Origin of the sequence: Haemophilus sp. UMB1048 (assembly GCF_030218125.1) — a bacterium.
Lineage (GTDB): Bacteria > Pseudomonadota > Gammaproteobacteria > Enterobacterales > Pasteurellaceae > Haemophilus_D.
Genome location: NZ_JASOPB010000008.1, coordinates 57,672 through 115,342, shown reverse-complemented (window position 1 = coordinate 115,342; position 57,671 = coordinate 57,672). Strand labels below are relative to the sequence as shown.

The window sequence follows — 57,671 nt, the reverse complement described above, 5'->3', positions numbered from 1 at the left end:
AGCTGCCTGGATAACAGGGCCGTCTAATAATGGATCAGAAAATGGGAAACCTAGTTCTAAGGCATCTGCGCCATTTTCAACCAACGTACAAATAATTTCAAAAGAGCGATCAAATGTTGGATCGCATAATGTAACGAAAGGTACAAAAGCCCCTTCTTTTTTCGCTGCAAGTTCTGCAAATTTAGTTTCAAAACGGCTCATTATTGCATTCCTTTTTCTTTTAAAACTTTATCAACGGTGAAAATATCTTTATCACCACGACCAGAGAGATTCACTACTAAGATCTGTTCTTTATTCGGTTCTTGATGAATCATTTTTAGCGCATGTGCTAATGCATGAGAACTTTCCAATGCTGGAATAATCCCTTCATGTTTCGCTAATTCTTGGAAAGCGTTTAACGCTTCATCATCTGTAATACTTGGGTATTCAGCACGACCAATGCTTTGTAAGTAAGCATGTTGAGGCCCTACAGAAGGGAAGTCTAATCCTGCAGAAATAGAGTAGGATTCTTCCACTTGACCATCTTCAGTTTGCATTAAAGGTGATTTCATACCGAAATAAATCCCCACTTTTGCATGGCCTAATGGTGCACCATGTTCACCACTTTCGATGCCATGACCTGCAGGTTCCACACCAATTAAGCGTACACCTTTTTCATCAATAAAATCAGTAAACATACCAATCGCATTCGAGCCACCACCGACTGCCGCAATGACAGCATCCGGTAAACGGCCTTCTTTTTCTAAGATTTGACGTTTAGTTTCTTCACCAATCATTTTTTGGAATTCACGTACAATGGTTGGGAATGGATGAGGGCCTGCCGCTGTACCCAATAAATAATGGGTGTTTTCATAGTTGGCTGACCAATCACGCATTGCTTCACAGCATGCATCTTTCAATGAGCAAGAACCTTTTTGTACAGGAATCACCTCTGCACCCATTAAACGCATGCGGAATACGTTAGGGGATTGACGTTCCACATCTTTCGCCCCCATATAAACACGGCAAGGCATATCTAACATTGCACAAGCAAGGGCTGTTGCTACGCCATGTTGGCCTGCACCAGTTTCTGCGATAATACGTGTTTTACCCATGCGTTTTGCTAATAAAATTTGACCTAATACTTGGTTGGTTTTATGGGCACCGCCGTGAAGTAAATCTTCACGTTTTAAATAAATTTTTGCTTTTGTCCCTTTGGTTAAATTACGGCAAAGGGTAAGTGCGGTTGGTCTGCCCGCATAATTTTTAAGTAAATCTTGAAATTCACGTTGGAATTCAGGATCGTCTTTTGCTTCAACAAAGGCTTTTTCTAGCTGTTGTAGTACCGGTACGAGAATTTCCGGTACATACATTCCGCCAAATTCACCGAAATAAGGATTTAAAAGGGTTTCTGACATAATATTTCCTTGTTATTTTTGAATTCTTGCGACATTAAGTGGTGCAAAGGTTTGAGCAGTTGGCATCACTTCAATGCGATTAATATTAACATGTTCAGGTTGTTGATTGAGCCATAACACAATATTAGCAATATCTTGTGGACTGACATATTCTACATTTTCATAGAGTTTTTTTGCTCGGGCATCATCACCTTTAAAGCGGATATTAGAAAATTCAGTTCCACCACAAAGACCAGGCTCTACATTGGTCACGCGAATTTGTGTACCAGCAAGATCGGCTCGAAGATTTAAACTAAATTGTTTTATAAAAGCTTTAGTGCCACCGTATACATTGCCACCTGGATAAGGATAAGTACCTGCAATTGAGCCTAAATTAATAATGTGACCTGAATTGCGTTCAACCATTTGCGGTAACACAAGACGAGTGATGGTGACGAGTCCTTTAATATTGGTATCAATCATTTGCATCCAATCGTCTAAACTCGCTTTATCTGCACTTTCTAAACCTAATCCTAAACCTGCATTATTCACCAATAAATCAATGGATTGCCAATTAGCGGGAAGGGAATGGAAAGCCTCTTCTGTTGCTTGGCGATCTGAAATATCAAAGGCAAGAAAGTGGAAGTTTTCACCTAATTCTTGTTGTAATTGTTCTAAACGAGCTACACGGCGCCCGGTGCCAATTACACGATAGCCATTTTCAATGAGTGTGCGACAAATTGCCGCACCAAATCCGGCAGTTGCGCCGGTTACTAACGCTGTTCTTTGCATAATCCTTCCCCTTAGCAATCAGATTAATTTGATAAAATCGTTTTAAAAACTGACCGCACTTTTTCGCTGTCTTTTACGCCTGCGGTAGTTTCTACACCAGAATTGAGATCAACACCTAGGCAACCTTGCTTAATGGCTTGTTCAATATTGTCAGGTGAAATGCCACCAGCCAAAATAATTTTGTGTTTCAAGTTTTCAGGAATGAGTGACCAATTAAAGGTTTTTCCTGTGCCACCTTGTTGATTAGCGGATTGGCTATCGAAAATATAGCGAGCAATATTTAAATCATCAGTAAAATCAACCGCACTTTGTGCTTCAGTATTCACCGAAATGGCTTTCCAAATTTGTATTTCTTCAGGCAGTTGGTGACGAAGTGCGGTAATATATTCAGCGGTTTCTGAACCGTGTAGCTGAACAGCATAAAGCTGTAATTGTTTAGCGATTTTTACAATAAAATCAATTTCTTGATTCTGGAACACGCCCACAAAACGAAGTGGTGATGCTGTCACTAATTCTTGAGCTTGACGTAGGCTCACACAGCGTTTTGAATGTTCGACGAAAATTAAGCCGCCGTATAATGCCCCGTTTGCGTAAACCTCTTTGACATCTTGCGTGCGAGTTAAACCGCATACTTTATTTTCGCCAAAAATCACTTCACGCACAGCATTATTTAAATCTGCGCTGCCCATTAGGCTGCTGCCGATTAAAAAGCCATGTGCCACTTTTTGCAAATCACGAATTTGGCTGTGATTATAAATACCCGATTCGCTGATAATACGTGCATCAGCGGGGATACGATCGGCATATTTTTGTGTGAGTTCTACCACGCGGTTTAAATCAACGGTGAGATCGTGAAGATTACGATTGTTAACACCGATGATTTTTGCACCTAAAGCAAGGGCACGCTCAAATTCTTCTTCATTGCTGGTTTCCGTCAACACGCCCATGCCGAGAGAATGCGCAAGATCAGCTAATACACGATAGGTTTCATCATTCACCACTGAAAGCATCAATAAAATAGCATCAGCTTGATAGTAGCGCGCAAGATAAACCTGATATTCGCTGATCATAAAATCTTTGCACAATACAGGTTGTGAGACAACGTCACGTACTTGCGGCAAATATTCAAATTTACCTTGGAAGTATTTCTCATCCGTTAGCACAGAAACGGCTGACGCATAATGTTTATATACATTGGCGATTTCATCTAAATTAAATTCATTACGAATTAATCCTTTAGAAGGGGACGCTTTCTTACATTCCAAAATATAAGCAGGCTTTTGATGTGTGCCTTTAGCCAACGCATCATAAAAAGAGCGGTCAGATTTTTGAATGTTTTCTTTAAATTGTGAAAGCGGAAATTCAGCTTCCTTTGCCTTAACCCATTGTGCTTTGTCTAAGACGATTTTTTGCAGCACCGTCGCAGAGTCAATGGGTTTAGTGAAATCTTGCGTGATCATAATCTTTCTTCTTATTGTGGCTTATCAAATCAGCCTTTATCTTAATATTTTGTTAAATGTTGTAATGTATTAAACGCTTTGCCTGATGCAAGATGAGCCAACACATTTTGAACATTTTGTTTTAAGTCATCATGACCAAATAATTTCAGTAATAATGCCACATTTGCGGCTACCGCATTAGCATGTTCCGCTTTCCCTTTACCTTGTAAAAGTGCGGTCAGATATTGGGCATTTTCTTGTGGTTCGCCACCACGTAAACTTTCTAAAGATTGTGTTTTTAAACCAAAATCTTCTGGCGTTAAGGTGAAGTAGTCAATTTTGCCGTTTTTAATTTCTGCCACTTGCGTTTCACCATGTACGGCGACTTCATCTAGACCCGCACCATGAACCACAAAAGTATGTTGATGACCTAATGCAACAGCAGTTTCTGCATAGGTTTTCACTAATTCAGGGGCATATACGCCAAGCAAATGATAAGTTGGGCGAGCTGGATTAATTAATGGACCCAAAATATTAAAAAGCGTACGCGTTTTTAATGCTGCGCGAACTGGGGCAACATGTTTAAACCCACTGTGATATTGTTGAGCAAATAAGAAACATACCCCAATATCATCAAGCGCTTGACGAGCTTGCTCTGGCGTGACATTCACATTTACACCGAGAGCGGTTAATACATCACTGGCACCCGATTTACTCGATACGCTGCGGTTACCATGTTTTGCTACTTTGGCACCCATCGAGGCCGCAACAATAGCACTCGCAGTAGAAATATTAATCGTGTTTTGACCATCACCGCCAGTCCCCACAATATCCGCAAAAGGGTAGTCAGGACGAGGGAATGATTTGGCATTTTGTAAAGATGCAGATACCGCACCACTTAATTCATCGATAGTGGCGCCACGTACTTTTAACGCAATCAGCATGGCAGCGATTTGTTCGTTATTCAGTTCGCCTTGCATAATGGCATTAAAAATGACCGCACTTTCTTCTTTATTAAGTGTTTTTCCGCTGTAAAGTTGTTCTAATAATTGAGCCGTTTGCATAATCTCGTCCCTTATACGTAAATATCGTAATCTAAATCGCGCGCTTCATCGCCAGTCATACCACGGAAACCCCAACAATGCGCCGGTTGTTCTTTAATCGTAATTTCAACGTTGTGAGATTTAATACCAATTTTGTATTCCAGTTCGCTGAAGAGCATTTTGATTAAACGTTTTTTCGTACCTTCCATACGACCTTGCATGAGGTTAATTTCAATAACGGTGTAATCATTGTTACGATCGATAGGATAAAGAAAATCTTCTTTATCTAAACATAAAAAACGAATCGCATGCTTTCCGCGAGGAATATCTAAACCAAGGTTTAAACAGTTATAAATTACTTCAGCAATATCTTGACGACGAGGTGCAAGCACTTCTTTTAATCCATATACGGTAATCATTTTTCTTCCTTAATCTCTGTTTAATAACCATTCCACAGATTGTTGTAATAATTTCGAACCTTGCACAGTAAGGATACTTTCTGGATGGAATTGGAAAGCACAAATTGGCAAGGTCTTATGGCGAATTGCCATTACAATACCATTGTAATCGGCATTCACAATAAATTCGTCAGGCAGGTTTTTACCCATTAAAGAGTGATAACGCGCCACAGGCATTGGGTTGGCAATATCTTTAAACATGGCTTGGTTATCATGTTGAATGCGCGATACTTTACCATGTAATACTTCGCCTGCATGTACAACCTCTCCACCAAAGGCTTGAATAAGCGCTTGATGGCCTAAGCAAATACCAATAATTGGTACATCATTTTTTAAACGTTCAATAAGTGGGAGTAAGATGCCTGCTTCTGCCGGAGTACCTGGTCCTGGAGAGAGTGCAAGAATCGTATCCGGTGTATTTAATGCTTCTTGTACCACTTGTTCTAAATTAGTGTCATTACGATAAATTTTTACGTTATGCCCAAGCACACGGAATTGATCCACTAAGTTATAAGTGAATGAATCAAAATTATCTAAAAAGAGAATATTAGCCATAATTTATCGTCCTTATTTTGCTTGGGTATTGATTTGTTTGATTGCTTTAAGCACTGCAGCTGCTTTATGGCGAGTTTCATCCGCTTCCATTTGTGGATCAGAATCCAATACTTCGCCACAACCCGCTTGAATATGGGCAATGCCATTTTGTACAAAAGCAGAACGAATCACGATACAGGTATCAAAATGACCATCAGAGGTGAGATAACCGACCGCACCACCGTAGCTGTGACGTTTTTGCTGTTCAAATTGATAGATTAACTGCATCGCTTTAATTTTAGGCGCCCCAGTTAACGTCCCCATATTCATACAAGCTTGATAAGCGTGTAAGGCATCAAGTTCAGGACGAAGTTTACCCACTACGCGAGAAACCAAATGCATGATGTGCGAATAGCGATCCACTTGCATTAATTCTGCCACTTTACGTGTACCGCTTTGGCAAACGCGAGCAATATCATTACGGGCTAAATCCACTAACATTAAATGTTCAGCTTGCTCTTTATGATCAAGACGTAATTCTAATTCCAAACGCGCATCCAATTCAGGGTCAATATTGCCATGGGCATCAAAACCACGCGGGCGAGAACCTGCAATTGGGTAAATTTCTAATTGACGATTATCTGGTGCATATTTCAACGCACTTTCTGGTGATGCACCGAATAAAATGAAATCCTCATCGTTCATGTAGAACATATAAGGGCTTGGATTGTTATGTTTTAATTGTGCATAGCTCGCAAGGGTATTCGGGCAAGCTAATGAAAAACGGCGAGATGGCACAATTTGGAACACATCACCAATATTAATATGATGTTTTAATGCTTTTACAATGCCGATAAATTCAGGATCTTCAAAGTTAGTGCTGACCTCATCACTTGCTGCTTTAATGGAAAATACGCCATCAATATTTTTTAATTTTTGTGCAATAGAAAGTGCCGTTTTCGCGACTTCCACTTGTTCTTCTTGGCTAAAACAAAAGCTTTTTAATGTGGCTTGTTGGCTTTGGTGATCGATGGTGATTAAATTTTCTGCGAGATAAAAACTGTAATCCGGGCAGTTAATGCCATCATCTTTTAATTCAACACCTTGCATTGGAATAAAATTCGCCACCAAATCATAAGCAAATAAACCACCTAAAAAGACGGGTGTGCTGCTATGTTGATAATGGTTAGAAATTACACGAAGTCCATCAAAAATGGTTGCAGCTTGTAATTTGCTGTCTTCATCTAATTGATTGTCGAGCGGTGCAAATTGTACAGAAAATTCATTCTCAAAATTGACCGCACTTACGGTACCGAGTTGGCTTAATACAGGATGAATTTCGTTTAACACTTGTTTGCCGTTCGCATTCAGTGCTCTAAAGGTTACCTGATTGCCTAAACAAGTAATTTTAACGGCAGCATTAATTAGAATAAGGCTCTGTAAGCTATTTTTACTGCCAATTTCGGCAGAGTCGAGGAGAAGAGAATTTGAGTTCTGTTGACATAGTGTATTAAAAATTGCGGTGGTGTCGGCATGATAGGGAACCGGTTGAGAGGTTACCGCAATAAAAGGGGTATTTTTCATAATCAATCCTGTATTCTGAACTTTTGCACTATTAAACTAGTACATAATGTATAAGTCAAGAAAATAATCAAAAATTTGGCGTGATTTTACAATATTTTTTTAATTTTTAACCAAAGATATTAAAAATAGAGGAAGTTGATTAGAAAAAAGCCATTTCGAGGCATATCTCAAAATGGCTTATCTGGGGATTTTAGTAATTAGAGAGATGCAACGATCTCATCAATTTTATTTCTTGCTGAACGTTGTGCTTTTTCAATTGCCTCTGCACCTAATCCAATACCTTTTGCATAAGCAAACTGAACATCGGTAATACCAACAAAACCTAAAATGGCTTTTAAGTAATTTGTCACATTGTTATTTTCATCATACATGCCACCAAAGCTTGCTAATACAATCGCTTTTTTACCTTGAAGTAAACCTTCAGGACCATTTGCGGTGTATTGGAAAGTCACACGAGGACGCGCAATAAAATCAAAATAAGATTTAAGTTGTGTTGAGATGCCTAAGTTATACATAGGTGCACCAATTACAATAATATCAGCGGCTTTTAATTCAGCCACTAACTCATCAGATAAGGCTAAAAGTGCATTTTCTTCTGCAGTTTTAGGTTCGCCACGTACCGCAGTTGCCGCCGTTGCATCAAAATGGGGAAGTTGTTGCGCCGCTAAATCACGTACCACAATGTTGTGGTCTTTTAATTTTTCAATGGTGTAATCGGCTAATTTATTACTTTGAGAGTTATCTGCAAGGATGCTTGATTTTAATACTAATACGTTCATAGAGTTTCCTTTAATTGGTGTTTATCAAAAGTGCAGTCATTTTATCGGAAATTTTGAATAGATAAAGTAGCTATCAGGAAAATCATTATTTACTCATTGGAAAGAATTCAGCGAGATATTAACAAGTGTGGTGGAAAGTGCTAAAATTCTCCGCCGCACTTGGTTTGCTCGATAGTGGGAGTGAATGAAAGTGCGGTTTGTTTTTAATCATTATTTGCATGTTGCCTTTCGTATGGGCGACCACTGTATAAGGAAAAATTATGCCTATTATTACTTTACCGGACGGTTCTAAACGCGAATTTGATCGTCCAGTTTCTGTGTTAGAAGTGGCTCAAGATATCGGAGCCGGTCTTGCCAAAGCAACCATAGCTGGCCGTGTAAACGGTGAACGTCGTGATGCCTGTGACATCATCAATGAAGATGCCAACCTTGAAATTATTACAGCAAAAGATGAAGACGGTTTAGAAATTATTCGTCACTCTTGCGCACACTTGCTCGGTCACGCAATCAAACAATTATTCCCAGATGTCAAAATGGCAATCGGTCCAACGATTGAAAATGGCTTCTATTATGACGTGGATTTAGACCGTTCTTTAACGCAAGAAGACATTGATGCGATTGAAAAACGTATGCTTGAATTGGCGAAAACCAATTATGACGTCATCAAAACTCCGGTAAGCTGGCAAGAAGCAAGAGATACTTTTGAAAAACGCGGTGAGCCGTACAAAATGGCTATCTTAGATGAAAATATCGAACGTACCGCAACGCCTGCGCTTTATCATCACGAAGAATACATTGATATGTGTCGTGGACCACATGTGCCAAATATGCGTTTCTGCCACAACTTTAAATTAATGAAAGTTGCAGGTGCTTACTGGCGTGGTGATAGCAAAAATAAAATGTTACAACGTATCTATGGTACGGCGTGGGCTGATAAAAAACAATTAGCGGAATACTTAACTCGCTTAGAAGAAGCTGCAAAACGTGACCACCGTAAAATCGGTAAAGCGTTAGATTTATATCATATGCAAGAAGAAGCACCGGGTATGGTGTTCTGGCATAACGATGGTTGGACAATTTTCCGTGAATTGGAAACTTTCGTACGTACAAAATTAAAAGAATACGATTATCAAGAAGTGAAAGGTCCGTTCATGATGGACCGCGTGTTATGGGAAAAAACAGGTCACTGGCAAAACTACGGCGATTTGATGTTTACTACACAATCAGAAAACCGTGAATATGCGATTAAACCAATGAACTGCCCAGGACACGTTCAAATCTTTAACCAAGGTTTAAAATCTTACCGTGATTTACCAATCCGCATGGCGGAATTTGGTTCTTGTCACCGTAATGAACCATCTGGTTCTTTACACGGTTTAATGCGTGTACGTGGTTTCACTCAAGATGATGCACACATTTTCTGTACTGAAGACCAAATTGAAAGTGAAGTAACCAGCTGTATCAAAATGGTTTACGACATTTACAGCACTTTCGGTTTCCAAAATATTCAGGTGAAATTATCTACTCGTCCTGAAAAACGTATCGGTGCGGATGATATGTGGGATCGTGCCGAAGCAGGTCTTGCAGCAGCATTAGCACATAACGGTCTTGAATATGAAATTCAAGAAGGTGAAGGTGCATTCTATGGTCCGAAAATTGAGTTTGCATTACGTGACTGCTTAGATCGTGAATGGCAATGCGGTACCATCCAATTAGACTTCGCGTTACCGGGTCGTTTAAATGCGTCTTATGTGGCAGAAGATAATGATCGTCGTACACCAGTAATGATTCACCGTGCGATTTTAGGTTCGATTGAACGTTTCATCGGTATCATTACTGAAGAGTATGCTGGTTTCTTCCCTGCATGGCTAGCGCCAGTTCAAGCGATTGTAATGAATATTACTGACAGCCAAGCAGACTATGTTCAAAAAGTAGTAAAACAACTTTCTGATGCGGGCTTACGTGTTAAAGCAGATTTACGTAATGAAAAAGTTGGCTTCAAGATCCGCGAACATACCTTACGTCGCGTGCCTTATATGCTTGTTTGCGGTGATAAAGAAATCGCAGAAGGCAAAGTGGCTGTACGTACCCGTAAAGGTGCAGATTTAGGTACTTTCACCATTGAAGAATTTGCTGAAATCTTAAAATCTCAAGTTAGACAACGTGAGTTGAAATTGTTGGGTGAAGAGTAATTAATTCTTTAAAATCTTAATTAAAAATGACCGCACTTTGATGTGCGGTTTTTTTATATTCACAGTATAAAAATAAACTCAAGTATCTCTTTCTTCTATATAATAGCCTTATCACAAGGAGGCGAACATGACAGCTCAAACTCAACAATTAACACCAGAATTAACGTTAGAACATATCAATGAAATTCCTGTTTTAATTTTAAATCACCCAGTAGGATCGGCTCGAATTGCATTACAAGGGGCGCAGTTATTAAATTGGCAGCCTAAAGGGGCAGAGCAGGATATTTTTTGGTTAAGTGAGATTGAACCTTTCACACAAGGTGTGGCAATTCGCGGCGGTGTGCCGATTTGTTACCCTTGGTTTGGAGGCCTTAAACAACCTTCACACGGTACAGCGCGTTTACGTTTGTGGCAATTAAGTGATTATGATCTCCAAGCTAATAAAGTGCGGTTAGAATTTTCGCTCTTTTCTGAATATGGTGTGATTGAAGCCAAAATGAAAATGGAATTTACCGATAAATGCACAATGACTTTAACGCATTTAGGGCAAGAACCAGCTCAAGCGGCATTACACAGTTATTTTAATATTGGTGATATTTCACAAATTGAAGTCCAAAATTTACCAAGTCGTTGCTATGACTCATTACAAGGTAAACATACAGACGTTCCTTCAACACGCAGAATAGAACAAGGTGTGGATTGTATTTATACATTAGAGGAAGATAAAACATTCTTAGTGGATAATGCATTTAATCGACATATTCAAATTACACACCATCATGCAGATTCAATTGTGCTATGGAATCCTTGGGAGAAAACACCAAGTGCGATGCAACCAGAAGGGTATAGAACAATGGTATGTATTGAAACCGCAAGATTAGAAAAACTACTTCAATTTGGAGAGAGTATTTCAGCTGAAATAAGTGCTTTACCCGCTGATATTTAAAGGAATAGAAATCCTTGTTGCATAAACGTGGCAAATACTATAAAATTTTGCCCGTTTTTTGTTTGTTTTTATAGCAAATGATTGAAGAAATCTTCTGTTTTAAATGCAGTGGGTTTTATCTTAAATAAATAGAAGGAATAACATTATCAAAACCGTAAAAAAAGCTCCGGCAGCTAACCGCCCGAATCGCATTAACGATGAAATTCGAGTAAAAGAAGTTCGTTTGATTGACCAAGATGGTGAACAAGCGGGGATTGTATCAATTCAACAGGCCTTAGATATGGCAGAACAAGCAGCGCTTGATTTAGTTGAGATCAGTCCGAATGCCGAACCACCGGTTTGTCGTATTATGAACTACGGCAAGTTCCTCTATGAAAAGAGTAAAACTGCAAAAGAGCAGAAGAAAAAACAAAAAGTTGTACAAGTGAAGGAAATTAAATTCCGTCCAGGTACTGACGAAGGTGACTACCAAGTTAAATTACGTAGCTTAATCCGTTTCTTAGAAGATGGCGATAAAGCGAAAATTACTGTACGTTTCCGTGGTCGTGAAATGGCTCATCAAGATATCGGTTTAGACGTATTAGAACGCGTTAAAAATGATTTGGCTGAAATTTCAGTGGTGGAATCTGCACCGGGTAAATTAGAAGGTCGCCAAGCAGTAATGGTGTTAGCACCTAAGAAAAAATAATTTTTTATTTAGATTTGATCTAGATAATCGAATTTTCACTTCGGTGAGAATACAACTGCACATTGGGCAAACTACGCAGCCTAATTGCTTTTGGAGAAGGGCAATTCAATTTGCCATATTGGAATAATTAGTGCCTACAAGTAATCTTCGGATTCGCCTAATTATGTGTTTAACTTAAAATGCGGAGTTATTTTAACAATGCCTAAAATTAAAACAGTACGTGGTGCTGCTAAGCGTTTCAAAAAAACAGCTTCTGGCGGTTTCAAACGTAAACAATCTCACTTACGTCATATTTTGACTAAAAAGACAACTAAACGTAAACGTCATTTACGTCATAAATCAATGGTTGCGAAAGCAGACCAAGTTTTAGTAGTAGCTTGCTTACCATACGCATAAGCCGTTATTTAAGCAAAACGTACGATTAGTTAAATTAGTTAAAAATATTACATAGGAGATTAAATAATGGCTCGTGTAAAACGTGGTGTTATTGCAAGAGCACGCCATAAGAAAGTTCTTAAGGCTGCTAAAGGTTATTATGGTGCACGTTCACGCGTGTATCGCGTTGCTTTCCAAGCGGTGATCAAAGCTGGTCAATACGCATATCGTGACCGTCGTCAACGTAAACGTCAATTCCGTCAATTATGGATTGCACGTATCAACGCTGCGGCTCGTCAAAATGGTTTATCTTACAGCAAATTCATCAACGGCTTGAAAAAAGCGTCTGTTGAAATCGACCGTAAGATCCTTGCTGATATCGCTGTATTCGACAAAGTGGCGTTCGCTGCATTAGTTGAAAAAGCAAAATCTGCACTTTAATTTTTTAAAGTTTAGATTCAAAAATTAGGACGCTGAAAAGCGTCCTTTTTTATTACCTCCCAAAAAGAAAAAACCGCTACTCAAAACTTGAATAGCGGGGAGGTCTTAATTTATAAGAAACTTCAAAAAGATAACTGCAATATGCAGTGCACTAGCAATGTATCAGACTGTGTGTTTTTGAAATAGTTCGATATTTTTGAAAAAAAATATTTAAAAATATCAAAATTAAACGAAAATGAACGAATTTAGCCCTTTATAAAGGCAATAATTTGCTCTTCAATCCCTTTTTCATCTAATTTAATTTCAGCAAGCGCTTCTTGTTGTGTGCCTTGCGGAATAAAGATATCAGGTAAACCTAGTTGTAAAAGTGCGGTTGTTTTTCCATGAGAATTTAGCACTTCTGAAACAGCAGAACCTGCACCACCTTGAATTGCATTTTCTTCTAATGTCACAATGATATCATGGGTATTTGCCACTTCTAGAATACGAGCTTCATCAATTGGTTTCACAAAGCGCATATCGACAACAGTCGCATTGAGTTTTTCTGCCACAGATAAAGCAGCAGGTAAGAGTGTGCCAAAATTCAGAATCGCGATTTGTTCACCTTGACGAACCATTTTTGAACGACCAATTTCTAATTCGACAAGCGGGGTTAATTCTACGCCGATTGCATTTCCACGTGGATAACGTACCGCAGCCGGTTTACCACATTTATACCCCGTATAAAGCATTTGGCGACATTCATTTTCATCACTTGGTGTCATAATGATCATATTCGGAATGCAGCGCATAAAACTTAAATCAAAAGCACCTTGGTGAGTTTGACCATCAGCACCTACGATACCTGCACGATCGATGGCAAAGAGAACAGGTAAGTTTTGAATGGCGACATCGTGAATAAGCTGATCATAAGCACGTTGTAAGAAAGTAGAATAAATGGCTACAACAGGTTTATAACCACCAATTGCAAGGCCCGCAGCAAAAGTGACAGCATGTTGTTCAGCGATGGCAACATCAAAATATTGTTGTGGGAATCGTTCTGAAAATTCTACCATGCCAGAACCTTCACGCATTGCAGGGGTAATACCGACTAATTTATCGTCTTGTTCTGCCATTTCACATAACCAATCGCCAAAGATTTTTGAATAGGTTGGTTTGGCATTTGATTTAGGAAGTTGGCCGCTTGTTGGATCAAATTTTGGTACGCCATGGAAACCGATCGGGTCTTTTTCTGCTGGCTCGTAACCTTTTCCTTTTTTAGTTTTGATGTGTAAGAATTGCGGCCCTTTGAGATCGCGCATATTGCTTAAGGTGGCAATTAATTCGTCAATATTATGCCCGTCAATTGGTCCAATATAGTTAAAACCGAGCTCTTCAAAAAGCGTACTTTCGGGGGAGAACATCACGCCTTTCATGTGCTCTTCGGTTTTCTTCATAAAGTTTTTAACAGTTGGCACTTTATCTAAAATTTTCTTACTGCCATCACGAACGGTTGAATATAATGAACCAGAGAAAATGCGAGCAAGGTGATTATTCAATGCCCCCACGTTTTCAGAAATAGACATTTCATTGTCATTTAAAATGACCAACATATCAGTATGCAAAGAACCCGCATGGTTTAAGGCCTCAAATGCCATCCCCGCAGTGATTGCACCGTCACCAATCACACAAACGGTTTTGCGACCTGCATTTTCACGTTCTGCCGCAACAGCAATACCTAGTCCTGCACTGATAGAAGTAGAAGAGTGACCAACACTTAATACATCAAACTCACTTTCTTCACGCCAAGGGAAGGGATGAATTCCGCCTTTTTGGCGAATGGTGGACATTTGATCTCGACGACCTGTCAAAATTTTGTGTGGATAAGCTTGATGGCCCACATCCCAAATTAATTGATCAAAAGGGGTTTTGAAAATGTAGTGTAATGCCACAGTCAATTCAACGGTACCAAGACCAGATGCCAAATGACCACTGGATTGACTAACGGATTCCAACAGATAACTCCGTAACTCCTGACAAAGTTGCGGAAGCTGATCTTTATTTAAAAGACGCAAATCTTCCGGCGAATTAATTAAGGATAAAAGAGGATAGTTGTTCATATATTCGTTAGTCCTAAAATGTGAAAAAAGTGACCGCACTTTGAGAAATCAAAATAAATGCTGTCACCATTAACTTTTACGATTGACAATAAATTCAGCTAATGCACGCAATGCAGTGGTATCAAAAGGTAAATTGTCTAATTCATGTAAGGCGGTTTGATAGAGTTCTTGGGCTTTTTGTTTCGCACCCTCTAATCCTAACAGCTTTGGATAAGTGCTTTTATCTAAACCTAAATCAGAACCCACCGGTTTACCGATTTCCGCACTGTCGCCTTCAATATCTAAAATGTCATCTTGTACTTGGAAAGCTAAACCAATAGCTTGTGAATAACGTTCTAGTTGTTGCTCTAATTCTTTGTTTTCAAAGTGAGGCGAGCAGATAAAACCCATTTTTAATGCGGCTGTTAGTAACGCCCCAGTTTTATTGCGATGAATAAGCTCTAATTCGTCTAAATTAACTTGTTTGTGCTCAGAAATTAAATCTAAACTTTGCCCTAAACACATACCTTGTACGCCAGATGCTTGAGCCAATACTTTCACTAATCGCAATTTTTGTTCAGCAGAGAGAGAAGGGGCTTCAGTAAGAATTTCAAAGGCAAAAGCTTGTAATGCATCGCCAGCTAAAATGGCCGTGGCTTCATCAAAAGCAATATGACATGTTGGTTGACCACGACGAAGTTCATCGTTGTCCATGGCAGGCAAATCGTCATGGATTAAAGAATAAGCGTGAATAGATTCAATAGCTGCCGCCGCGTAATCTAAAGCGGGCATTTCTGCGCCTAGCATTTTACCCGTTGTATAGACAAGGAAAGGACGAACGCGTTTGCCGCCTAGCAATAAGCCATATTTCATGGCATCACGCAAAGGGGCATTATAAGAGTCAATTTCTTCAAATTGATTGGCTAAAAACTGATTAATACGATCTTGAACTTGTTTGAGTTCAGTGCCGAATTGATAACTCATGGATTACTCGTCCCCTTGATAATCACTTAATGGGGCGGTTTCGCTTTTTTGTAACAAAATTTGAATACGTTGTTCTGCTTGTTGCAAGCGCTCTTGACCAAGTTGAGCCAATTTAATGCCGTTCTCAAATTCTTTCAGCGCATCTTCCAATGGTAATTCACCGCTTTCAAGTTTTGCCACAATTGTTTCTAATTGTGCAAGTGTTGTTTCAAAATCAGGTTCAGCATTTGCTGGTTTACGCGCCATTAAATTATCCTTTTCAGATGAATAAATTGCTCCGTATTGTACTTGATTTTTATAGGGATGTTAAAAACTTATTTCAAAGTGCGGTCAGTTTTTCGTGAGAATTTGAACTTTGTGGGATCTGGAATTTAGCGTACAATACGGCCATTTTTTATTATTCACAGATTATTATGAAATTTATCGTTAAACTTTTTCCTGAAATTATGATTAAAAGCGAAACCGTGCGTAAGCGTTTCGCGAAAATTTTGACCTCAAATATTCGCAATATTTTACAGAAATATGATGAAGAAACGGCGGTTGTTCGTCATTGGGATTACATCGAAGTGCGCTCAAAAAATGAAGCCAATCGTGAAGAGTTGATTGCGCTTTTACAACGCATTCCAGGGATTCATCATTTTTTAGAAGTGGAAGAAAAACCGTTTACTGATTTGCATCATATCTTTGAGTTGACCTTAGCGGATGTTGCTGATCAACTTGAAAACAAAACCTTTTGTGTACGTGTAAAACGCAAAGGGAAACATGATTTTAGTTCCATTGAAGCTGAACGTTATATCGGTGGTGGTTTAAATCAGCATATTGAAAGTGCAAAAGTACGCTTAAAAAATCCTGATGTAACCGTTCGTATTGATATTGAAGATGACAAAATGATGCTGGTGAGAGCTCGTCATGTTGGTCTTGGAGGTTATCCAATTGGGACGCAAGAAGACGTGCTTTCATTGATTTCAGGTGGCTTTGACTCTGGCGTATCCAGTTATATGCTTATTCGCCGTGGTTCACGTGTGCATTATTGTTTCTTCAATTTAGGTGGTGCAGCCCATGAAATTGGCGTGAAACAAATGGCTTACCATATTTGGAATCGTTATAGTTCATCACATAAAGTCCGCTTTATTGCCATTCCTTTTGAAGGCGTAGTGGGTGAGATTTTAGAGAAAGTCGATAATGGCCAAATGGGCGTCGTGTTAAAACGGATGATGGTGCGCGCTGCAAGTAAAGTGGCACAACGTTTTGATATTCAAGCTATCGTTACTGGTGAGGCACTCGGACAAGTTTCGAGCCAAACTTTAACCAATTTGCGCTTAATTGATGAAGCATCCGATGCGTTAGTATTACGTCCACTCATCACCCATGATAAAGAACAAATTATCGCGATGGCGAAAGAGATTGGTACGGATGATATTGCTAAATCAATGCCGGAATTCTGTGGGGTGATTTCTAAAAATCCAACAATCAAAGCGGTACGTGAAAAAATTCTTGAAGAAGAAAATCACTTTGATTTCGGCGTGTTGGAAAGTGCGGTTGAAAATGCACAATATTTAGATATTCGCCAAATTGCAGAAGAAACTGAGAAAGAAGTGGTAGAAGTGGATACCATTTCAGTGCTTGGTGAAAACGATATTATTTTAGATATTCGTAGCCCAGAAGAGACAGATGAAAATCCATTTGAATCAGACGAGCATCAAGTAATGCAGTTGCCGTTTTACAAATTATCTTCACAATTCGGCTCATTAGATCAAAGTAAAAACTATGTGCTTTACTGTGAGCGAGGCGTGATGAGTAAACTTCAAGCGCTTTATTTAAAAGAAAATGGTTTTACGAATGTAAGAGTATTCGGGAAAAAATAAGCAAAAAATGACCGCACTTTAACGTGCGGTTTTTTTATTCGTAATCTAATTCACCCACTAATTCATCAATAGCTTTGGCAAGTAACGTTCTGTCATGACGATAGCTGATATCATCTGCATTTAAGCGTTTAGCCAAGATTTTAACGGGAGAAATCGCAGACAAATCGCCCGCACTTTGTTCACGATAAGGGGTTATAGCTCCATCAATAACGGATTCGCCGACGATTTCATTAATTTTCTGAATACGATCTGCCAGTGAAAGCTGAGAGGCAGCGCCAATTTCTACCCCTAAATTATCAATAAAAATCACTTTCGCTTTGCTATTACGCAGGGCAGTCGCTAATTCAGGTAACAATAGTGGAGGCATAATACTCGTCATGAAACTTCCTGGGCCAAGTAAAATGACTTCCGCTTGCTCCAATGCTTGAATGGCTTCTTGTGCGGCTTTAACCATAGGCACTAAGAAAAGTGATTGGGGTAATTCTGTTAAATTATCAATGCTCACTTCACCGACAATACTGGAGCCTGAGCCTAAACTCGCGGCAAGATGAACAGGTTCTTCTGACATAGGAATAATGTGAGATTTTACTTTGAGTAATTCACGAATTAAGTTAATGGCTTCAATAGGGCGAATATGCATATCTTCTAAGGCTTTGAGCATCAAATTGCCTAAATTATGCCCAGAAAGTTCACCTTCGCCAGTAAAGCGGTATTCAAATAATGCAGATGCCGTGCTTGGCTCAATGATGATTTGGTTTAAGCAATTACGTAGATCGCCCCATGCGATACCACCTTGTTCTTGGCGAATTCGGCCAGTTGAACCGCCGTTATCTGTGGTGGTGACAATACCGGTTAAACGCTCTTTCATAAAACTAAGCGCTGATAATACACGCCCTAATCCATGACCACCACCAATGGCAACAATATGTTTGATTTCGTCTAAATGTTCATGACGGCTGTGACGAGATAAATCAGACATTTTTCTTCCTTTTTTACCTATAAATAATTATAAAAAATAATGTTATATATTTTTTTATATAAGTTAATGCTGTTATTTTTATCAATATAGTCGGGTTATTCTATCAAATTATTGCTATTAACCGCTTGCTTTTATTACAATACCAACACAATTTATTTTTAACGCATAACTCCGAGCTTGTTTAGCCTAAGTTTCATAGGAAATACGGCGGCAAGCCAATAACGCGGTACGTTATTCAGGGATACGCTGGAAACGGTTTATCCTCTCCATATTTAGAAAGGTGTAAAATGCAATTCATTCCTATCAAGAACGTAGGAGAGTCTCGCTTAGTCGATCCTTTCCAACGCCAATATTACTATCTACGACTGTCGATTACCGATCAGTGTAACTTTCGTTGTACCTATTGTTTACCTGATGGTTATCAACCCGAAGCTAATAAACCAAGTTTCTTAACCTTAAAAGAAATTACCCATCTTGCTCAAGCGTTTGCTGAAATGGGCACAGAGAAAATCCGTTTAACGGGTGGCGAACCGACTTTACGCAAAGATTTTATTTCTATTGCTGAAAGCATCGCTAACATTGATGGAATCCGTCAATTAGCTGTCACGACAAATGGCTATCGCATGGCAAAAGATGTGGCTGATTGGAAGAAAGCAGGGATTACGTCTATTAACGTCAGTGTTGATAGCTTAGATCCAAAAATGTTCCATCAAATTACAGGTATCAATAAATTTGATGATGTGATGCGTGGTATCGATCGTGCGTTTGAAGTGGGTTACAACAAAGTTAAAGTCAATTCAGTTTTGATGAAAAATTTGAATGACAAAGAGTTTGAGCAATTCCTTGTTTGGGTGAAAGATCGCCCAATTCAAATGCGTTTTATCGAACTCATGCAAACGGGCGAAATGGATAGTTTCTTTGATAAATTCCATCTTTCAGGACAAGTATTAGCGGATAAATTGCTGCAAAATGGTTGGCAATTACAACACAAATCCCATACTGATGGTCCAGCTAAAGTATTCACGCATCCTGATTATGCAGGCGAAATTGGCTTAATTATGCCTTATGAGAAGAATTTCTGCGCAAGCTGTAATCGTCTCAGAGTGTCAGCGAAGGGCAAACTTCATCTCTGTTTATTCGGCGAAGAAGGCATTGAATTACGTGATTTATTGCAATCCCATGAACAGCAAGATATTTTGCAAGCACGTATTTTTTCTGCACTGCAAGGCAAACGTGAACATCATTATTTGCATATCGGTGATAGTGGCGTAAGAAATCATTTAGCCTCTATCGGTGGCTAAAAGAAAATAGGTGAATTTTATTGTTCACTTATTTTGCTTTCGTCACCCATATAAAACATTCAATATTTTAACCGCACTTTATTTCATTATGACTACATTTACACATATCAATTCTCAAGGCGAAGCCAATATGGTGGATGTTTCTGCAAAGGCAGAGACCGTTCGTGAAGCTCGTGCTGAGGCCATCGTTACTATGTCAAAAGAAACCCTTTCTATGATCGTGGAAGGCAAACATCACAAAGGCGACGTATTTGCTACTGCTCGTATTGCAGGTATTCAAGCGGCAAAACGTACTTGGGAACTTATCCCGCTTTGCCATCCCTTATTACTTTCTAAAGTGGAAGTGAATTTAGAACCATTACTTGAAACCAATCAAGTTCGTATTCGATCTCTTTGCAAATTAACCGGAAAAACCGGCGTAGAAATGGAAGCATTAACGGCAGCAAGCGTAGCAGCCTTAACCATTTACGATATGTGTAAAGCCGTACAAAAAGACATGGTGATTGAGCACGTTCGCCTGTTAGAAAAGAGCGGTGGAAAATCCGGTCATTTTATTGCGGAGGAAAAATAAGATGTTAAATGTTTTATTTTTTGCTCAAACTCGTGAATTAATTGGTGAAGATTCTATTCAGCTTGAAGGTGATTTTGCGACAGCGGAAGCAGTGCGTGAACATCTTGCTCAAAAAGGCGATAGATGGGCGTTAGCGTTAGAAAAAGGGAAGCTTTTAGTCGCCATTAATCAAACCTTGATGCCATTAGAAAGTGCGGTCAAAAATGGCGATGAAATTGCATTTTTCCCACCGGTAACAGGGGGCTAAATGACGGATATTCAAATTTCAGTACAAGAACAACCTTTTGATCAAAATGCTGTTTACGAATGGCTTTCTGAGCAACATTCGGTTGGCGCAACGGTTATTTTCGTGGGTAAAGTTCGCGATCTTAATTTAGGTGATGAGGTATCTAGCTTATATTTGGAACATTATCCCGCAATGACAGAAAAAGCCTTACGTGAAATTGTAGAACAGGCAAAAGCGCGTTGGGATATCCAGCGAGTGTCGGTAATTCATCGTGTGGGACTTTTACATACTGGTGATGAAATTGTTTTAGTTGGAATTAGTTCTGCTCACCGAGGTGATGCTTACCACGCCAATGAATTTATTATGGACTTCTTAAAATCCAAAGCGCCGTTCTGGAAAAAAGAACAAACCAATCAAGGTGAACGTTGGATTGAAGCAAGAGAAAGCGATAAAGAAGCGTTAGAGAAGTGGTAATTCAATATAAAAAAATGGTCATTTTTATGGCCTTTTTTACTTTTATCAGCAGAATAAGTATATAATTATACATATGTTTTAAGTTATTAATTTATCTTTAATTTATCTTTAATTTATCTTTAATTTATCTTTAATTTATCTTTACATTACATTTAACTTCTCCATAAAAAACTATTCTTTGTAAGCTTTTGTAAAATCTTGTAAATTATCTGTTAATTGCTGAGTTTCCTATTATACTTATTCGGAATCAAGATTTTGTTTGTCTTGATTAGTTATTTTTAGATTATAGGAAACTTTAATATGAATCATGTTTTTAAAATTATTTGGAATAAAGTAAATCAATGCTGGGTTGCTGTTTCAGAACTAAGCAAATCTGTGGGTAAATCATCTCAAACCGATAAACGTAAAGCATTAAATGTAATCATTGGCGCTGCAGTTTTAGCAGGTGCAACGACAAGCGCGATGGCTGAAACCAATGTGGTATCAAATGATCAAGGAAATATTGTTGGAGGTATCGGTGCGAGCGCCCTTGGTGGAACCGGTACAACAGGGAATTCTGTTGTTTTAGGTAATAAAGCTAAATCTGAAACAACTGAGAGCGTAGTAATTGGTGGTAATACTACAAATACAGGACGTTGGTCAGTAACTTTGGGTGATAAAGCTAATGGTAATTCTCAATACGGCGTGACGATTGGTGATCGTGCATCAACAGGTAAAGGTACAAACGCAATTGCTATCGGTTTAATGGCAAAAACTTCTAATGAGAAAGTTGGTGGAAATAGTCAGACTGCAGTAGGGGTGGCATCTTATGCTGATGGTGAAGGGGCTTCAGCCTTTGGTGCAACAGCAAATGCAACAGGCGCTCTAGCAACCGCTGTTGGTCGAAACTCGAAAGCTCTTGAAAAAAGTGCATCAGCTTTTGGTGATAGCTCATCTGCTACTGCATGGGGTGCGACAGCATTAGGTGTAGGAGCATCAGCTAAAGCAGATAATTCTATTGCTGTTGGTTCTCAAGCTGTAACAGAAGGGCGAGAATCCACCGCGTTAGGTCGCCGCTCTTATGCTGGAGCTCAAAGTGCAACAGCTTTAGGTACAGGTGCAAACGCTAGTGCAATCGTTTCGACCGCTGTTGGTAACGGTGCGAAAGCGAGTGAAGTAGGAGCTTCAGCATTAGGTAACGGCGCAGAGGCTAGTGGTAGAGGTTCAATGGCTTTCGGTTATGCATCTAAAGCTTCAGCAGTGGATGCATTGGCAACTGGTTCTAATGCTAATGCTTCATCAATGAATGCTGTTGCGGTTGGTAAAAATAGTAATTCCTCTGCTGTTAATGCTATTGCTCTTGGTACATCTAGTAACGTCTCTGGGGTTAGTGCTGTTGTGATTGGTACTCAAGCAAAAGGTACTCATGAAAACTCTGTGACATTAGGTTCTTATTCAAGCAGCGCGGCTAATGATTTTAATCAGACAGCAAAAGCTTTATCTTCTTTTGATGATAAGGCGAAAGGTACAACAGTTAATTACAATGGTACTTTTTCAACTCAAAAAGGTGCAGTATCTGTCGGTGATGGAAAACTTGTTCGCCAAATCCAAAACGTAGGTGCAGGTCGAATTACTGCTGAATCAAACGATGCTGTAAATGGTAGCCAGTTATATCAAGCCTATTACAATGCGGGCTTTAACATTCAAAACAATGGTAAAGAAACATCACGTATTAATACCCATGGCAAAGTAAATTTTGCAAATGGTACGAATACCGAGGTGGTTGTTAAAGATGGTGAAAATGCTGCTGATATTAAAGTGAATTTAAAAGATGATATTAAAGTTACTAGTGTTAAAGCTAATAATATTACCGTAGGACCTGTTACTATTAATGATAAAGATGGTATTAATGCAGGAAATACAAAAATCACGAATGTATCAAATGGTACAATTTCAGCTGATAGTAAAGATGCTGTGAATGGTAGCCAATTATATGCAGCGAAGAACGAGCTTAATACCAATATTACTAAAGCCGCTGCAGCAGCTAAAACAGAAGTAAAAGCTGGAACAAATGTAGAGGTTACTTCTGAAACTGGTGCGAATAATCAAACTATTTACACGGTTAATGCAAAAGACACTTCAGCATCAGTTGAAGCTGCTTCTGATGCTGTTACAGTAACAGTTGGTGAAAAAACAGAAGTTAAAAATGGTATTTCTGTTACAACAGTAACCAATTACAAAGTAGATCTTTCACAAAAAACCAAAGATGAAATCAAAAATGCAGGTGGTCGTGGATTTAACGTGACTGCAAGTGCATCTGAAGGTACTGTTGTAAATGAAGTGGCAGAAGAAACGGTTCAATCTACTGCAACAAAAATGGATAAGTTAACACTTGATGCGGGTAAAAATATTAAATTAACTCACAAAAAAGGAAAAGTGTTAAGCGTTGCTGTGTCTGATACACCGACATTCAAAAATGTAACTACAACAGGTGACGTTAACGTTGGTGGTACTATCCATGCACATGGTGGATTAGATATGCACAATAATCGTATTGTAAATGTGGCTGATCCGAAAGACCCAACTGATGCAGTAAATAAACGTTATGTTGATAATGCAGTGAAAAACATTAATAACAACATCAATCGTTTAGACAACAAAATTGATCACGTTGATCGTAAATTACGAGCAGGCATTGCAGGTGCGACAGCGATTTCTTTCTTACAACGTCCAAATGAAGCGGGTAAAAGCTTAGTTTCTGTTGGTGTTGGTGGTTATCGCAATGAAAATGCAATCGCAGTTGGTTATGGCCGAAATTCTGATAACAACAAAATTTCGATTAAAGTTGGTGCAAGTATCAATTCCCGCAGTGATGTAAACTGGGGTGGTAGCATCGGTTACCAATGGTAATTGTTTGATAAAAAGGCAGAGTAAAATCTGCCTTTTTATTATATTGAGATGAAAAAAAGTGCGGTCAAATTTAACCGCACTTTTTATTTTTATTGATTAAAGCACTTTAACGATACTTTCACATAAATAACGAATATTGTCTTCAGTGATACCAGCCACATTGATACGACCAGAACGAACCGCATAAATCGCAAATTCTTCTTTTAAGCGATCAACTTGTTCAGGTGATAAGCCGCTGAAAGAGAACATACCGTTTTGTTCCATAATAAAGCTGAAATCTTGTTCTGCACCATATTCTTTTAATAACTGAACGAATAAATGACGCATTTTTTTGATACGTTCACGCATTTCAGTCAATTCATTTTCCCATTCTTGACGAAGTTGTGGATCATTTAACACCGTTGCTACGGTTGCACCACCATGAGACGCAGGGTTAGAGTAGAGAGTGCGAATAATTGATTTCACCTGTGTTAATGCAGTTGAAGCAATTTCTGCATTTTCAGCCACAAGGGTAAAGGCACCTACGCGCTCATTGTATAAACCAAAGTTTTTAGAGAATGAACTTGCCACTAATAATTCTTTATGATTTGCTGCAAATGCACGTAAACCGTAAGCATCCTGGTCTAAGCCATTGGCTAAACCTTGATAAGCAAAGTCAAAGAGTGGTAACCAGCCGTTTTTTGCTGAAAGCGCGGCTAATTCTTGCCATTGTTCTGGGGTTGGGTCAATACCAGTTGGGTTGTGGCAGCAACCGTGTAAAAGCACGACATCGCCTTCGCTTGCTTGACTTAAATCTTCAAGTAAATGTTCCCAGTCAAGGGCTTTGCGTTCAGCATCATAATAACGATATTCACGAATCGTCATGCCCACCGCATTGAAAATTGCATTGTGGTTTGGCCATGTAGGTGTACTAATCCATACATTTTGTGCTTTGGTTTGGCGTTTAATGAATTCCGCAGCAATGCGTAATGCACCTGTGCCCCCTAAGCTTTGTGCAGTTCTTGCACGGTTTGCTTTAATGACTTCTGAATCTTTACCGAAAAGGAGCTCTTTTGTGCGTTCGTTATAATCGGCAATACCATCGATAGTCAGATAGTTTTTAGTCTTTTCGTTATCAAATAAGCGTTTTTCGGCTTCTTTTACCGCGCGCATAATCGGCGTTGTACCTTGTGCATCTTTATAAACGCCAATACCTAAATTGATTTTATTTTCACGAGTTTCTGATTTGAATGCTTCGCCTAAGCCTAAGATAGGATCGGCCGGAGCCGCTTTGATATGTTCAAACATAGCTTTTCCTTATGTATGTGTTGTGAGATGAGTAATTTTATACTTCAGCCGATAGATTTTATCAAGAAGAACCTGATAAAAATCAACCGCACTTTGATGTTTTTAGATATTCATCAAAAAAGTGCGGTTGTTTTTTTGATTATTTTAATTTCTCAATTGCCCAATTTAAACCAGATTGATAGTCTTCAGGGAGTTCGTGACGAAGTTTTTCAAGCTGTTGGATAATGATCGTTTTGTCTGGATGCGTGATATTGATATGACCTAATTTTCTACCTGGACGAACTTCCTTGCCATACCAATGTAACTGAGAGAAAGGCGTGTTCAACCATTGTGGATTATGTTCTGTACCAATTAAATTAACCATGACACTTGGGGCAATAGGTTGTAATGACGGTGTAGGTAAATCTAATAAAGCACGTAGATGCAATTCAAATTGACTAATGGCACAGCCTAGTTGGGTCCAATGTCCGCTATTATGCACACGAGGGGCAAGTTCATTAATTAATAATTTATCACCCACCACAAAGCATTCCATCGCCATTACACCCACATATTCAAGCTTGTCCATGATTTTTCCGAGCATAGACTCCGCCTGAGTTTGTTGGCTTTGTTGTTGAGAGAATGAAACATCTGTCACACTGTAACGTAAAATGCCATTTTGCTGCAGGTTATGCGTCACAGGATAGAAACGTTTTTCACCATTTTTAAATCTTGCGCCTACGATAGACACTTCATAATCAAAAGGAATAAATTTTTCTGCGATAACTTCACCGAATAAATCGTCCGTAATATCACGTTGATTATTTTCAGAGATAATCCATTGACCTCTGCCGTCATAACCACCGGTACGACGTTTCACTACGACTTTTTTGCCCACGTTTTTAAATACTTCAGACCATTGCATTTTATCTTTTAATAAACACCATGGCGAGGTAGAGAGATTGAGTTCATCTAGTAAAGATTTTTGGGTAAAGCGATCAGCCAATAAGCCAAAAACATTCTGATTAACGAAATTCTTGTGATGACCTAATAATTCAGTTAAAGGTGTTTTTTCCCAACGTTCAATTTCTGCGGTAATGATGGCATCTTTAGGTAAATCAAATACGGGTGCATTGAACTCAAGCGGTTGAACGTGAATATCTAAAGGTGCGCCTGCATAACGTAACATTCTGCCGAGTTGACCATTACCAAGCACATAAACGGTAGGATATAGGGTAGAGTTTTGCATAAAATTTCTCATCAAATCTAGCTAAAAAAACAGCCGCACTTTAAAAAGTGCGGTCAAATTGAAAGGCGTTTTATGTACGTGGATCAGGATTATCCAATACCATATTGGTTTGATTTTCGCGGAATACTTGTAGGCGAGCGAATAACGCCTCATCCCAACCTGCAAGAATTTGTGCGGCGAGTAATCCTGCATTAGCAGCACCAGCAGGGCCAATCGCTAACGTACCGACAGGAATGCCTTTCGGCATTTGCACGATAGAATAGAGACTATCAACACCGCTTAACATAGAACTTTTAACAGGGACACCCAATACCGGTACAAGCGTTTTAGCTGCAATCATACCGGGTAAATGAGCAGCGCCACCCGCACCCGCAATAATTACTTTGTAACCATTTTTTTGTGCATTTTCGGCAAATTCAAACAGTTTGTCGGGGGTTCGATGTGCGGAAACGACTTCAACATGATATGCCACATTGAGTTCATCTAAAATTTGAGTGGCTTCTTGCATGGTTGCCCAATCGCTTTTTGAGCCCATAACAATAGCAATTTGTGCAGTATTTGACATATTTTAAAAAATTTATCTGATAAAAAACGACGCGTAGAATAGCATATTTGCCCACTTTTAAGCAAACGTTTGCTATGTGGTAAAAGCTGAAAATTCCATTGCAAGTTTTGTCATAAAATCTTATCCTAATACGAGTTTTTTTCTTAGAAATAGAGCAGATTATGTTAGCTAAAGCGAAATATAGAAAAGATTACAAACAACCTGATTTTACAGTTACGGATATTTTCCTTGATTTTCAATTAGATCCTAAGCATACCGTTGTCACTGCAAAAACAACCTTCCAACGTTTAAATGATGAAGCAACCCATCTACGATTAGATGGTCATGGCTTCCAATTTGCCTCCATTAAATTCAATGGCGAAGATTTCAAACATTATCATCAAGACCACGAAAGTTTAACGTTAGATTTAACCAATCAAAGTGCGGTCAATTTTGAGCTTGAAATTGTGACGAATCTAGAGCCTGCACAAAACACCTCTTTACAAGGGCTTTATCAATCTGGCGAGGGCATTTGTACACAATGTGAAGCAGAAGGTTTCCGTCAAATCACTTATATGCTTGATCGCCCAGATGTATTGGCTCGCTATACAACCAAAATTACCGCAGATAAGACTAAATATCCTTACTTACTTTCTAATGGCAACCGTATTGCAAGTGGTGAATTAGAGGATGGGCGTCATTGGGTTGAATGGAATGACCCATTCCCGAAACCAAGCTATTTATTTGCTTTAGTGGCAGGTGATTTTGATTTATTGCAAGATACCTTTACGACAAAAAGTGGTCGTGAAGTAGCCTTAGAGCTTTATGTTGACCGTGGCAATCTTGATCGCGCTTCGTGGGCAATGGAAAGCCTGAAAAAATCTATGAAATGGGATGAAGACCGTTTCAATTTAGAATACGACTTAGATATTTACATGATTGTTGCTGTGGATTTCTTCAATATGGGCGCCATGGAAAATAAAGGGTTGAATATCTTTAACTCTAAATTTGTGTTGGCAAATCCACAAACAGCAACTGATGATGATTACCTCGCCATTGAAAGCGTGATTGCACACGAATATTTCCATAACTGGACAGGAAACCGTGTAACTTGCCGTGATTGGTTCCAATTAAGTTTGAAAGAAGGTTTAACGGTTTTCCGTGATCAAGAGTTTTCATCTGACACAGGTTCTCGAGCAGTCAATCGTATTAATAACGTGAAATTCTTACGTACGGTGCAATTTGCTGAAGATGCAAGCCCAATGTCACACCCAATTCGCCCTGAAAAAGTCATTGAAATGAATAACTTCTATACCGTGACCGTATATGAAAAAGGGGCAGAAGTAATTCGTATGTTGCACACTTTATTAGGTGAACAAGGTTTCCAAAAAGGGATGCAACTTTATATTGCTGAAAACGATGGTAAAGCGGCAACCTGTGAAGATTTTGTTTCTGCAATGGAACGTGCAAATGACGTTGATTTAGCACAATTCCGTCGTTGGTATAGTCAATCAGGTACACCAGAATTATTGATTAGCGATGCCTATGATGAACAAACTCATACTTATCGTTTAACGGTTTCGCAATCTACGCCACCAACAGCGGACCAAATGGAAAAAGTAAACTTACATATTCCATTGAAAATTGCGCTTTATGATGCCAAAGGCACGAAACAAATGTTACAGCATAACGGTGAGTTGCTAAGCGATGTGTTAAATGTGACAGAAAAAGATCAAGTCTTTGAATTCCATGGCATTTATGGTCGCCCAATTCCTGCGTTATTATGTGATTTCTCTGCACCGGTTAAACTGGATTATGATTACACCACAGAGCAGTTATTAGGTTTGCTTAAATTCGCTGATAACCAATTTGCTCGTTGGGATGCCGCACAAATGCTGTTTACTCAAGAATTACGTCGTAATGTGGCGCATTTCCAACAAGGTGAAGCCTTTGAAATTTCACCTGATGTTTTGACCGCACTTGCGCATGTATTGGAAAATTATGAACAAGATATTGAATTAGCGACATTAATTCTAACCTTGCCAAAAGACATTGAGTTTGCAGAAAGTTTTAAAACGATTGATCCAGATGGCATTGCAGCCGCAAGAGAATTTATGTTGGTACAAATCGCAGAATACTTGAAAGAAGATTTATTGCGTATTTACACCCATATTCGTCTTGAAGATTATCGAGTGACGCAAGAAGATATTGCTTTACGAGCAATGCGTAATCTTTGTTTAAGTTATTTGGCTTACACCAATTTAGGCAATAATGTGGTGCAAAAACATTACAATAATGCCAATAATATGACAGATACGTTGGCCGCATTAACTATGGCAACCAAAGCGGCGTTACCTTGCCGTGATACTTTGTTAGCGGATTTTGAACAAAAATGGCAACATGATGGCTTGGTCATGGATAAATGGTTTGCTTTACAAGCAACTCGCCCAGATGAAAACGTATTGGAAATTGTACAAGTATTAATGGATCACCCAAGCTTTAACTTCAACAATCCAAACCGTTTACGTTCATTAGTGGGTAGCTTTGCAAATCACAACTTAAAAGCATTCCATCATATCAGTGGTTCAGGCTATCGTTTCTTAACGGATGTCTTAATTCGTTTAAATGAAACAAATCCGCAAGTAGCAGCGCGTTTAATTGAACCATTAATTCGTTTCTCACGTTTTGATGCACAACGTCAAACGTTAATGAAACGCGCCTTGGAGCGATTAAGTGCCGTTGAAGAACTCTCGAAAGATTTATTCGAGAAGATTGAAAAAGCATTGCAATAAACAAAAAGTGCGGTTAATTTTGACCGCACTTTCCATTTACAGTGAACTATCCTGAGAGATAAACGAGTATGTATTCTTTGATCCGTAAAGCCATCTTTTCCCTTGATCCTGAAACCGCTCATGATTTAGTGATTAAATCATTGCATTTAGCGGGTAAATCACCTTGCCAATTTTTATTAAAGCAGCTTTTGGCTTGTCCACAAGGTTCGCCTAAGCAAGTAATGGGCATTACATTTAAAAATCCTATTGGATTAGCAGCGGGCGCAGATAAAAATGCTGAGGCTATTGATGGCTTTGGTGCGATGGGATTTGGTTTTATTGAAGTCGGTACGGTTACGCCTTTGGCACAAGAGGGAAATGCTAAACCTCGTCAATTCCGTTTAGTGGAAGCGGAAGGGATTATTAACCGTAATGGATTCAATAATTATGGCATTGATTACGTGGTCGAGAATGTTAAAAAAGCAAAATTTGATGGTGTAATTGGGATTAATATTGGCAAAAATAAAGTCACGCCACTTGAAAAGGGGAAAGATGATTACTTATTTTGCTTAAATAAAGCCTATAACTATGCAGATTATATTACGGTAAATATTTCATCACCGAACACTCCAGATTTGCGCCAATTGCAGTATGGTGATTATTTTGATGATTTACTGCAAAGTGTAAAACAGCGCCAAAAAGTATTAGCTGAGCAATATAATAAATATGTGCCGATTGCAGTAAAAATTGCACCTGATTTATCCGAGACTGAGCTCGTTCAAATTGCTGATACGTTACTTCGTCATCAAATGGATGGGGTAATTGCCACTAATACAACGATTTCACGCGACAACGTCACAGGTTTGAAAAATGCGGAACAACAAGGCGGCTTAAGTGGAAAACCGTTACAGCAAAAAAGTACAGAAATTATTCGAAGATTGCATCAAGAGCTGAAAGGACAAATTCCGATTATTGGGAGTGGTGGTATTGACGGTGTACAAAACGCACAAGAGAAGATTGAAGCTGGGGCAGACTTGTTACAAGTTTATTCGGGCTTGATTTACCACGGCCCAAGCTTAGTTAAAGGCTTGGTTCAGGCGATTAAGTAAGAGAGAAATAATATGAAAACATTATTTCTAGCCTCTTATTTTGCAGCCGTAGAAAATCTTTTCAAACGATTTTTAAAACAGCATTTTTTATTGCATAAAGTGCTGTTTATACCTACTGCAGGTAATGTAGAAAGCTATGTTGAATACATTGATGAGGCAAAAAATATTTTTCATAAATTAGGTTTTGAAGTCGATGTTTTGGATATAGCCCAAGAAACAGAAGAGGTTATTAAGGATAAATTAAATTATACGCCGAGCCTTTACATTTCTGGTGGTAATACGTTTTATCTATTACAAGAGTTGAAAAGAAAGCACTTATTACCACATATAAAAAAACGAATTGATGAAGGTATGCTTTACCTTGGTGAATCTGCCGGTGCTATTATTACCGCCAGCGACATCGAGTATAATCAAGTTATGGATGACAAAAATATAGCTATCGATTTGACCAATTATTCAGCTTTAAATTTAGTCGATTTTGCAATTGTTCCACATTATGGTGAGTTTCCTTTTGAAGAGAGTTCACAGAAAACTGTTCAGATCTATCAATCCAAATTGAATTTACTCCCTTTAACAAATAGCCAAGCTGTAATTGTTGATGAAGATAATTACACTATTCAAACTAATTTATAGGAAAGCCGATGATCAAATATGATTTACATTGCCATAGTACGGCTTCAGATGGTGTTTTAACACCTACAGAGCTTGTGCAACGAGCTCATGAACAAGGTGTCAATGTGCTTGCTTTATGTGATCACGACACCGTGATGGGCATTGATGAAGCCAAAATTGAAGCAGATAAATTAGGTATTGAACTAATTAATGGCGTGGAAATTTCAACGAATTGGGAAGGTCGTGGTATCCATATTGTTGGATTAAATTTTGATAAAACACATCCTAAAATGACCGCACTTTTAGCTGAACAAAAATCACTGAGAGAAAAAAGAGCGGTCGAAATTGGCCACAAATTAGAAAAAGCAGGTGTTCAAAATGCCTATGAAGGCGCAAAAGCATTAGCAAACGGGGAAGTAACTCGTGCGCATTATGCGCGTTATTTGGTACAAATCGGCAAGGTTTCAAATGATGGGCAAGCCTTTAAGCGTTATCTAGGCGGTGGGAAATCGTGTTTTGTCAAGGCTGAATGGGTGGATATTCCAACGGCGATTGAGACGATTCATGCTGCAGGTGGCGTTGCCGTCATTGCTCATCCTATGCGTTATAACATGACAGGAAAATGGATTCGTCGATTAATTGTTGATTTTAAACAATGGGGCGGTGATGGTATGGAGGTCGCAGATAGTGGACAGACCAAAGATCAGCGTCAATATCTTGCGCGTTTAGCTAATGAATATGACTTAGCTGCCTCATTAGGTTCAGACTTTCATTTTCCTTGTGGATGGATTGAATTAGGAAAAAATTTATTTTTACCTGAAGAGGTAAAACCGATTTGGACATTATTTGAATAATAAAGGGCGGTCAATCCGCCCTTGTTTTTATATTTGACTGTTCTCACACAAGCCGAGACTCGCTAGAAATTCAATAAATGCGCGAACTTTAGCGGGTAAATGACGACGATTTGGGTAAACCACATAAATATCTAAAGGTTTTTGTCTATATTCAGACAAAATTTCAACTAACTCACCTGAAGCAAGCGCATCTTTTACAAAGAAACCAGGTAAATTGCTGATGCCCAAGCCTGCTTTTGTCATTTCTAACAATGCCATACCATTATTAGAAACCACTTTAGATTGAATTTTATAACGTTGAATTTGATTGGCTTTTGTTGATTGCCAATGTGCTTGATTTAACGATGATTTATAAAGTAAACCTTGGTGATATTCTAAATCGTCAGGTGTAAGTGGTGTGCCTCGCGACTCTAAATAACTTGGCGAAGCAACAAAATGCATAGGGGAGCTGCTAATTTTACGCGCAACAAGTGAGCTGTCTTGCATATAACCGATACGTAATGCTAAGTCATAGCCTTCCGCAACGAGATCAACACGCTTGTCTTCAAATTCAATTTCTACGTGTAAATTGGGATGAAGCTCAATAAATTTAGGCAAGTTAGGTGAAATATAAAGTAAGCCAAAATCACGTGGTACAGAGATTAATAAATTACCTTGCAAGCTCGTTGCCATATTACTAATACTAGAGTCAGCTTCGCTTAAATCTAATAGAATGGCTTGGCAACGTTGGTAATAAAGCATACCAGCTTCAGTAGGTACAATTTTTCGTGTTGTACGTTGTAATAATCGTGTTTTTAAATGTTCTTCTAATTGTGAAACTAATTTACTCGCCATTGCCACAGAAATATTCTGTTGGTTTGCGGCTTGTGTAAAACTTTGCGTTTCGATCACTTTGCAGAAAACCGAAATTGCATTCAGTTTGTCCATTTATAAATCCTTTTTGAAAAAAAGCTTGATTTTATCGGCGTAAGTTTGCAGTATATCGCCAATTTTACAGAATTCTAGTTATATTTTAGGTAAGCAAATGAGCAAATCTTTAGTGATTGTGGAGTCGCCAGCCAAAGCGAAAACCATCAATAAATATTTAGGTAGCCAGTATGTGGTGAAATCCAGCGTAGGGCATATTTGTGATTTGCCTACTGCAGGGAGTAGCACAGGCGAGAAGGCTAAACCCGTTTCCACTAAAGGATTAAGTGCGGAAGAAAAAAACAAAATTAAAGCAGAAAAAGACCGTGCGGCCTTAGTGAAACGTATGGGAATTGACCCTTATCATGATTGGAAAGCCAATTACCAAATTCTACCTGGCAAAGAAAAAGTAGTAGCTGAATTAAAATCCCTTGCTAAAAAATCTGATCATATTTATCTCGCAACCGACTTGGATAGAGAAGGAGAGGCTATCGCGTGGCATTTACGTGAAGTCATTGGTGGCGATGATAGTCGTTTTAGCCGCGTTGTATTTAATGAGATTACTAAGAAAGCGATTGAAAAAGCGTTCCAGCATCCTGCTCACATTAATATGGACCAGGTTAATGCTCAGCAAACTCGTCGTTTCTTAGACCGCGTGGTAGGCTTTATGGTGTCGCCATTATTATGGAAGAAAGTGGCGCGAGGTCTATCAGCTGGACGTGTGCAATCTGTTGCCGTGAAATTGGTGGTAGAGCGTGAACGTGAAATCAAAGCATTCCAACCAGAAGAGTTTTGGGAAATTGAAGCACTAACCCAAACGACCAAGAAAGAAGACTTGCGTTTGGATGTGGTGCAATATAAAGGCAAGAAGTTTGAGCCGAAAAATGAAAAAGAAGCACAAAGTGCGGTCGATTTCTTAAATAAGTCACATTACGTTGTCACAGATTTAGAAACAAAACCAACAGGTTCTAAACCAAGAGCTCCATTTATTACTTCAACCTTACAACAAACTGCAAGCACGCGTTTAGGTTTTGGAGTGAAGAAAACCATGATGTTGGCACAACGTTTATATGAAGCCGGTTACATTACTTATATGCGTACTGACTCTACTAACTTGAGCCAAGATGCATTAAATATGGCACGCTCTTATATCGAAAGCCATTTCGGCAAAGATTATTTACCTGCTAAACCGAATTTCTATTCGAGCAAAGAAAATGCACAAGAAGCACACGAAGCGATTCGTCCTTCTGATGTGAAAATGCTCGCGGATCATTTAAGTGGCATGGATAAAGATGCTGTACGTTTGTATGATTTAATCTGGCGTCAATTTGTAGCCTGCCAAATGCCTGCTGCACAATATGACAGCACAACCGTCACTGTAATGGCTGGTGATTATGAATTGAAAGCCAAAGGCCGTATTTTACGTTTTGATGGTTGGACAAAAGTCTTGCCACAATTAGGTAAAAATCCAGAAGACCAAATTTTACCGGCTGTGAGTTTAAACGAAACATTAGCACTAAAAACAGTTTCGCCAAGCCAACACTTCACTAAACCGCCCGCTCGTTTTACTGAAGCTGCCTTGGTTAAAGAATTGGAGAAACGTGGTATTGGTCGTCCTTCGACTTATGCGGCAATTATTTCAACTATTCAAGAACGTGGCTATGTGCGCATTGAAAATCGCCGTTTCTATGCCGAGAAAATGGGTGAAATCGTTACTGATCGCTTAAATCAATCTTTTACTGATTTGATGAGCTACGATTTCACTGCCAATATGGAAAACGTACTAGACCAAATTGCGTCCGGTGAGAAAAATTGGAAGGCTGAGTTAAATCAATTCTTCAAAGATTTTTCTACCCAACTTTCTACGGCTGAATTAGATGAGTTAGAAGGTGGAATGAAGCCGAATAGCCTTGTGCTCACCGATATTGATTGCCCAACTTGTGGCCGCAAAATGGCGATTCGCACAGCAAGTACAGGTGTCTTCCTTGGTTGTTCAGGTTATGCATTACCACCAAAAGAGCGTTGTAAAACGACGATTAATCTTATTCCAGAAGCTGAATTATTAAATGTGCTAGATGAGGCTTCTGAGACCAAAGCCTTAATGGATCGTAAACGTTGTCCGAAATGCGGTACCGCGATGGATAGCTATATCATTGACCCACATCGTAAATTACATATTTGTGGTAATAATCCAAATTGTGATGGTTATTTGGTTGAACAAGGTCAATTCAAAATTAAAGGCTACGATGGTCCGATTGTAGAATGTGATAAATGCGGTGCTGATATGCATTTAAAACTCGGTCGTTTTGGTAAATATATGGGCTGTACCAACTGTGATAACACCCGTAAGATTTTGAAAAACGGCGAAGTTGCACCACCAAAAGAAGAGCCGGTTCATTTCCCTGAACTGAAATGTGAAAAATCTGATGCGTATTTTGTATTACGAGATGGGGCAAGTGGCGTGTTTATGTCAGCACATAACTTCCCGAAATCACGTGAAACACGACCAGCAAAAGTGGCGGAATTAGCGCTTTATCGTGATCGTTTACCGGAAAAATTACGTTATTTAGCGGATGCGCCACAAAAAGACCCTGAGGGTAATGAAGCCATTATCCGCTTTAGCCGTAAAGAAAAACATCAATATGTGACATCTGAAAAGAATGGCAAAGCCACAAAATGGATTGTGGATTATATTGATGGAAAATGGGTAGAACGGAAAAAGTAGAATGAACATCACGGTTTATTGCGGTGCCAGTTTAGGTCATGATTCTGCCTATCAGGCTGCCGCAAAAAAATTAGGAAAATGGATTGCTGATGGTCAACATACTTTAGTCTATGGTGGCGGAAAATTGGGATTAATGGGCGTGGTTGCAGATACTGTACTTGCTCATCAAGGCAAGGTAATTGGCATTATTCCTCAATTTTTACAAGACAGAGAAGTTGCACATCCTAATTTGACCAAGACCGTGGTTGTTGAAAGCATGTCTGAGCGAAAAAATAAAATGATTGAGCTCGGTGATGCTTATATCGCTTTGCCTGGCGGACCTGGCACTTTAGAAGAGATTGCTGAGGTGATTTCTTGGGCACGAATTGGGAAAAATAATAATCCTTGTATTCTGTTTAATGAAAAGGGTTATTTTGATTCACTAAAATCCTTTTTTAGCCATATGGTGAAAGAAGGCTTCTTTACTCAAGGTGATTTTGAGAAGATTTTATTCTCGAATAATCTTCAAGAAATCGAAACCTTTATTGAACATTACCAACCTCCAGCGTTAAGAACATATTAAAAAAGTGCGGTTAAATTTGACCGCACTTTTTTATGATTAATGATGATGTTCTGGTTTTGGTGGGAGTTTAGCTCTAGCTTTACCAACAGGGAGAATTAACGTCGCGTAATTCGCTGAATGTTGACAAACTTTTTGATCTTCAAATGGTTCTTTATGAATCACTTTAAGTTTCCAAACGCCTTCAATTAATGGAATAAAGTTAACTTTACCTTCTTTGTCTGTTTTACCAGAAAAGGCTTGCGGCTCACGGTGAGATGTTGCCGCTTCCATATCTTTTACAACAAATGTATCAGAGGTTGCGATAATCGTTTCGCCTGCAAGTGGTTGGTCTTTATAGAAAATCTGAACAGGGAAAGCTTCACCAGCTTTAATTGTTTTCGGATCTTTAAGTGGCACGATTTCAAGTGGTAAACCGAGGCGTGTCATTGCCATATCTGCATTTAATGGTTTTTTGCCCACTACAGTAAAGGCTTTACCAAACATTTGAGTTTGTTCGCAATAGAATGCATTTGGTGTGCCTTGTAAGTTATCCATTTTCCAACCTTCATTATTTTGTGACCAGAAAGTTGGTTTATAAGTAGCTGTTACCCAATATGAACCGTCTTTTAACGGTTTTTCTGATTGATATTGGTAGTTTTCACCTTTTTGTACTAATGTTTGCATTTCACCATCTTGATTGATGAGTTCCATCGGTGGAAAAATCGCGAGACGTTTTTCAGGAATTTTTTCAACGTAGGGGTAGTCACCATAAGCTAAATCAGCTTTTAAAACGCTATTAGAAGCAAGTTGTGTTGGTGTTGCAACCCAAACTTCATGTGCTTGCGCAAGCGCAGAGAAGCCAAAGTAGTGCTGCAATTAATGTTTTTTTCATTGTCTTTCCTTTTTAATAATAAATCAATTTATAGAAAGTCTTCGATAGGGCGGACGAGTATAACGAAAAAGAAATGATGAGACGAATAGAAAAAGTTGATTTTGTGAGGAACTTCACATTTTTTTAACAAAAAAGTGCGGTCAATAAAACGATTGTTTTTCTGACCGCACTTGTTTTAAATAAAAAGCTAAATAGGCTTATTTTTTAGATGGTTTAATGGCTAATAAATTGCAGCTTAATTTACTAATTACATGTTCAGCCGTATTACCTAATAACGCTGCAGATAAACCCGTTCTTCCCACTGTACCTAAAATCACTAATTCAGCTTCAATTTCTTTCGCCACTTCAGGAATCACCTCTTCAGGGAAACCTTCGCGTACATGGGTATGATCTTCATCAATACCAAATTTTTGACGTAAGGCTTTCATATTGATAAGGTGTTGGCCACGAATGCCATTTTCATAACCTGAAGTATTAAATTCTGGTAAATCAATCGCCATATTAATTGGCGCAACAGGGTAGGCGGCTACCAAATGTACATTACCACGGTTTAAGTTCTCCGCTAAGTTCATTCCTGTTGAAACTAACTCTTGGTTGAATTCATCTTGATATTCCTGTTCACCCGATACATTCACGGCGACTAAAATACGGCGTTGGTGTTTCCAGTCACCATCACGCACCATTAATACTGGAATTGGACATTTACGTAATAATTGCCAATCTACAGGTGTGAAAATCAATGAAGTGAAGCTTTCTTCATCTTTGGTGTATTTTACAACGAGATCATATTGATTTTTTTCAACTTCTTCACGAATTGCATCCGCTTCATTGCTACTCCATACAATGTGTGATTCAAATTCAATTTCTGGATCTGCATATTTATCTAAATAAAATTGTACAGCTTGACGTTGTTGTTCAACGGCTGTTTTATGCATTTCGCTGCGTTCTTCAGAAGAAAGAAGGGCTGACATCTCATACGATAAGTCATAAACACTCAAAAGGGTGGTGATTTTTACCTTTGTTTCATTTTGCTGTTCTTTAACAAGACGAACGGCACGAGCTAGAGCATATTGTTTTTCGTTATCAGGATTGAGTACAACAAGAATATTATTAAATTTCATAAAACCTCCAAGATATGAGATATCAATAGGATAGAAAAGATTTTAAACGATGACAAGAACCGATTATCAAAAAAGTGATCTCGTGCAAGTTTTTTTGTTTCAAATGTTAAAAAAGCGTGAAAACTCACGCTTTTAATTTATTCTGCTAATTGGATTTTGGTTTTATGTACACCGGTTAAATCAATCAATGCATTAATATCATTAATAGTAATGTATTTACCTTGAACAGAGAGTACATCCAATTTTTGGAAACGACCAAGTAAACGACTGATGGTTTCAACAGTTAAACCAAGATAGTTACCGATATCACTACGGGTCATAGTTAAGCGGAATTCTTTCGCTGAGAAACCACGAGCAGAATAACGTTTTGATAGATTATGGATAAATGCCGCTAAACGTTCTTCAGCATTCATTTTAGACAGTAATAAAATCATTTCTTGATCGCTTTTGATTTCACTACTCATTAAACGCATAATTTGCTGACGAAGTTTAGGCATTTTTCCAGATAAGTCATCTAAGATATCAAATGGAATTTCACATACCATGGCGGTTTCCAAAGCCTGTGCAAAACTTGGATGTTGCATATTTGTGATTGCATCAAAGCCCACTAAATCACCAGGTAAGTGGAAAGAGGTAATTTGTTCTTCACCGGCTTCGCTAATGGTATAAGTTTTAATGGTTCCAGAACGAATCGCATAAATGGAATTCAGTGTATCACCGGCTTTAAAAAGGACTTGAGATTTTTGGATAGGTTTTTTACGCTCGATGATATTATCAAGCTGATCGAGCTCATGTTCGTTCAATGTGAAAGGGATACAAAGTTGGCTAATACTGCAATCTTGACAATGGATTGCACAACCACCTGATTGAACTCTGCGTCCTGATTTGGTTTCTGAAACGAAATTCTTCATTTATTCCTCAAATCGATAAATATAGTGTAAAATTGATCTAACGCAATTATTCTACCACTAAATAGTCAATTTCAGAAGTTATCAAAGAGCAAATCAATATGGCTGCAGAAAAATTAACCAAAAAACGTTTAATACAAATTATTATCATGCTGATTATTTTAGTCAGTGCATTCGTTTGGCGATATCTATTGTAATAAGTGCGGTCAAATTTTTGATTGTTTTGATAAGATAAAAAGAGCCACAAATTTGTGGCTCTTTGTTTTGAAGATAACATCTATTTATTAATCTGTTTATATCGCAGATTAGCCACATATAATCTTGAAAGATAAAAAGTTCGGTCAATTTATAAGAAGATTTCAAGAACGATAAAAAATCCTGTATAATCTCAGAAATTTTTTGTTCAATTTTAAGCTTTTGTAACCGAATGATCGAAACCTCACAAACCATTCCTGAACTCGTCTCATGGGCGAAAGAGCGGGAATTTTCGTTAAATCTGCCAACAGAGCGCTTAGTGTTTTTGCTGGCAATCGCCATCTATAACAACGAACGTTTGGACGGTGAGATGCTAGAAGCCGATTTAGTGGATATTTTCCGTCATACAGCCAATGCCTTTGACCAATCAACGGACGCGATTGCCACCCGTGCCAATAATGCTATCAATGAATTGGTGAAACAGCGTTTTCTTAACCGTTTCAGCAGTGAATTTACTGAAGGGCTTTCTATTTATCGTCTCACTCCACTGGGTGTTGGCGTATCAGATTATTATATTCGTCAGCGTGAATTTTCCGCGTTGCGTCTTTCTGTACAGCTTTCTATTGTGGCTGATGAAATTCAACGTGCATCTGATGCAGCAGAAGAAGCTACAGCAAAAGGGGAGAATGAGCACTTTTGGCGCCGGAATGTTTTCGCTCCGTTAAAATATTCAGTCGCAGAGATTTTCGATAGTATCGATTTATCACAACGCGTGATGGATGAAAATCAACAAAGCATTAAAGAAGAAATTGCCAATTTACTTACCAAAGATTGGCAGGCGGCAATTTCTAGCTGTGAACGTTTATTAGATGAAACCTCAGGCAATTTACGTGAGTTACAAGATACTTTAAATGCAGCAGGTGATAAGTTACAGGCTCAACTATTACGTATTCAAGATTGTGTAATTGGTCATGATGAGCTGTATTTTATTGAACAATTAATTACTGATTTACAATCCAAGCTTGACCGCATTATTAGCTGGGGACAACAAGCTATTGATTTATGGATTGGTTATGACCGTCACGTGCATAAATTTATCCGTACCGCCATTGATATGGATAAAAACCGTGTATTCTCACAACGCTTGCGTAATTCTATCCATAGCTATTTCGATCATCCTTGGTTCTTGTGGACTGCTCAAGCGGAACGTTTGGTCGATCTGCGTGATGAAGAAATGGTATTACGTGAAGATGATGCATTGGGTGAATTACCTGAAGAATTGCAATATGAGTCTTTGGCTGATTTACATGATCAAATCGTAGAGCATATGCAAGGCTTATTAATTCAATACCGTGAAAATAATCGTCCAATTGATTTAAGTTTAGTCTTAAAAGAACAATTAGAAGCTTATCCGCTTTCCCGTCATTTTGATGTGGCACGTATTATTGTGGATCAAGCAGTGCGTTTAGGTATGGCAAATGATGATTTAGCCGGTCTTTATCCGCAATGGCAGGAAATTAACGATTACGGCGCAGAAGTGCAAGCGCATGTGATTGATAAATATTAATTCCGTGGCTTACCCAAAAACGAATTCATAAAATGAGAAATTAACCATGACAGATATTCAAGATGTAATTTCCCCGAAATTGGCAAATGCCATTGCGAATCCTATTTTCCCGACAGTGGATAGCTTATTGCGTTCAGGTTGTCATATCAGCACAGATCAATTAGATAATCATGCTTTTTTGATGGATTTCCAAAATGAGTTAGATGGCTTTTACCGCCGTTACAACGTGGAATTAATTCGTGCACCGGAAGGCTTTTTCTATTTACGTCCAAAAGCGACGACGTTAATTGCCCGTTCAGTGCTTTCCGAATTAGAAATGTTAGTAGGGAAGGTACTTTGCTATTTATATTTAAGCCCAGAACGTTTAGCACAGCAAGGTATCTTCAGTACACAAGAAGTCTATGATGAATTACTGAATTTAGCAGACGAAGGCAAATTATTGAAAGCCGTCAATCAGCGCTCTAGTGGTTCGGATTTAGATAAACAAAAATTATCTGAAAAAGTCCGTGCGGCGATCGGTCGTTTACGCCGTTTAGGCATGATCCATACCGTGGGTGAACAACATAGCGGTAAATTTACGATTTCAGAATCAGTCTTCCGTTTCGGTGCTGAAGTGCGTTCCGGTGATGATCCGTTAGAAGCGCAAACTCGCTTAATTCGTGATGGGGAAGCGGCAACACTGCAATCTCTCGAACTCGAAAAGCAAGCAAAAGCGGCAAGTCATGCTGATGATCTCGATGATGAAGAAAGTGCGGTCGAAATTGATGAAGAATTTGATGATGCAGGAGAACAAGAATAATGTCTGATGTATTAGAACTTGAAAACGAAATCTATCAAGACGAACCTGAGCAATCAACCGAACAGGTTGAAGAAGAATTTATTGCTCCTGTATTAAACCAACATAATGGAGTAGAACGAGGTAAATTCCGTTCACTCACCTTAATTAACTGGAATGGTTTCTTCGCCCGTACCTTTGATTTGGATGAATTGGTAACCACACTTTCCGGTGGTAACGGTGCCGGTAAATCCACAACCATGGCGGGTTTTGTCACAGCATTAATTCCAGACTTAACCTTATTGCATTTCCGTAATACCACTGAGGCAGGCTCGACAGGCGGCTCTCGTGATAAAGGCTTACACGGTAAATTACGTCCAGGTGTGTGTTATGCGGTATTAGATACTATCAATTCCCGTCACCAACGAATTCTCGTAGGTGTGCGTCTACAACAAATTGCGGGTCGTGATAAGAAAGTGGATTTAAAAACCTTCTCGATTCAAGGTGTAGAATTGTCCTTAAATCCAACCGCACTTTTCACCGAAACAGTCGGTGAACGTCAAGCGCGCGTGCTCAATTTAAATGAATTAAAAGACAAAATTGAAAATCTTGGTGCACAATTTAAACAATATCATTCCATCACCGATTATCACAGCATGATGTTTGATTTGGGGATTATTCCAAAACGCTTACGTAGTGCTTCAGACCGTAGCAAATTCTATAAATTAATCGAAGCTTCTTTATACGGTGGTATTTCCAGCGCTATTACCCGTTCTTTACGTGATTACTTATTGCCAGAAAACCTTGGTGTGCGCAAAGCCTTCCAAGATATGGAAAGTGCGTTACGTGAAAATCGCATGACCCTTGAAGCAATTAAAGTTACCCAATCTGACCGTGATTTATTCAAACATTTAATTACCGAAACCACTAATTATGTGGCATCAGATTATATGCGTAATGCCAATGAACGCCGCGGCAATATCGAAGCGGCTCTAGGTTTCCGTCGTGATTGGTATAAAGCAAAAGCTGAGCAAGAGTTATCACAACACCGCTTAATTGACTTAAGCCGTGAAGCTGCAGAATTGGCAGAAAATGAACGTACTTTAGAAGTAGATCACCAAAGTGCGGCAGACCACTTGAACTTGGTATTAAATGCGTTACGTCATCAAGAAAAAGTATCGCGCTATCAAGAAGATGTGGCTGAACTTACAGAAAAATTAGAAGAACAAAAAATGGTTGTGGAAACCGCAACCGAACAGCTTGAAGAAAGCCAAGCACAATTTGAGCAAACGGAACTTGAAATTGACCAAGTACGTGCGCAACTTGCGGATTATCAACAAGCATTAGATGCACAACAAACCCGTGCATTGCAATATCAACAAGCAATTGCCGCGCTTGAAAAAGCGAAAACCTTATGTGGTTTAGCGGATTTAAGCGTGAAAAATGCGGAAGATTACCAAGCTGAATTTGCTGCCCATGCTGAAAGCCTTACCGAGCAAGTGCTTGAGTTAGAACATAAAATGTCTATTTCTGAAGCGGCTAAATCACAATTTGATAAAGCCTATCAGTTAGTGTGCAAAATTGCTGGTGATATGCCTCGTTCAAGTGCTTGGGAAAGTGCTAAAGAATTATTGCGTGAATATCCAACACAAAAAATTCAGGCACTACAAACTCCCCAATTACGCTCGAAATTACATGAGTTAGAGCAGCGCTATGCTCAACAACAAAGTGCGGTTAAATTATTGGCTGATTTTAATCAACGTGCTGATTTATCTTTAGAAACTGCTGATGAACTTGAAGCATACCACGCTGAACAAGAAGAACTCATTGAAAGTTTGAATGAAGAACTTTCAGAGCAAGTAGAAAACCGTTCAACCTTACGTCAAAAACGTGAAAGTCTGACCGCACTTTACGAAGAAAATGCTCGTAAAGCACCGGCTTGGTTGACTGCTCAAGCCGCTTTAGAACGCTTACAAGAGCAAAGTGGTGAAACCTTCGAACATAGCCAAGATGTGATGCATTTTATGCAATCACAATTGGTGAAAGAACGTGAGCTGACTATTCAACGTGACAATTTAGAGAAGCAACGTCAACAATTAGATGAGCAAATTTCTCGTTTAAGCCAACCAGATGGTTCTGAAGATGCTCGCTTGAATGTGCTTGCAGAACGCTTTGGCGGTGTATTGCTTTCTGAATTGTATGATGATGTTCCAATTGAAGATGCACCTTATTTCTCAGCACTTTATGGTCCAGCTCGTCATGCTATTGTTGTGCGTGATCTCAACACGGTACGCCAACAATTAGCTAATTTAGAAGACTGTCCGGATGATTTATATTTAATCGAAGGTGACCCAAATGCCTTTGATGACAGCGTACTTTCAGCTCAAGAGCTTGAAATGGGCGTTGTGGTGCAAGTGTCTGATCGTGAATTGCGTTATTCAAAATTCCCGCAAATTCCATTATTTGGCCGTGCTGCACGTGAAAAACATTTAGAAGAATTACAAGCTAAACGTGATGAAATTGCGGAAGAATACGCACAAATTGCCTTTGATGTACAAAAATGTCAACGTTTACACGAACACTTTAGTCAATTTGTTGGCTTACATCTAGCGCTTGCATTCCAACCAAACCCAGAAGAGGTGATGGCGGAAATCAATCAAGAACGCAATGAAATTGATCGCGAGCTCAATCAATTCTCAAGCACCGAACAACAAATTCGCATTAAATTGGATAATGCCAAAGAAAAAATGCAATTGTTGAATAAGTTAATGCCGCAGCTTAACTTGCTTGCTGATGAAGAATTACTTGATCGCATTGAAGAATGCCGTGAACAATTAGATATTGCAGAACAAGATGAAAGCTTTATTCGTCAACATGGCGTTGCGTTGTCACAATTAGAGCCGATTGCCAATACCTTACAAAGTGACCCAGAAAACTATGAGCGCTTAAAAGCTGATTTAACCCAAGCGGTTGAACATCAAAAACAAGTACAACAACGTGTATTTGCTTTAGCGGATGTGGTGCAACGTAAAAATCACTTTAGTTATGAAGATGCTGGGCAAGCAGAAACATCAGAGCTTAATGAGCAACTTCGTCAACGTTTGGAACAATTACAGGCACAGCGTGATGCTCAACGTGAACAATTACGTCAAAAACAAAGCCAATTTGCACAATACAACCAAGTATTTATCCAATTGCAAAGTTCTTATGACAGTAAAAATCAATTGTTAAAAGAATTAATTGCTGAGATTGGTGAGTTGGGCGTGCGTGCTGATGAAGGGGCAGAGGAACGAGCGAGAAATCGCCGTGATGAGTTGTATCAACAACTTTCAACCAGTCGTCAACGTCGTTCTTATGTTGAAAAGCAATTAACGCTTATTGAAAGCGAAGCGGATAACTTAAATAAACGTATTCGTAAAGCAGAACGTGATTATAAAACTCAACGTGAATTGGTTGTTGCAGCGAAAGTCAGCTGGTGCGTGGTTCTCCGTTTATCTCGTAATTCCGATGTGGAAAAACGACTCAATCGTCGTGAATTAGCTTATTTATCTGCTGATGAATTACGTTCAATGTCGGATAAAGCCTTAGGTGCGTTACGTACTGCGGTGGCAGATAATGAATATCTCCGCGATGCATTGCGTATTTCTGAAGACAGCCGTAAACCAGAAAATAAAGTTCGCTTCTTCATCGCTGTATATCAACATCTTCGTGAACGTATTCGTCAGGATATTATTAAAACTGATGATCCGATTGATGCAATTGAGCAAATGGAAATTGAGCTTAATCGCTTAACTGAAGAATTGACTGGCCGTGAGAAAAAATTAGCGATCAGTTCTGAAAGTGTAGCGAATATTATGCGTAAAACCATTCAACGTGAACAAAATCGTATTCGCATGTTGAACCAAGGTCTACAAAATATTGCTTTCGGTCAGGTAAAATCAGTACGTTTAGTCGTCAATATTCGCGATACACATGCTATGTTGCTTGATGCGCTGTCAGGTAAACAGGAAGAATACCAAGATTTATTCAGTGATAATCGTATTACCTTCTCTGAAGCCATTGCGAAACTTTATCAACGTATTAACCCGCATATTGATATGGGCCAACGCACAGCACAAACTATCGGTGAGGAATTATTAGATTACCGTAATTACCTCGAGTTAGAAGTTGAAGTCTTCCGTGGTGCAGATGGTTGGTTACGTGCTGAAAGTGGCGCATTATCGACAGGTGAAGCAATTGGTACGGGGATGTCAATCCTACTAATGGTAGTTCAAAGCTGGGAAGAGGAAAGCCGCCGTATTCGCGGTAAAGACATCGTACCATGTCGTTTACTATTCTTGGATGAAGCTGCACGTTTGGATGGTAAATCTATTTCTACCTTGTTCGAACTTTGCGAACGTTTGGATATGCAATTACTTATCGCAGCGCCAGAGAATATCAGCCCTGAAAAAGGCACAACCTATAAATTGGTGCGTAAAATCGCCGGCAACCAAGAGCAAGTTCATGTGGTTGGTTTGCGTGGCTTTGGCGCAACAGAGTAGTTTTTTAAAGCGGTCAACGCAATTGGCCGCTTTTTTCATTGTTATTTTTATGAGAATTTAGGACAAATTATGCACAACCTTATTTTAGCCATTCTATGTAGTGTTGCCGTATCGGTGTTACTCAAAGTTGCACGCAAAAAAAACATCATTATTGAACAAGCAATAGCGTTTAACTATATTGTCGCTATTTCATTAAGTTATTTCTTACTCAAACCTGATTTCAAAGGATTAGAATTTACCGAATATTTAGCACAAAGTGATAGCACTCCTATTTTCCTAGCGTTAGGTATTTTATTACCAACCGTATTTATCATTATGTCTAAAGCCGTTGAATTTGCGGGCATTGTGCGTTCAGATGCCGCACAACGCTTATCGTTATTTCTACCGATCGTTGCCTCTTTTATTATCTTCCATGAAACCTTAAGCCAGCCTAAAATCGTTGGTATTATCTTGGCATTCATCGGTTTATTCTGTATTTTGAACAAATCGAATGAACAAAGTGCGGTCAGTTTTAAAGGTATTTTAGGCTTAATCGGTGTTTGGTTTGGTTATGGCACCATTGATATTTTATTTAAACAAGTGGCTAAAAGCGGGGGAGCATTCCCAACCACATTATTCATTGCTTTCTCATTAGCCGCTTGTGTCATGTTCCTGTATTTATTCCTAAAACGCACTCAATGGACTGTGCCAAGCTTTATTGGTGGAATTATTTTAGGTGTATTGAATTTCTTCAACATCCTGTTTTACATTAAAGCACACCAAAGCTTCGGACAAAACCCAACTTTAGTTTTTGCGGGAATGAATATTGGTGTGATTTGTTTAGGCACCATCACCGGCGCATTTTTCTTTAAAGAAAAAATCAGCAAAATCAACTGGTTTGGTATTCTTATCAGCCTTTCAGCAATTTTCTGTTTATATTATTTAGATAAAATTTTGGCTTAATTATGGCAAACAATTTTAGTTTTTTTATCTACGATTACGAAAGTTTTGGTATCAATTCGGCAAGTGATCGTCCAGCGCAATTTGCAGGTATTCGTACCGATGCAGATTTCAATATCATTGGTGAGCCTATTATGTTGTATTGCAAGCAAACCAATGATTATTTGCCAGCTCCCGAGGCCGTAATGGTTACAGGAATCACACCGCAAGAATGTAATGAAAAGGGGATTCCTGAGCCTGAATTTGCCGCAAAAATTCTAGCTGAATTTTCACAACCTAATACCTGTGTGATGGGTTACAACAACATTCGTTATGACGATGAAATGACGCGTTATACCTTTTACCGTAACTTCATCGATCCCTATGAATATAGCTGGAAAAATGGCAATTCTCGTTGGGATTTACTGGATTTGGTCCGGGCTTGCTATGCGCTGCGTCCAGAAGGGATAAATTGGGCTTATGACGATGATGGTATGCCAAGCTTTCGCTTAGAAAAACTAACCAAAGCAAATGGTATTGAGCATGAAAATGCCCATGATGCGATGTCGGATGTGTATGCAACCATCGCTATGGCTAAATTAATCAAAGAAAAGCAGCCTAAATTATTTCAATTCTTCTTTGAGTATAGAGGTAAAAAGGAAATTGAGAAGCTAATTGATACCGCGGAAATGACACCATTAGTGCACGTTTCAGGTATGCTAGGGAATTATCGCGGCAATTGTGCTTGGGTGGCACCATTAGCATGGCATCCAACTAATCAAAATGCCGTAATCGTCTGTGATTTATCAGGTGATATTGATAATTTACTCAGTAAAAGTGCGGTTGATTTGCGACAAGATTTATATACCAAGAAAAGCGAGCTAGAAGAAAGGGGAGTTTCATCAGTTCCATTGAAATTGGTTCATATTAATAAATGCCCAATTTTGGCGCCTGCAAAAACGTTACTGCCAGAAAATGCAGCTCGTTTAGGAATAGACAGACAACAATGCTTAGATAATTTAGCAAAATTGCGCCAATCCTTAGATATTCGCGAGAAAGTTATTGAAATCTTCTCAGAAGAACGTGAATTTGAGCCGAGCGATAATGTAGAAACTGAACTTTATAACGGTTTCTTTAGCAATGCCGATAAAAACAATATGGCTATTTTACGTGATTTACCACCTGAAAAATTAGCTGATCATGGTTTAGCATTTGAAGATAAACGAATTCCTGAATTGTTATTCCATTATCGTGCAAGACATTTCTACAAAACCCTAAATCGTGCTGAGCAAATCAAATGGCAAAAATATCGCCAACGTAAATTAGAACAAAGTGCGGTTAAATTTGAAGAAAGTTTACAGCAGTTAGCAGAGGAATATTCAGATAATCCAAACAAACTTAATTTACTGCAACAGGTTTATGAATACGGAGCAAAACTGTTATCTTAATCTTATACATATCGTGACATAGTCACACAAATGCCATTCATCAAAAACGTAAATCTTAATCCCTGAGATTTACGTTTTTCTTTTTTAACTCTGATGATATTCAACCTCATAAAATAACGCAGAATTCACGTAGCGTTGTCATTATTTGATACATATAAACTTCTTTATTTTTTCCTTACATAACAACTTTAGAGTGTATAAATCATTATTTCATCTTATTGCAAGGTGTTGTGAAGCTAGATTTTGCATTGCTTGAGTGGTGTTCGTGACCTGTGCATAACTCTGTGATCTTATTAATACGTAGCCCTCACTAACCTTGTAGTTAATTTCGTATAATGTATATTATGTTAAATTAAATATATGAGCATGTCACAAATCAATATAAGTGACTATCCTATTTTATGTATTAGTCAAAATAAGGTGAGTTTCGGCTTATGGATATAGAAGAAATAAATGGATGTCTTTGAGATGGAATAATTAAATTAGAATGAAATTTTGAGATAACGCTACGTAAATTCTAAATACAATTGCGTACATCAATTCACCAGATTTCATCATTCTTGATCTGATAATGAGAATTTATTTTACATATATTGCATAAATGAGAATAATTAACATTGATTTTTTCTTTATTATTAGTATGTTATGAAAAAAAATTAAAAAAAATGCTTGACCATTCTCATTTGTGAGATTAGAATACACACCGATGACAAGTTAAGCAGTCTTGTTTTTATTTTTAATCTCTACTTAATAAGGAAAGGAGTTGGTTATGCTTAATAAAGCAATCGCAGATAAGTTAAATGAACAAATCAATTTAGAGTTCTACTCTTCTAATGTTTATTTACAAATGAGTTCTTGGTGTAGCAAGCACGGTTACGAAGGTGCTGCAGCATTTTTACTTCGTCATGCTGATGAAGAATTAGAACACATGCAAAAATTATTCAAATATGTGAGTGAAACAAGTGGTATGCCACTTTTAGGTAAAATTGATGCACCTAAGAATAACTACAAATCACTTAAAGAAGTATTTGAAACCACACTTGAACATGAAAAACTCGTTACTTCTAAAATTAATGAATTAGTTGAAGTAACTTTTGCAAACAAAGACTATTCTACTTTTAACTTCTTACAATGGTATGTTGCAGAACAACACGAAGAGGAAAAATTATTCAATAGCATTATTGATAAATTTAACTTGCTGGGTGAAGACGGTCGTTCGCTTTACTTTATCGATCGTGATTTAGCAACATTATAATTTTAGAAGGAGAATACAAAATGTTATCAGCAAACGTAATCAAATTATTAAATGATCAAATGAACCTTGAGTTCTACTCTTCAAACCTTTACTTACAAATGAGTGCATGGTGCGAACAAAATGGTTTTGAAGGTGCAGCTAAATTCTTATCAGAACACGCTGCAGAAGAAATGCAACACATGCGTAAATTATTCACTTATTTAAATGAAACTGGTGCATTAGCGGTAATCACTGCAATTGAAGCACCTGCGCATGAGTACAAGTCATTAAAAGAAATCATTGAATTAACTTATGAACACGAAAAATTGATCACAAGTAAAATCAATGAATTAGTGGGTAAAACTTTTGAAGAAAAAGACTACTCTGCATTCAATTTCTTACAATGGTATGTTGCAGAACAACACGAAGAAGAGAAATTATTCAGCGGTATTTTAGACAAATTAAATCTTCTTGGCGAAGATGGCAAAGGCTTATTCTTAATCGATAAAGATTTAGGTAACCTTGCTGGTCAAACCGCTTAATTAGATAATCATAAAGCTTAGTAGAAATACTAAGCTTTTATTTTACTCATAAATTGTGACAACGTATCAAATTATTTTAAACTTCCCTTTCATCTTTGAATACAAGTTGATGAAATTTAAAACAACCACACCTTTTTAATGAAATTTTACTTGCAACAAAGTAAGATAAACGTATAATTCAGAACAACCCAAATGCCTGGGTGGCGAAATTGGTAGACGCAGCGGATTCAAAATCCGCCGGTGAATAACCGTGTCGGTTCGAGTCCGACCCTAGGCACCACAGAATTTATAAGCTCTGAAGTTATTCAGGGCTTTTTTATTAGCTAAAGTAAATCAATATGATAGAACAAAACCAATATAAAAAACAAACTTATAATTTCAATAAACTGCAAAAACGTCTTCGCCGTAATGTAGGCAATGCAATTGCTGATTTTGGCATGATTGAAGATGGTGATAAAGTGATGGTTTGTCTTTCTGGTGGTAAAGACAGCTATACACTTCTTGATATTTTGTTGAATTTACAACAAAGCGCACCAATTAAATTTGATATCGTAGCCGTCAATTTAGACCAAAAACAGCCAGGTTTTCCGGAGCATGTTTTGCCTGAATATCTGCAAAGTATTGGTGTGGATTATAAAATCGTTGAAGAAAATACTTATGGCATAGTAAAAGAGAAAATCCCAGAAGGTAAAACAACGTGCTCTCTCTGCTCTCGCCTACGCCGTGGTATTTTATACCGTACAGCAACCGAACTTGGAGCAACAAAAATTGCACTTGGACACCATCGTGACGATATGCTGGCTACCCTGTTCCTGAATATGTTCTACGGTGGGAAACTAAAATCGATGCCACCGAAATTAATTTCTGATGACGGCAAACAAATTGTGATTCGTCCATTAGCTTATTGTAAAGAAAAAGATATTGAAAAATATGCCGTAGCCAAAGAATTCCCAATTATCCCTTGTAATTTATGTGGTTCTCAACCTAATTTACAACGTCAAGTAGTGAAAGAAATGCTGAATACTTGGGACCGTCAATATCCAGGTCGCTTAGAAACCATGTTTAGTGCGATGCAAAACATTACGTTGTCACACTTATGTGACCCAAAACTCTTCGATTTCAAAGGCATTAAACATGGCCAATCACTTGATGGCATTGAAGGGGATACAGCATTTGATGAAGAACGTATCGAACCAATGAAATCTGATGATGAAGATGCGTCTGACTACGCCGATAATGAAATGATCAGCTTTAAAGAAGTGAATTAATATGATTACCGTACAAGGAAAAAAAATCGAAACCGACGCCTTTGGCTATTTACTTAATATTGCTGATTGGAATGAGGATGTAGCAAAACACATCGCTCAGCTAGAAGGTGTAGAACTGACCGAAGCTCACTGGGAAGTGATTTACTTTGTGCGTGATTTCTATCAAGAATATAACACCTCCCCTGCGATTAGAATGCTGGTAAAAGCAATGTCAGAAAAACTAGGTGCCGACAAAGGTAATAGCCGCTATTTGCAACGGCTCTTCCCTGACGGACCAGCTAAACAAGCAACCAAATTGGCGGGTCTGCCAAAACCAGCTAAATGCTTATAGAATAACGTGACCGCGCGATAAAGTGCGGTTATTTTTTTAGAAAAAATTTAAAAGAATTCTTATATTGAAAAAAGGGCGTTAAACGCCCTTTCCATTATTCATCACAGATTTCTTGCTGTACTGGTTCCATTGATTTCTTAATAGCTTCAGTTAATTTAACTTGATTCGTCATATCACCGTTTAGAATTTCACCACCGGTTGTCTTAGCTAGGCAATCCGTATTATTCCAAGGCGAATTTATATTGACGATATTAATTTTTAATTTGGGTCTTTCTTTCGCTTCTTTTTTAATAAGCTCACAGGCACTGCGATTCGTACAATCACCATTACCTTCGGTAATTAACACAATTAATGCTTCACGTTCTTTACCATCTACCATGGTTAATGCTTTTTGTAATCCTTCATAAATAGGTGTCCCAGGAACACGATGATTGCGTACCTGCATTTTATTAAGTTTGGCTTTTAATGTACTGCGTTGTTCTGCAGTAAATATGCCATGATTGGTAGCATAAGATGCTTTTTTAGAAGTAGATAAACAACTTTTTAGTTCAACCAAACCAATATCCACTGCCGTTGGGATATTATTAATTAATTCCGCTACCGATTTTTTGGATGCCACGGATCGATTTGGTTTGCGCTCCATGTAATAGATATCTTGTTGCGTGATTCCATATTTTGCTGGATTTCTTAATTTTTCGTCAAAAATTGCTACTTTTTTGGCGCTTTCTAATAAGGTATAGCGCATTCCTGAAGCATTATTAAAAATAATTGCCATCTGTGGTGCATCAGTTGGCTTTTCCACTACTCGACAGTTTTTTTTCGGTTCTGGCTTGGGCTCTTCTACTTTTGGTTCTTCTTTTGGTGGTTCTTGAACTGGCTCCGGTTTTGGTTCTTCCACTTTAGGCTCTTCTTTCGGTGGCTCTGGTTTAGGCTCTTCTTTCTTCGGTTCTTCGACCTTAGGTGGTTCTACTTTAGGCGGTACAACCGGTTCGCGATTGAGCCACCACCAAGCCAATAAGCCTAGTAGTAATAAAAGAAGCGGTAAAAGCCAATAGCACCAACGGTGTTTTGGTGCAGTAAGGGGAACAACTGGTGGTGGAGCCGGTGGTTCTACTTTTTTTCCAATACCCCAACCAGTAATAACTGGTTCATTATTTACTAAATAAATTTGACGGGTATCATGAGTCGCCCCTTCCACCAATTGAGCTAACCAAGCACTTTGTTCGGGTGTCAGTACACCTTTAGTCATAAGTTCCTGATTCAATGTTACAATCGCATTTAGGCGTTGTTGAATCAGTGAAATTATTGGTTTAAATTGCTTCTCTTCTTGCATTTCTTGAGCAATCAAGACTGGCTGACCTTCTAGCTCGCTATACCATTCCACAGTAACCTGATCAGCTTTTATTTCAGGTTTTGCAAATAAAGTGGCGGTACTTGGTGGCAAATGGCTACGCAAGATTTTAATTATTTCATCATAATGGGCAAAAAGTGCGGTCACATTTTGATTAATTTCTTGCAATTTAAAACGAGCTAGACGTTGCATAAGCGTTCCTTATTCACACTCATCAGTTTTAGTCATAGGTTTAATAGCTTGATTCACCATACTCACCACTTGTTTCTGATTATTTGCGGTAAATACTTTTCCGCCAGTAGCGCTTGCTACACAGTTGGCAGCTTTAGCCCCCCCAATATCAACCACATTCACTTTTAAACGCGGTTTTTGTTTGGCTATTTGATTAGCTAGGCCACAAATATCTGATGTAGTACAGCTATCTTTGCCATCACTTAGAAGCAAAATAAAGGCATCGCGTTTTACACCATCAATCATGCTGCTTGCAATTTGTAATCCATTATATAGAGGAGTTCCGCTATTCTCTTCTCCTGGTTTCATTGCTTGAATTTTGGCTTTAAGTGCATTACGTTTACCTGGTGAATAGAAACCATGGTTAGTTGCAGCCGGACAAGTTTTTAATGAGACTAAACCGATATCTACATTTTTGCCGATGCTATTAATAATATTGGAAGAGGCTTTTTTTGCAGTGGCTAAGCGATTTGGTAAACGACGCATATACTGAAGTTCCTCATCACTTACACCATACGCATCCCAACGCTGTTCAAAATTACTTATAGTTTGTGAGTTCTCTAACAAACTATAAAGCATTGATGCAGAATTATCAAAAATCATTACCATCTGTGGTGTTTCACCTGGTTTGTATTTAGGTTTGCACACTTTTTGTGGTGGTTGTTTAGGCTCTTCTTTCGGTGGCTCAACAACAGGAGGCTCTACTTTCGGCTCTTCCTTAATAGGCTCTTGAACAGGCTCTGGTTTAGGCTCCTCAACCTTTGGTTCCTCCTTTAGAGGCTCCGGTTTAGGCTCTTCAACCTTTGGCTCTTCTTTTGGAGGTTCTGGTTTAGGCTCCTCAATTTTTGGTTCTTCTTTTTTCGGTTCTTCTACCTTAGGCGGTTCCACTTTAGGGGGAATAACAGGTTCACGATTAAACCACCACCAAGCCAATAAACCGAGTAGTAATAAAAGAAGCGGTAATAACCAATAACACCAACGGTGTTTAGGTGCAGCAACAGGAACAACCGGTGGCGGAGCCGGTGGTTCTACTTTTTTTCCAATACCCCAACCAGTAATAACGGGTTCATTATTTACTAAATAAATTTGACGGGTATCATGAGTTGCCCCATCCACTAATTGATTTAACCAAGCACTTTGCTCTGCACTAATGCTACCTTTTTGGGTTAAATTTTGAGTAAGTGCCGATATAGCATTTAGACGTTGTTGGATAACAGGAGAGATTTTTTGTAATGCAGCTTTACCTGATTCATTTTCAGGTATCAGATAAGGTTGACCTTCCAACTCACTATACCATTCTACAGTTACTCGATCTGATTTTATTTCAGGTTTAGCGAATAAAGTAGCTGTGCTCGGTGGAAGATGAGCTCTCACAATTTTAAGTATTTCATCGTAATGTTCAAAAAGCACGGTTGCATTTTGATTAATTTCTTCTAGTTTAAAACGAGCTAAACGTTGCATAAATCCCTCTACATTTGAGTCGTATTATTGGAATAAAAACTGTCAATATTCTTATTCCAATAGTAAGGGCTGATCTTTTTTTCAAGATCAGCCTTTACAATTATTTAACAGCAAGCGCTTTTTTGTAAGCAGTCAACTTACGCTGTAACGTTTGCAATTCTTTTGCTTTAGCTTCATCAGATGCACTAGAAGTATTTACCTGCTTCATTTGTTGTTCTACATCTTGAATTTTTGCTAATAGGTCGCTATTACCTTGAGCTTTTTGTTTAAGCAAGGCTGCATCATTTTGCAATTCTTTATTTAAATTAGCCAATGCAGCTTTCTTCTGATTAAGTTGCTTGGTTGATTTATTTTTTGCTTCTTGAGCTCGTTTATTTTTAGCTTGCAAATCAGCATTTTTGGCTTGCTCTTGTGATAACTCGCTTTCTTTACGCTGTACTCGGGTATCATAGCTACCTGAATTCACACAGGCCATTTTACCCCAAATACTTTGCTCCACATTTGGATCACATTCTTCAGGAGTCGCAGAACAAGCAACTAATAAAGCACAAGCAGAAAGTGCGGTGAATAATTTAATCGTTTTCACGCTAACTCCTTACCCAACTTGAATTGCAGAGCGCTGTTTCACCTGTGCTTGTAATGCTTGTTCATAGGTTGAAACCTGTTTTCTTAATTGAGAAATTTCTTGATCCAATCTCTTGCTTGAAGCACCGGAAGAACGTTCAGCTTTAGCTGTATCGCTAAGCATATTTAAATTGGATTTCATTACACTTAAACGTTCTTGTGCAGCTTTAATATCAGCATCTACTTGAGCTAATTGTTGTTTAGCTTCTGCTTTTTGAATTGTTCCGGATTTTAATTGACTATTCACTTTAGCGATCAATTGATTGTTTTTAGCCGTAGCAGCATTTAATTTTGCTGTGGATTTTTGTACCATCTGTGAATTTTGACGAACATCAGCAATATAAGCATTCAAACGATCTTCTTTTTTCACATAAGTTTTACGTTGTTTTTCTAAATAGTAGTTAGCACTCATACCAGCTGCACAGCCTGCTGCTCCACCAATTGCGGCACCAGCTACAGTACTTTCAGTATCACCACCCGTCAATAATCCTGTTAAAGCTCCTAATGCAGCACCTCCTGCAGCTCCCCAAGCACAAGAACCCCAGCCTGATGAGCTAAAAAATTTAGCATCATCACCGCTATCTAAGCTGCTTGAACTACTACCTGTACCAGCACAGCCTGCAAGGGCTAATGAACTAGATAAAATTAGTACACCAAAGGTCTTTTTCAATTTCATAAGATTTTCCTTATTTATCATTAGTGAGTTTGAGGTTTAATTTGATTACATTGCTGTAACCATTGTTCTCGGGTAATTTTGCCATTCTGATAATATTGGCTTAAATGTTTCCAATATAAATCAAGGTACTGGCTCAAATTCGTCGCTTGTCCATTAGCAAGTTTTTTCTCATTCATCATGGATTTTGTTCTTTCTACTTGTTCTTTTACATTAGCAAGGCTATAAGTGTCAAATGTATTAGTAATTGTGCCTGCATAATATTGCACAACAAAATCTCTAGCCTTTTCAGCTTCTTGTAATCGTTGTTTAAAATCAGATTCTTTTTGCTGATAAATTTGTTTTAAATCGGTATCCTGTTCATTTTTTATTTCCTCAGCAAAAGCTTTTACTGCTGTTTCTTGCTGTTCTACTTCTGCCTGTAAATCAGAAACATTAGCACAAAGGAATCCACCTAATTGTAAGGCCGAACGAATTGCGGCATCTCGCTGTTCATCTCGTGCCTGGTTTGCTGCTCGCAATTCATCTTTGGTCTTAGTGATTTCTTGTTTAAGTTTTTCATCTTCAACGTTCGACGCTAATTTTTCCAGTTTACCTACAATATTTGGATCATTACTCTCTTTACTGTCTGAGCCTAAAGCAGACCATTCTTGACGTAATTGATTAATACGATTATTTGATGTTAATAAAGGTGCGGTAATTGCTACACGGAATCCCATATCTTTTTTCTTCATCGCGCCATTATTATCGTAATAAGGAACCTCAATACGTGAAGTATTGTTGACTTCACTTTCTCCTTTAATATAGCTTCCACCTCGGGCAATCATGCCCCCCTCTTGACCATGATAGCGGCTTAGCTTATTAGCACGAAAACCGTCAAATACCATTTCAGAAACATTCCCCAATGTATCAAATAAACCAAGTGGATTTGGCTCAAGTAAGCCGATAACTTGCAAACGACCATTAGCATTTTTAGATGACCATGCATAACGAGCAATAC

At 38.5% G+C, this 57,671-nt stretch carries 51 protein-coding genes, 1 tRNA gene and 1 riboswitch (2 of these 53 cut by a window edge); of the genes, 27 read left to right on the top strand and 25 right to left on the bottom strand.

All coding sequences use genetic code 11. The annotated features are described in order from the left end of the window. The 9 genes from trpA to QP437_RS08565 all read right to left on the bottom strand — a co-directional run. Positions 1-201: the start of a tryptophan synthase subunit alpha gene (gene trpA / locus QP437_RS08605; RefSeq protein ID WP_285267565.1), read on the bottom strand. The gene continues 606 nt to the left of window position 1, outside the view; the window shows 201 of its 807 coding nt (coding positions 1-201); its start codon is at positions 199-201; the stop codon falls past the left edge of the window. Beyond that, positions 201-1,397 carry a tryptophan synthase subunit beta gene (trpB, locus tag QP437_RS08600; RefSeq protein ID WP_065285232.1) on the bottom strand — a complete coding sequence of 399 codons (1,197 nt, stop codon included), beginning with the start codon at positions 1,395-1,397 and terminating at the stop codon, positions 201-203. Before trpB ends, trpA begins: the two co-directional genes overlap by 1 nt. Before the next feature lie 12 nt (positions 1,398-1,409). Next, positions 1,410-2,168: an SDR family oxidoreductase gene (locus tag QP437_RS08595; RefSeq protein WP_285267564.1), complete on the bottom strand. Its 759-nt coding sequence runs from the start codon at positions 2,166-2,168 to the stop codon at positions 1,410-1,412. 23 nt (positions 2,169-2,191) lie between these two features. Next, entirely contained in the window at positions 2,192-3,628 is a 1,437-nt protein-coding gene (trpCF, locus tag QP437_RS08590) for a bifunctional indole-3-glycerol-phosphate synthase TrpC/phosphoribosylanthranilate isomerase TrpF (RefSeq protein ID WP_285267563.1), read from the bottom strand. Between the two features lie 41 nt (positions 3,629-3,669). Beyond that, positions 3,670-4,671, bottom strand: coding sequence for an anthranilate phosphoribosyltransferase (gene trpD, locus QP437_RS08585; RefSeq protein WP_285267562.1), 1,002 nt, complete (start codon positions 4,669-4,671; stop codon positions 3,670-3,672). Positions 4,672-4,682: 11 nt separating this feature from the next. Beyond that, positions 4,683-5,069, bottom strand: coding sequence for a tautomerase family protein (locus tag QP437_RS08580; RefSeq protein WP_285267561.1), 387 nt, complete (start codon positions 5,067-5,069; stop codon positions 4,683-4,685). 9 nt (positions 5,070-5,078) lie between these two features. Beyond that, positions 5,079-5,663 carry an aminodeoxychorismate/anthranilate synthase component II gene (locus QP437_RS08575; protein ID WP_005697516.1) on the bottom strand — a complete coding sequence of 195 codons (585 nt, stop codon included), beginning with the start codon at positions 5,661-5,663 and terminating at the stop codon, positions 5,079-5,081. Between the two features lie 12 nt (positions 5,664-5,675). Next, positions 5,676-7,226 carry an anthranilate synthase component I gene (trpE, locus tag QP437_RS08570; protein WP_285267560.1) on the bottom strand — a complete coding sequence of 517 codons (1,551 nt, stop codon included), beginning with the start codon at positions 7,224-7,226 and terminating at the stop codon, positions 5,676-5,678. Between the two features lie 197 nt (positions 7,227-7,423). Further along, positions 7,424-8,005 carry an FMN-dependent NADH-azoreductase gene (locus tag QP437_RS08565; RefSeq protein ID WP_285267559.1) on the bottom strand — a complete coding sequence of 194 codons (582 nt, stop codon included), beginning with the start codon at positions 8,003-8,005 and terminating at the stop codon, positions 7,424-7,426. Positions 8,006-8,265: 260 nt separating this feature from the next. Here QP437_RS08565 and thrS point away from each other — a divergent pair, with 260 nt between their 5' ends. From thrS to rplT, 5 genes are all read left to right on the top strand, one after another. Beyond that, positions 8,266-10,197, top strand: a complete 1,932-nt coding sequence (gene thrS / locus QP437_RS08560; RefSeq protein ID WP_070582446.1) for a threonine--tRNA ligase — start codon at positions 8,266-8,268, stop codon at positions 10,195-10,197. 127 nt (positions 10,198-10,324) lie between these two features. After that, a complete protein-coding gene (locus QP437_RS08555; protein ID WP_285267558.1) occupies positions 10,325-11,143 on the top strand; it encodes a D-hexose-6-phosphate mutarotase in 819 nt (272 codons plus the stop codon). 145 nt (positions 11,144-11,288) lie between these two features. Next, positions 11,289-11,831: a translation initiation factor IF-3 gene (gene infC, locus QP437_RS08550; RefSeq protein WP_285267578.1), complete on the top strand. Its 543-nt coding sequence runs from the start codon at positions 11,289-11,291 to the stop codon at positions 11,829-11,831. A 198-nt stretch (positions 11,832-12,029) separates the two neighbouring features. After that, entirely contained in the window at positions 12,030-12,227 is a 198-nt protein-coding gene (rpmI, locus tag QP437_RS08545) for a 50S ribosomal protein L35 (RefSeq protein ID WP_005596065.1), read from the top strand. Positions 12,228-12,293: 66 nt separating this feature from the next. Beyond that, entirely contained in the window at positions 12,294-12,647 is a 354-nt protein-coding gene (rplT, locus tag QP437_RS08540; RefSeq protein ID WP_005596075.1) for a 50S ribosomal protein L20, read from the top strand. A gap of 245 nt (positions 12,648-12,892) precedes the next feature. Here rplT and dxs read toward each other — a convergent pair whose 3' ends face one another. The 3 genes from dxs to xseB all read right to left on the bottom strand — a co-directional run bounded on the left by dxs (position 12,893) and on the right by xseB (position 15,955). Further along, positions 12,893-14,746 carry a 1-deoxy-D-xylulose-5-phosphate synthase gene (dxs, locus tag QP437_RS08535; protein ID WP_285267557.1) on the bottom strand — a complete coding sequence of 618 codons (1,854 nt, stop codon included), beginning with the start codon at positions 14,744-14,746 and terminating at the stop codon, positions 12,893-12,895. A gap of 69 nt (positions 14,747-14,815) precedes the next feature. Then, on the bottom strand, positions 14,816-15,709 hold the full coding sequence (gene ispA, locus QP437_RS08530; RefSeq protein WP_285267556.1) for a (2E,6E)-farnesyl diphosphate synthase: 894 nt from the start codon (positions 15,707-15,709) through the stop codon (positions 14,816-14,818). A gap of 3 nt (positions 15,710-15,712) precedes the next feature. Further along, a complete protein-coding gene (gene xseB, locus QP437_RS08525) occupies positions 15,713-15,955 on the bottom strand; it encodes an exodeoxyribonuclease VII small subunit (protein WP_049355728.1) in 243 nt (80 codons plus the stop codon). Positions 15,956-16,122: 167 nt separating this feature from the next. Here xseB and thiI point away from each other — a divergent pair, with 167 nt between their 5' ends. Beyond that, positions 16,123-17,574, top strand: coding sequence for a tRNA uracil 4-sulfurtransferase ThiI (gene thiI, locus QP437_RS08520; RefSeq protein WP_285267555.1), 1,452 nt, complete (start codon positions 16,123-16,125; stop codon positions 17,572-17,574). Between the two features lie 34 nt (positions 17,575-17,608). Here the strand turns inward: thiI and yvcK are convergent, their stop codons facing one another. Continuing rightward, positions 17,609-18,553 carry a uridine diphosphate-N-acetylglucosamine-binding protein YvcK gene (yvcK, locus tag QP437_RS08515; protein WP_285267554.1) on the bottom strand — a complete coding sequence of 315 codons (945 nt, stop codon included), beginning with the start codon at positions 18,551-18,553 and terminating at the stop codon, positions 17,609-17,611. A gap of 157 nt (positions 18,554-18,710) precedes the next feature. After that, a riboswitch (molybdenum cofactor riboswitch) is annotated at positions 18,711-18,852 on the top strand. Here yvcK and moaA point away from each other — a divergent pair. From moaA to QP437_RS08490, 5 genes are all read left to right on the top strand, one after another. After that, positions 18,841-19,854, top strand: a complete 1,014-nt coding sequence (gene moaA, locus QP437_RS08510) for a GTP 3',8-cyclase MoaA (RefSeq protein WP_285267553.1) — start codon at positions 18,841-18,843, stop codon at positions 19,852-19,854. It overlaps the preceding riboswitch by 12 nt. Before the next feature lie 88 nt (positions 19,855-19,942). Then, positions 19,943-20,425 carry a cyclic pyranopterin monophosphate synthase MoaC gene (gene moaC / locus QP437_RS08505; RefSeq protein ID WP_285267552.1) on the top strand — a complete coding sequence of 161 codons (483 nt, stop codon included), beginning with the start codon at positions 19,943-19,945 and terminating at the stop codon, positions 20,423-20,425. A 1-nt stretch (position 20,426) separates the two neighbouring features. Next, positions 20,427-20,672, top strand: a complete 246-nt coding sequence (gene moaD, locus QP437_RS08500; RefSeq protein WP_005625813.1) for a molybdopterin synthase sulfur carrier subunit — start codon at positions 20,427-20,429, stop codon at positions 20,670-20,672. Then, complete coding sequence (moaE, locus tag QP437_RS08495; protein ID WP_285267551.1) at positions 20,673-21,125, top strand: molybdopterin synthase catalytic subunit MoaE; 453 nt, start codon at positions 20,673-20,675, stop codon at positions 21,123-21,125. Between the two features lie 300 nt (positions 21,126-21,425). Further along, positions 21,426-24,014 carry a YadA-like family protein gene (locus QP437_RS08490; protein WP_285267550.1) on the top strand — a complete coding sequence of 863 codons (2,589 nt, stop codon included), beginning with the start codon at positions 21,426-21,428 and terminating at the stop codon, positions 24,012-24,014. Positions 24,015-24,110: 96 nt separating this feature from the next. Here the strand turns inward: QP437_RS08490 and QP437_RS08485 are convergent, their stop codons facing one another. The 3 genes from QP437_RS08485 to purE form a co-directional block, all read right to left on the bottom strand. Further along, positions 24,111-25,301 carry an amino acid aminotransferase gene (locus QP437_RS08485; RefSeq protein WP_049368743.1) on the bottom strand — a complete coding sequence of 397 codons (1,191 nt, stop codon included), beginning with the start codon at positions 25,299-25,301 and terminating at the stop codon, positions 24,111-24,113. Positions 25,302-25,440: 139 nt separating this feature from the next. After that, positions 25,441-26,529 (bottom strand): 5-(carboxyamino)imidazole ribonucleotide synthase, encoded by a 1,089-nt coding sequence (gene purK / locus QP437_RS08480; protein WP_285267549.1) that lies wholly within the window; start codon positions 26,527-26,529, stop codon positions 25,441-25,443. 70 nt (positions 26,530-26,599) lie between these two features. Beyond that, positions 26,600-27,094: a 5-(carboxyamino)imidazole ribonucleotide mutase gene (gene purE / locus QP437_RS08475; RefSeq protein WP_197560435.1), complete on the bottom strand. Its 495-nt coding sequence runs from the start codon at positions 27,092-27,094 to the stop codon at positions 26,600-26,602. Between the two features lie 161 nt (positions 27,095-27,255). On the opposite strand from purE, the gene pepN reads away from it, so the two are divergent. The 4 genes from pepN (at position 27,256) to QP437_RS08455 (ending at position 32,419) form a co-directional block, all read left to right on the top strand. Then, the gene (gene pepN, locus QP437_RS08470; protein WP_197546715.1) at positions 27,256-29,865 is read left to right on the top strand and encodes an aminopeptidase N; all 2,610 of its coding nucleotides are present in this window, start codon (positions 27,256-27,258) and stop codon (positions 29,863-29,865) included. Between the two features lie 68 nt (positions 29,866-29,933). After that, on the top strand, positions 29,934-30,953 hold the full coding sequence (pyrD, locus tag QP437_RS08465; RefSeq protein ID WP_197546714.1) for a quinone-dependent dihydroorotate dehydrogenase: 1,020 nt from the start codon (positions 29,934-29,936) through the stop codon (positions 30,951-30,953). 12 nt (positions 30,954-30,965) lie between these two features. After that, positions 30,966-31,586, top strand: a complete 621-nt coding sequence (locus QP437_RS08460) for a Type 1 glutamine amidotransferase-like domain-containing protein (RefSeq protein WP_197546713.1) — start codon at positions 30,966-30,968, stop codon at positions 31,584-31,586. Positions 31,587-31,594: 8 nt separating this feature from the next. Continuing rightward, on the top strand, positions 31,595-32,419 hold the full coding sequence (locus tag QP437_RS08455) for a PHP domain-containing protein (RefSeq protein ID WP_197546712.1): 825 nt from the start codon (positions 31,595-31,597) through the stop codon (positions 32,417-32,419). Positions 32,420-32,446: 27 nt separating this feature from the next. Here QP437_RS08455 and QP437_RS08450 read toward each other — a convergent pair whose 3' ends face one another. Next, complete coding sequence (locus tag QP437_RS08450; RefSeq protein WP_197546711.1) at positions 32,447-33,346, bottom strand: LysR family transcriptional regulator; 900 nt, start codon at positions 33,344-33,346, stop codon at positions 32,447-32,449. A gap of 97 nt (positions 33,347-33,443) precedes the next feature. On the opposite strand from QP437_RS08450, the gene topA reads away from it, so the two are divergent. Together topA and QP437_RS08440 are read left to right on the top strand one after the other, a co-directional pair. Continuing rightward, a complete protein-coding gene (topA, locus tag QP437_RS08445; protein WP_285267548.1) occupies positions 33,444-36,050 on the top strand; it encodes a type I DNA topoisomerase in 2,607 nt (868 codons plus the stop codon). A gap of 1 nt (position 36,051) precedes the next feature. Next, entirely contained in the window at positions 36,052-36,612 is a 561-nt protein-coding gene (locus tag QP437_RS08440; RefSeq protein WP_285267547.1) for a TIGR00730 family Rossman fold protein, read from the top strand. Between the two features lie 36 nt (positions 36,613-36,648). Here QP437_RS08440 and QP437_RS08435 read toward each other — a convergent pair whose 3' ends face one another. The 3 genes from QP437_RS08435 to QP437_RS08425 form a co-directional block, all read right to left on the bottom strand. Further along, positions 36,649-37,467: a DUF4198 domain-containing protein gene (locus QP437_RS08435; RefSeq protein ID WP_336620760.1), complete on the bottom strand. Its 819-nt coding sequence runs from the start codon at positions 37,465-37,467 to the stop codon at positions 36,649-36,651. A 213-nt stretch (positions 37,468-37,680) separates the two neighbouring features. Beyond that, on the bottom strand, positions 37,681-38,604 hold the full coding sequence (gene uspE / locus QP437_RS08430; protein ID WP_070775884.1) for a universal stress protein UspE: 924 nt from the start codon (positions 38,602-38,604) through the stop codon (positions 37,681-37,683). A gap of 137 nt (positions 38,605-38,741) precedes the next feature. Then, positions 38,742-39,515, bottom strand: a complete 774-nt coding sequence (locus QP437_RS08425; RefSeq protein WP_197546707.1) for an FNR family transcription factor — start codon at positions 39,513-39,515, stop codon at positions 38,742-38,744. A gap of 424 nt (positions 39,516-39,939) precedes the next feature. Between QP437_RS08425 and mukF the strand changes: the two genes are divergently transcribed. The 10 genes from mukF to QP437_RS08375 all read left to right on the top strand — a co-directional run bounded on the left by mukF (position 39,940) and on the right by QP437_RS08375 (position 52,331). Then, positions 39,940-41,274 (top strand): chromosome partition protein MukF, encoded by a 1,335-nt coding sequence (gene mukF, locus QP437_RS08420; RefSeq protein ID WP_111315231.1) that lies wholly within the window; start codon positions 39,940-39,942, stop codon positions 41,272-41,274. Between the two features lie 46 nt (positions 41,275-41,320). After that, positions 41,321-42,073 (top strand): chromosome partition protein MukE, encoded by a 753-nt coding sequence (gene mukE, locus QP437_RS08415; RefSeq protein WP_285267546.1) that lies wholly within the window; start codon positions 41,321-41,323, stop codon positions 42,071-42,073. Further along, positions 42,073-46,590 carry a chromosome partition protein MukB gene (mukB, locus tag QP437_RS08410; protein ID WP_285267545.1) on the top strand — a complete coding sequence of 1,506 codons (4,518 nt, stop codon included), beginning with the start codon at positions 42,073-42,075 and terminating at the stop codon, positions 46,588-46,590. Before mukE ends, mukB begins: the two co-directional genes overlap by 1 nt. A gap of 69 nt (positions 46,591-46,659) precedes the next feature. Then, entirely contained in the window at positions 46,660-47,532 is an 873-nt protein-coding gene (locus QP437_RS08405; protein ID WP_285267544.1) for a DMT family transporter, read from the top strand. A gap of 2 nt (positions 47,533-47,534) precedes the next feature. Next, positions 47,535-48,956 carry an exodeoxyribonuclease I gene (gene sbcB / locus QP437_RS08400; RefSeq protein ID WP_285267543.1) on the top strand — a complete coding sequence of 474 codons (1,422 nt, stop codon included), beginning with the start codon at positions 47,535-47,537 and terminating at the stop codon, positions 48,954-48,956. A 769-nt stretch (positions 48,957-49,725) separates the two neighbouring features. Then, the gene (ftnA, locus tag QP437_RS08395) at positions 49,726-50,211 is read left to right on the top strand and encodes a non-heme ferritin (protein WP_285267542.1); all 486 of its coding nucleotides are present in this window, start codon (positions 49,726-49,728) and stop codon (positions 50,209-50,211) included. Between the two features lie 20 nt (positions 50,212-50,231). Continuing rightward, positions 50,232-50,732: a non-heme ferritin gene (gene ftnA / locus QP437_RS08390; RefSeq protein WP_070714008.1), complete on the top strand. Its 501-nt coding sequence runs from the start codon at positions 50,232-50,234 to the stop codon at positions 50,730-50,732. 194 nt (positions 50,733-50,926) lie between these two features. Continuing rightward, positions 50,927-51,012: transfer RNA gene (locus QP437_RS08385), tRNA-Leu, on the top strand. 58 nt (positions 51,013-51,070) lie between these two features. Beyond that, entirely contained in the window at positions 51,071-52,000 is a 930-nt protein-coding gene (ttcA, locus tag QP437_RS08380; RefSeq protein ID WP_285267541.1) for a tRNA 2-thiocytidine(32) synthetase TtcA, read from the top strand. 1 nt (position 52,001) lies between these two features. Continuing rightward, positions 52,002-52,331 (top strand): TusE/DsrC/DsvC family sulfur relay protein, encoded by a 330-nt coding sequence (locus QP437_RS08375; protein ID WP_285267540.1) that lies wholly within the window; start codon positions 52,002-52,004, stop codon positions 52,329-52,331. 94 nt (positions 52,332-52,425) lie between these two features. On the opposite strand, the gene QP437_RS08370 is transcribed toward QP437_RS08375, so the two are convergent. The 5 genes from QP437_RS08370 to QP437_RS08350 all read right to left on the bottom strand — a co-directional run. Next, complete coding sequence (locus QP437_RS08370; protein ID WP_285267539.1) at positions 52,426-53,874, bottom strand: hypothetical protein; 1,449 nt, start codon at positions 53,872-53,874, stop codon at positions 52,426-52,428. A gap of 9 nt (positions 53,875-53,883) precedes the next feature. Beyond that, positions 53,884-55,374: a hypothetical protein gene (locus tag QP437_RS08365; RefSeq protein WP_285267538.1), complete on the bottom strand. Its 1,491-nt coding sequence runs from the start codon at positions 55,372-55,374 to the stop codon at positions 53,884-53,886. Between the two features lie 100 nt (positions 55,375-55,474). Further along, entirely contained in the window at positions 55,475-55,960 is a 486-nt protein-coding gene (locus QP437_RS08360; protein ID WP_265469525.1) for a hypothetical protein, read from the bottom strand. A 9-nt stretch (positions 55,961-55,969) separates the two neighbouring features. Beyond that, positions 55,970-56,674 (bottom strand): hypothetical protein, encoded by a 705-nt coding sequence (locus tag QP437_RS08355; RefSeq protein ID WP_054419549.1) that lies wholly within the window; start codon positions 56,672-56,674, stop codon positions 55,970-55,972. Between the two features lie 20 nt (positions 56,675-56,694). After that, positions 56,695-57,671, bottom strand: partial view of an SUMF1/EgtB/PvdO family nonheme iron enzyme gene (locus tag QP437_RS08350; RefSeq protein WP_285267537.1) — the 3' portion only. It continues 601 nt past the right edge of the window; 977 of the gene's 1,578 nt are visible here — the last part of the coding sequence; the start codon falls outside the window, past its right edge; it ends in the stop codon at positions 56,695-56,697.

What these genes read in the sequence shown, in the direction of transcription:
- QP437_RS08595 (WP_285267564.1), bottom strand. Translation starts at nt 2,168, where the DNA reads ATGCAAAGAACAGCGTTAGTAACCGGCGCAACTGCCGGATTTGGTGCG.
- rplT (WP_005596075.1), top strand. Translation starts at nt 12,294, where the DNA reads ATGGCTCGTGTAAAACGTGGTGTTATTGCAAGAGCACGCCATAAGAAA.
- trpD (WP_285267562.1), bottom strand. Translation starts at nt 4,671, where the DNA reads ATGCAAACGGCTCAATTATTAGAACAACTTTACAGCGGAAAAACACTT.
- ttcA (WP_285267541.1), top strand. Translation starts at nt 51,071, where the DNA reads ATGATAGAACAAAACCAATATAAAAAACAAACTTATAATTTCAATAAA.
- QP437_RS08575 (WP_005697516.1), bottom strand. Translation starts at nt 5,663, where the DNA reads ATGGCTAATATTCTCTTTTTAGATAATTTTGATTCATTCACTTATAAC.
- QP437_RS08490 (WP_285267550.1), top strand. Translation starts at nt 21,426, where the DNA reads ATGAATCATGTTTTTAAAATTATTTGGAATAAAGTAAATCAATGCTGG.
- trpE (WP_285267560.1), bottom strand. Translation starts at nt 7,226, where the DNA reads ATGAAAAATACCCCTTTTATTGCGGTAACCTCTCAACCGGTTCCCTAT.
- QP437_RS08425 (WP_197546707.1), bottom strand. Translation starts at nt 39,515, where the DNA reads ATGAAGAATTTCGTTTCAGAAACCAAATCAGGACGCAGAGTTCAATCA.
- pepN (WP_197546715.1), top strand. Translation starts at nt 27,256, where the DNA reads ATGTTAGCTAAAGCGAAATATAGAAAAGATTACAAACAACCTGATTTT.
- ftnA (WP_070714008.1), top strand. Translation starts at nt 50,232, where the DNA reads ATGTTATCAGCAAACGTAATCAAATTATTAAATGATCAAATGAACCTT.
- moaE (WP_285267551.1), top strand. Translation starts at nt 20,673, where the DNA reads ATGACGGATATTCAAATTTCAGTACAAGAACAACCTTTTGATCAAAAT.
- trpB (WP_065285232.1), bottom strand. Translation starts at nt 1,397, where the DNA reads ATGTCAGAAACCCTTTTAAATCCTTATTTCGGTGAATTTGGCGGAATG.
- QP437_RS08450 (WP_197546711.1), bottom strand. Translation starts at nt 33,346, where the DNA reads ATGGACAAACTGAATGCAATTTCGGTTTTCTGCAAAGTGATCGAAACG.
- mukE (WP_285267546.1), top strand. Translation starts at nt 41,321, where the DNA reads ATGACAGATATTCAAGATGTAATTTCCCCGAAATTGGCAAATGCCATT.
- QP437_RS08555 (WP_285267558.1), top strand. Translation starts at nt 10,325, where the DNA reads ATGACAGCTCAAACTCAACAATTAACACCAGAATTAACGTTAGAACAT.
- QP437_RS08460 (WP_197546713.1), top strand. Translation starts at nt 30,966, where the DNA reads ATGAAAACATTATTTCTAGCCTCTTATTTTGCAGCCGTAGAAAATCTT.
- mukB (WP_285267545.1), top strand. Translation starts at nt 42,073, where the DNA reads ATGTCTGATGTATTAGAACTTGAAAACGAAATCTATCAAGACGAACCT.
- QP437_RS08370 (WP_285267539.1), bottom strand. Translation starts at nt 53,874, where the DNA reads ATGCAACGTCTAGCTCGTTTTAAATTGCAAGAAATTAATCAAAATGTG.
- ispA (WP_285267556.1), bottom strand. Translation starts at nt 15,709, where the DNA reads ATGAGTTATCAATTCGGCACTGAACTCAAACAAGTTCAAGATCGTATT.
- thiI (WP_285267555.1), top strand. Translation starts at nt 16,123, where the DNA reads ATGAAATTTATCGTTAAACTTTTTCCTGAAATTATGATTAAAAGCGAA.
- QP437_RS08485 (WP_049368743.1), bottom strand. Translation starts at nt 25,301, where the DNA reads ATGTTTGAACATATCAAAGCGGCTCCGGCCGATCCTATCTTAGGCTTA.
- QP437_RS08405 (WP_285267544.1), top strand. Translation starts at nt 46,660, where the DNA reads ATGCACAACCTTATTTTAGCCATTCTATGTAGTGTTGCCGTATCGGTG.
- purE (WP_197560435.1), bottom strand. Translation starts at nt 27,094, where the DNA reads ATGTCAAATACTGCACAAATTGCTATTGTTATGGGCTCAAAAAGCGAT.
- moaA (WP_285267553.1), top strand. Translation starts at nt 18,841, where the DNA reads ATGCAATTCATTCCTATCAAGAACGTAGGAGAGTCTCGCTTAGTCGAT.
- QP437_RS08355 (WP_054419549.1), bottom strand. Translation starts at nt 56,674, where the DNA reads ATGAAATTGAAAAAGACCTTTGGTGTACTAATTTTATCTAGTTCATTA.
- trpCF (WP_285267563.1), bottom strand. Translation starts at nt 3,628, where the DNA reads ATGATCACGCAAGATTTCACTAAACCCATTGACTCTGCGACGGTGCTG.
- QP437_RS08375 (WP_285267540.1), top strand. Translation starts at nt 52,002, where the DNA reads ATGATTACCGTACAAGGAAAAAAAATCGAAACCGACGCCTTTGGCTAT.
- rpmI (WP_005596065.1), top strand. Translation starts at nt 12,030, where the DNA reads ATGCCTAAAATTAAAACAGTACGTGGTGCTGCTAAGCGTTTCAAAAAA.
- mukF (WP_111315231.1), top strand. Translation starts at nt 39,940, where the DNA reads ATGATCGAAACCTCACAAACCATTCCTGAACTCGTCTCATGGGCGAAA.
- moaD (WP_005625813.1), top strand. Translation starts at nt 20,427, where the DNA reads ATGTTAAATGTTTTATTTTTTGCTCAAACTCGTGAATTAATTGGTGAA.
- QP437_RS08440 (WP_285267547.1), top strand. Translation starts at nt 36,052, where the DNA reads ATGAACATCACGGTTTATTGCGGTGCCAGTTTAGGTCATGATTCTGCC.
- xseB (WP_049355728.1), bottom strand. Translation starts at nt 15,955, where the DNA reads ATGGCGCGTAAACCAGCAAATGCTGAACCTGATTTTGAAACAACACTT.
- purK (WP_285267549.1), bottom strand. Translation starts at nt 26,529, where the DNA reads ATGCAAAACTCTACCCTATATCCTACCGTTTATGTGCTTGGTAATGGT.
- pyrD (WP_197546714.1), top strand. Translation starts at nt 29,934, where the DNA reads ATGTATTCTTTGATCCGTAAAGCCATCTTTTCCCTTGATCCTGAAACC.
- dxs (WP_285267557.1), bottom strand. Translation starts at nt 14,746, where the DNA reads ATGAACAACTATCCTCTTTTATCCTTAATTAATTCGCCGGAAGATTTG.
- uspE (WP_070775884.1), bottom strand. Translation starts at nt 38,604, where the DNA reads ATGAAATTTAATAATATTCTTGTTGTACTCAATCCTGATAACGAAAAA.
- thrS (WP_070582446.1), top strand. Translation starts at nt 8,266, where the DNA reads ATGCCTATTATTACTTTACCGGACGGTTCTAAACGCGAATTTGATCGT.
- yvcK (WP_285267554.1), bottom strand. Translation starts at nt 18,553, where the DNA reads ATGTCTGATTTATCTCGTCACAGCCGTCATGAACATTTAGACGAAATC.
- sbcB (WP_285267543.1), top strand. Translation starts at nt 47,535, where the DNA reads ATGGCAAACAATTTTAGTTTTTTTATCTACGATTACGAAAGTTTTGGT.
- QP437_RS08580 (WP_285267561.1), bottom strand. Translation starts at nt 5,069, where the DNA reads ATGATTACCGTATATGGATTAAAAGAAGTGCTTGCACCTCGTCGTCAA.
- QP437_RS08455 (WP_197546712.1), top strand. Translation starts at nt 31,595, where the DNA reads ATGATCAAATATGATTTACATTGCCATAGTACGGCTTCAGATGGTGTT.
- QP437_RS08565 (WP_285267559.1), bottom strand. Translation starts at nt 8,005, where the DNA reads ATGAACGTATTAGTATTAAAATCAAGCATCCTTGCAGATAACTCTCAA.
- QP437_RS08365 (WP_285267538.1), bottom strand. Translation starts at nt 55,374, where the DNA reads ATGCAACGTTTAGCTCGTTTTAAACTAGAAGAAATTAATCAAAATGCA.
- moaC (WP_285267552.1), top strand. Translation starts at nt 19,943, where the DNA reads ATGACTACATTTACACATATCAATTCTCAAGGCGAAGCCAATATGGTG.
- topA (WP_285267548.1), top strand. Translation starts at nt 33,444, where the DNA reads ATGAGCAAATCTTTAGTGATTGTGGAGTCGCCAGCCAAAGCGAAAACC.
- ftnA (WP_285267542.1), top strand. Translation starts at nt 49,726, where the DNA reads ATGCTTAATAAAGCAATCGCAGATAAGTTAAATGAACAAATCAATTTA.